This window comes from Vibrio sp. D54, from assembly GCF_021728075.1.
GTDB classification, from domain to species: Bacteria; Pseudomonadota; Gammaproteobacteria; order Enterobacterales; family Vibrionaceae; genus Vibrio; species Vibrio alginolyticus.
On record NZ_JAKKCS010000005.1, the window covers coordinates 1 to 57,671 of the forward strand.

Annotated in this window: 49 protein-coding genes, 5 tRNA genes and 1 rRNA gene (1 of these 55 running past the window's edge); 32 read left to right on the plus strand and 23 right to left on the minus strand. The window is 46.2% G+C overall.

Features of this window, described 5'->3' with window-relative positions; all coding sequences use genetic code 11:
* The first annotated feature begins 4 nt into the window (after positions 1–4).
* A 5S ribosomal RNA gene (rrf, locus tag L3V37_RS08430) occupies positions 5–121 on the plus strand.
* 91 nt (positions 122–212) lie between these two features.
* On the opposite strand, the gene ilvY is transcribed toward rrf, so the two are convergent.
* Positions 213–1,103 carry an HTH-type transcriptional activator IlvY gene (gene ilvY / locus L3V37_RS08435; RefSeq protein WP_005379097.1) on the minus strand — a complete coding sequence of 297 codons (891 nt, stop codon included), beginning with the start codon at positions 1,101–1,103 and terminating at the stop codon, positions 213–215.
* Between the two features lie 143 nt (positions 1,104–1,246).
* Between ilvY and ilvC the strand changes: the two genes are divergently transcribed.
* Positions 1,247–2,731, plus strand: coding sequence for a ketol-acid reductoisomerase (gene ilvC, locus L3V37_RS08440; RefSeq protein ID WP_005379098.1), 1,485 nt, complete (start codon positions 1,247–1,249; stop codon positions 2,729–2,731).
* A gap of 278 nt (positions 2,732–3,009) precedes the next feature.
* On the opposite strand, the gene L3V37_RS08445 is transcribed toward ilvC, so the two are convergent.
* From L3V37_RS08445 to L3V37_RS08460, 4 genes are all read right to left on the minus strand, one after another.
* Positions 3,010–3,261, minus strand: coding sequence for an accessory factor UbiK family protein (locus L3V37_RS08445; protein ID WP_005379099.1), 252 nt, complete (start codon positions 3,259–3,261; stop codon positions 3,010–3,012).
* Positions 3,262–3,392: 131 nt separating this feature from the next.
* Positions 3,393–6,515, minus strand: a complete 3,123-nt coding sequence (gene vmeD, locus L3V37_RS08450) for a multidrug efflux RND transporter permease subunit VmeD (RefSeq protein WP_237306163.1) — start codon at positions 6,513–6,515, stop codon at positions 3,393–3,395.
* A gap of 12 nt (positions 6,516–6,527) precedes the next feature.
* The gene (gene vmeC, locus L3V37_RS08455; protein WP_005379101.1) at positions 6,528–7,634 is read right to left on the minus strand and encodes a multidrug efflux RND transporter periplasmic adaptor subunit VmeC; all 1,107 of its coding nucleotides are present in this window, start codon (positions 7,632–7,634) and stop codon (positions 6,528–6,530) included.
* 18 nt (positions 7,635–7,652) lie between these two features.
* Positions 7,653–8,234 carry a TetR/AcrR family transcriptional regulator gene (locus L3V37_RS08460; protein ID WP_130544891.1) on the minus strand — a complete coding sequence of 194 codons (582 nt, stop codon included), beginning with the start codon at positions 8,232–8,234 and terminating at the stop codon, positions 7,653–7,655.
* A 170-nt stretch (positions 8,235–8,404) separates the two neighbouring features.
* Here L3V37_RS08460 and rep point away from each other — a divergent pair, with 170 nt between their 5' ends.
* A complete protein-coding gene (rep, locus tag L3V37_RS08465) occupies positions 8,405–10,420 on the plus strand; it encodes a DNA helicase Rep (protein ID WP_005379104.1) in 2,016 nt (671 codons plus the stop codon).
* A 73-nt stretch (positions 10,421–10,493) separates the two neighbouring features.
* Here the strand turns inward: rep and L3V37_RS08470 are convergent, their stop codons facing one another.
* Positions 10,494–10,907, minus strand: a complete 414-nt coding sequence (locus L3V37_RS08470; protein WP_005384252.1) for a cytochrome c5 family protein — start codon at positions 10,905–10,907, stop codon at positions 10,494–10,496.
* Positions 10,908–11,242: 335 nt separating this feature from the next.
* On the opposite strand from L3V37_RS08470, the gene L3V37_RS08475 reads away from it, so the two are divergent.
* The 5 genes from L3V37_RS08475 to L3V37_RS08495 all read left to right on the plus strand — a co-directional run bounded on the left by L3V37_RS08475 (position 11,243) and on the right by L3V37_RS08495 (position 11,838).
* Positions 11,243–11,319 (plus strand) — tRNA-Arg (locus tag L3V37_RS08475).
* A gap of 33 nt (positions 11,320–11,352) precedes the next feature.
* A tRNA-His gene (locus L3V37_RS08480) sits at positions 11,353–11,428 on the plus strand.
* 69 nt (positions 11,429–11,497) lie between these two features.
* Positions 11,498–11,574: transfer RNA gene (locus L3V37_RS08485), tRNA-Pro, on the plus strand.
* 47 nt (positions 11,575–11,621) lie between these two features.
* Positions 11,622–11,697, plus strand: a tRNA-His gene (locus tag L3V37_RS08490).
* A 64-nt stretch (positions 11,698–11,761) separates the two neighbouring features.
* Positions 11,762–11,838 (plus strand) — tRNA-Pro (locus tag L3V37_RS08495).
* A gap of 338 nt (positions 11,839–12,176) precedes the next feature.
* Here L3V37_RS08495 and L3V37_RS08500 read toward each other — a convergent pair.
* Positions 12,177–12,902 carry an HAD family hydrolase gene (locus L3V37_RS08500; RefSeq protein ID WP_005379107.1) on the minus strand — a complete coding sequence of 242 codons (726 nt, stop codon included), beginning with the start codon at positions 12,900–12,902 and terminating at the stop codon, positions 12,177–12,179.
* Positions 12,903–13,563: 661 nt separating this feature from the next.
* Here L3V37_RS08500 and L3V37_RS08505 point away from each other — a divergent pair.
* The 5 genes from L3V37_RS08505 (at position 13,564) to L3V37_RS08525 (ending at position 20,180) form a co-directional block, all read left to right on the plus strand.
* Positions 13,564–15,279 (plus strand): ABC transporter ATP-binding protein, encoded by a 1,716-nt coding sequence (locus L3V37_RS08505; RefSeq protein ID WP_005379108.1) that lies wholly within the window; start codon positions 13,564–13,566, stop codon positions 15,277–15,279.
* 92 nt (positions 15,280–15,371) lie between these two features.
* Positions 15,372–16,925: an ABC transporter substrate-binding protein gene (locus L3V37_RS08510; RefSeq protein WP_167415558.1), complete on the plus strand. Its 1,554-nt coding sequence runs from the start codon at positions 15,372–15,374 to the stop codon at positions 16,923–16,925.
* A gap of 147 nt (positions 16,926–17,072) precedes the next feature.
* Positions 17,073–18,050, plus strand: a complete 978-nt coding sequence (locus tag L3V37_RS08515; protein WP_005379110.1) for an ABC transporter permease — start codon at positions 17,073–17,075, stop codon at positions 18,048–18,050.
* 2 nt (positions 18,051–18,052) lie between these two features.
* A complete protein-coding gene (locus L3V37_RS08520; RefSeq protein ID WP_033907403.1) occupies positions 18,053–19,003 on the plus strand; it encodes an ABC transporter permease in 951 nt (316 codons plus the stop codon).
* Between the two features lie 157 nt (positions 19,004–19,160).
* A complete protein-coding gene (locus L3V37_RS08525) occupies positions 19,161–20,180 on the plus strand; it encodes an SPOR domain-containing protein (RefSeq protein ID WP_237306164.1) in 1,020 nt (339 codons plus the stop codon).
* A gap of 75 nt (positions 20,181–20,255) precedes the next feature.
* Here L3V37_RS08525 and L3V37_RS08530 read toward each other — a convergent pair whose 3' ends face one another.
* The 6 genes from L3V37_RS08530 to L3V37_RS08555 all read right to left on the minus strand — a co-directional run bounded on the left by L3V37_RS08530 (position 20,256) and on the right by L3V37_RS08555 (position 27,948).
* Positions 20,256–20,399 carry a hypothetical protein gene (locus tag L3V37_RS08530; RefSeq protein WP_012841245.1) on the minus strand — a complete coding sequence of 48 codons (144 nt, stop codon included), beginning with the start codon at positions 20,397–20,399 and terminating at the stop codon, positions 20,256–20,258.
* On the minus strand, positions 20,389–22,710 hold the full coding sequence (locus tag L3V37_RS08535; protein WP_237306165.1) for an acid phosphatase: 2,322 nt from the start codon (positions 22,708–22,710) through the stop codon (positions 20,389–20,391). Before L3V37_RS08535 ends, L3V37_RS08530 begins: the two co-directional genes overlap by 11 nt.
* A gap of 262 nt (positions 22,711–22,972) precedes the next feature.
* A complete protein-coding gene (locus L3V37_RS08540; RefSeq protein ID WP_237306166.1) occupies positions 22,973–24,532 on the minus strand; it encodes a hypothetical protein in 1,560 nt (519 codons plus the stop codon).
* A 2-nt stretch (positions 24,533–24,534) separates the two neighbouring features.
* Positions 24,535–25,107, minus strand: a complete 573-nt coding sequence (locus L3V37_RS08545) for a sigma-70 family RNA polymerase sigma factor (protein ID WP_167415561.1) — start codon at positions 25,105–25,107, stop codon at positions 24,535–24,537.
* Positions 25,108–25,109: 2 nt separating this feature from the next.
* Positions 25,110–26,582, minus strand: a complete 1,473-nt coding sequence (locus L3V37_RS08550) for a chromosome partitioning protein ParA (protein ID WP_237306167.1) — start codon at positions 26,580–26,582, stop codon at positions 25,110–25,112.
* 13 nt (positions 26,583–26,595) lie between these two features.
* Entirely contained in the window at positions 26,596–27,948 is a 1,353-nt protein-coding gene (locus L3V37_RS08555; RefSeq protein WP_237306168.1) for a serine/threonine-protein kinase, read from the minus strand.
* 219 nt (positions 27,949–28,167) lie between these two features.
* On the opposite strand from L3V37_RS08555, the gene L3V37_RS08560 reads away from it, so the two are divergent.
* The 4 genes from L3V37_RS08560 (at position 28,168) to L3V37_RS08575 (ending at position 31,166) form a co-directional block, all read left to right on the plus strand.
* Entirely contained in the window at positions 28,168–29,175 is a 1,008-nt protein-coding gene (locus L3V37_RS08560) for a substrate-binding domain-containing protein (protein ID WP_005379123.1), read from the plus strand.
* A 55-nt stretch (positions 29,176–29,230) separates the two neighbouring features.
* The gene (locus L3V37_RS08565) at positions 29,231–30,166 is read left to right on the plus strand and encodes a LysR family transcriptional regulator (protein ID WP_005379132.1); all 936 of its coding nucleotides are present in this window, start codon (positions 29,231–29,233) and stop codon (positions 30,164–30,166) included.
* A gap of 269 nt (positions 30,167–30,435) precedes the next feature.
* Positions 30,436–30,840 carry an SMR family transporter gene (locus L3V37_RS08570; protein ID WP_005455212.1) on the plus strand — a complete coding sequence of 135 codons (405 nt, stop codon included), beginning with the start codon at positions 30,436–30,438 and terminating at the stop codon, positions 30,838–30,840.
* Positions 30,837–31,166, plus strand: coding sequence for an SMR family transporter (locus tag L3V37_RS08575; RefSeq protein ID WP_005478614.1), 330 nt, complete (start codon positions 30,837–30,839; stop codon positions 31,164–31,166). Before L3V37_RS08570 ends, L3V37_RS08575 begins: the two co-directional genes overlap by 4 nt.
* Positions 31,167–31,240: 74 nt before the next feature.
* On the opposite strand, the gene edd is transcribed toward L3V37_RS08575, so the two are convergent.
* Both edd and L3V37_RS08585 read right to left on the minus strand, forming a co-directional pair.
* Positions 31,241–33,037, minus strand: coding sequence for a phosphogluconate dehydratase (gene edd, locus L3V37_RS08580; protein ID WP_237306169.1), 1,797 nt, complete (start codon positions 33,035–33,037; stop codon positions 31,241–31,243).
* Positions 33,037–33,561: a gluconokinase gene (locus tag L3V37_RS08585; RefSeq protein ID WP_053349770.1), complete on the minus strand. Its 525-nt coding sequence runs from the start codon at positions 33,559–33,561 to the stop codon at positions 33,037–33,039. Before L3V37_RS08585 ends, edd begins: the two co-directional genes overlap by 1 nt.
* 153 nt (positions 33,562–33,714) lie before the next feature.
* On the opposite strand from L3V37_RS08585, the gene L3V37_RS08590 reads away from it, so the two are divergent.
* The gene (locus L3V37_RS08590; protein ID WP_012841240.1) at positions 33,715–35,091 is read left to right on the plus strand and encodes a GntP family permease; all 1,377 of its coding nucleotides are present in this window, start codon (positions 33,715–33,717) and stop codon (positions 35,089–35,091) included.
* A 9-nt stretch (positions 35,092–35,100) separates the two neighbouring features.
* Positions 35,101–35,712 carry a bifunctional 4-hydroxy-2-oxoglutarate aldolase/2-dehydro-3-deoxy-phosphogluconate aldolase gene (locus L3V37_RS08595; protein WP_025624148.1) on the plus strand — a complete coding sequence of 204 codons (612 nt, stop codon included), beginning with the start codon at positions 35,101–35,103 and terminating at the stop codon, positions 35,710–35,712.
* Between the two features lie 105 nt (positions 35,713–35,817).
* Here the strand turns inward: L3V37_RS08595 and xapA are convergent, their stop codons facing one another.
* Positions 35,818–36,642, minus strand: coding sequence for a xanthosine phosphorylase (gene xapA, locus L3V37_RS08600; RefSeq protein WP_237306170.1), 825 nt, complete (start codon positions 36,640–36,642; stop codon positions 35,818–35,820).
* 121 nt (positions 36,643–36,763) lie between these two features.
* Between xapA and L3V37_RS08605 the strand changes: the two genes are divergently transcribed.
* A complete protein-coding gene (locus L3V37_RS08605; protein ID WP_025611398.1) occupies positions 36,764–37,669 on the plus strand; it encodes a LysR family transcriptional regulator in 906 nt (301 codons plus the stop codon).
* Positions 37,670–37,750: 81 nt separating this feature from the next.
* Here L3V37_RS08605 and gorA read toward each other — a convergent pair whose 3' ends face one another.
* Positions 37,751–39,106 carry a glutathione-disulfide reductase gene (gorA, locus tag L3V37_RS08610; RefSeq protein WP_005379157.1) on the minus strand — a complete coding sequence of 452 codons (1,356 nt, stop codon included), beginning with the start codon at positions 39,104–39,106 and terminating at the stop codon, positions 37,751–37,753.
* 259 nt (positions 39,107–39,365) lie between these two features.
* Positions 39,366–40,205 (minus strand): 23S rRNA (adenine(2030)-N(6))-methyltransferase RlmJ, encoded by an 840-nt coding sequence (locus L3V37_RS08615; RefSeq protein ID WP_130544880.1) that lies wholly within the window; start codon positions 40,203–40,205, stop codon positions 39,366–39,368.
* A gap of 399 nt (positions 40,206–40,604) precedes the next feature.
* On the opposite strand from L3V37_RS08615, the gene prlC reads away from it, so the two are divergent.
* Entirely contained in the window at positions 40,605–42,647 is a 2,043-nt protein-coding gene (gene prlC, locus L3V37_RS08620; protein WP_017635033.1) for an oligopeptidase A, read from the plus strand.
* 66 nt (positions 42,648–42,713) lie between these two features.
* On the opposite strand, the gene asnC is transcribed toward prlC, so the two are convergent.
* Complete coding sequence (gene asnC, locus L3V37_RS08625) at positions 42,714–43,178, minus strand: transcriptional regulator AsnC (protein ID WP_005389595.1); 465 nt, start codon at positions 43,176–43,178, stop codon at positions 42,714–42,716.
* A gap of 113 nt (positions 43,179–43,291) precedes the next feature.
* Here asnC and L3V37_RS08630 point away from each other — a divergent pair, with 113 nt between their 5' ends.
* The 3 genes from L3V37_RS08630 (at position 43,292) to L3V37_RS08640 (ending at position 48,045) form a co-directional block, all read left to right on the plus strand.
* On the plus strand, positions 43,292–46,417 hold the full coding sequence (locus tag L3V37_RS08630; protein WP_213905861.1) for an EAL domain-containing protein: 3,126 nt from the start codon (positions 43,292–43,294) through the stop codon (positions 46,415–46,417).
* An 89-nt stretch (positions 46,418–46,506) separates the two neighbouring features.
* A complete protein-coding gene (locus L3V37_RS08635; protein WP_053349765.1) occupies positions 46,507–47,286 on the plus strand; it encodes a class I SAM-dependent methyltransferase in 780 nt (259 codons plus the stop codon).
* A 186-nt stretch (positions 47,287–47,472) separates the two neighbouring features.
* A complete protein-coding gene (locus L3V37_RS08640) occupies positions 47,473–48,045 on the plus strand; it encodes a hypothetical protein (protein WP_213871805.1) in 573 nt (190 codons plus the stop codon).
* Positions 48,046–48,113: 68 nt separating this feature from the next.
* Here L3V37_RS08640 and L3V37_RS08645 read toward each other — a convergent pair whose 3' ends face one another.
* The gene (locus tag L3V37_RS08645; RefSeq protein ID WP_213905862.1) at positions 48,114–48,992 is read right to left on the minus strand and encodes a carboxylate/amino acid/amine transporter; all 879 of its coding nucleotides are present in this window, start codon (positions 48,990–48,992) and stop codon (positions 48,114–48,116) included.
* A 64-nt stretch (positions 48,993–49,056) separates the two neighbouring features.
* A complete protein-coding gene (gene uspA / locus L3V37_RS08650) occupies positions 49,057–49,482 on the minus strand; it encodes a universal stress protein UspA (protein WP_005379165.1) in 426 nt (141 codons plus the stop codon).
* Between the two features lie 282 nt (positions 49,483–49,764).
* Between uspA and ftnA the strand changes: the two genes are divergently transcribed.
* From ftnA to L3V37_RS08665, 3 genes are all read left to right on the plus strand, one after another.
* Positions 49,765–50,292, plus strand: a complete 528-nt coding sequence (ftnA, locus tag L3V37_RS08655; protein ID WP_005379167.1) for a non-heme ferritin — start codon at positions 49,765–49,767, stop codon at positions 50,290–50,292.
* A 91-nt stretch (positions 50,293–50,383) separates the two neighbouring features.
* The gene (gene uspB, locus L3V37_RS08660) at positions 50,384–50,707 is read left to right on the plus strand and encodes a universal stress protein UspB (RefSeq protein ID WP_005379169.1); all 324 of its coding nucleotides are present in this window, start codon (positions 50,384–50,386) and stop codon (positions 50,705–50,707) included.
* 180 nt (positions 50,708–50,887) lie between these two features.
* Positions 50,888–52,081 (plus strand): NAD(P)/FAD-dependent oxidoreductase, encoded by a 1,194-nt coding sequence (locus L3V37_RS08665; RefSeq protein WP_005382944.1) that lies wholly within the window; start codon positions 50,888–50,890, stop codon positions 52,079–52,081.
* A 93-nt stretch (positions 52,082–52,174) separates the two neighbouring features.
* Here the strand turns inward: L3V37_RS08665 and L3V37_RS08670 are convergent, their stop codons facing one another.
* On the minus strand, positions 52,175–53,518 hold the full coding sequence (locus L3V37_RS08670) for a sigma-54-dependent Fis family transcriptional regulator (RefSeq protein ID WP_005382945.1): 1,344 nt from the start codon (positions 53,516–53,518) through the stop codon (positions 52,175–52,177).
* Positions 53,519–53,954: 436 nt separating this feature from the next.
* On the opposite strand from L3V37_RS08670, the gene L3V37_RS08675 reads away from it, so the two are divergent.
* From L3V37_RS08675 to L3V37_RS08695, 5 genes are all read left to right on the plus strand, one after another.
* Positions 53,955–54,506: a BON domain-containing protein gene (locus L3V37_RS08675; protein ID WP_005379174.1), complete on the plus strand. Its 552-nt coding sequence runs from the start codon at positions 53,955–53,957 to the stop codon at positions 54,504–54,506.
* A gap of 45 nt (positions 54,507–54,551) precedes the next feature.
* Positions 54,552–54,728: a DUF1328 family protein gene (locus tag L3V37_RS08680; protein WP_005379177.1), complete on the plus strand. Its 177-nt coding sequence runs from the start codon at positions 54,552–54,554 to the stop codon at positions 54,726–54,728.
* A gap of 8 nt (positions 54,729–54,736) precedes the next feature.
* Entirely contained in the window at positions 54,737–54,934 is a 198-nt protein-coding gene (locus L3V37_RS08685) for a hypothetical protein (protein ID WP_005379178.1), read from the plus strand.
* 104 nt (positions 54,935–55,038) lie between these two features.
* Positions 55,039–55,470 (plus strand): hemerythrin domain-containing protein, encoded by a 432-nt coding sequence (locus L3V37_RS08690; protein WP_005379185.1) that lies wholly within the window; start codon positions 55,039–55,041, stop codon positions 55,468–55,470.
* Positions 55,471–55,614: 144 nt separating this feature from the next.
* Positions 55,615–57,279 carry a diacylglycerol kinase family protein gene (locus L3V37_RS08695; protein WP_130544874.1) on the plus strand — a complete coding sequence of 555 codons (1,665 nt, stop codon included), beginning with the start codon at positions 55,615–55,617 and terminating at the stop codon, positions 57,277–57,279.
* 196 nt (positions 57,280–57,475) lie between these two features.
* Here the strand turns inward: L3V37_RS08695 and L3V37_RS08700 are convergent, their stop codons facing one another.
* Positions 57,476–57,671: the 3' portion of a hypothetical protein gene (locus L3V37_RS08700; protein WP_005379193.1), read on the minus strand. 203 nt of this gene lie beyond the right edge of the window; only the last 196 of its 399 coding nucleotides appear in the window; its start codon lies beyond the right edge, outside the window; its stop codon occupies positions 57,476–57,478.

Sequence of the window (57,671 nt, forward strand, 5' to 3'; positions counted from 1 at the left end):
TTTGCTTGGCGACCATAGCGTTTTGGACCCACCTGATTTCCATGCCGAACTCAGAAGTGAAACGAAATAGCGCCGATGGTAGTGTGGGGCTTCCCCATGTGAGAGTAGGACATCGCCAGGCTTTAAATTTAAGAAGCCCGCTCGAAAGAGCGGGCTTTTTTGCATCTATAGAGTTTTAAAATTAGCTCACTTTATACCTAAAAAGTGTTCATCTAAGGTGCGATATACTTGCTCTCTGCAACCTTCCAAAAGGCTTTAACAAGCGGATTCTCCAGCTGAGTTTTGTTGCAGCAAACACCAAGTTTAAAAGGTTTAATTGGTAAGACTTTTAAACGATTTATCTTTTCTCTTACTGGACTGTTGTTGATTACAACATCAGGTGCGATACCTACTCCACATCCCAATGCAACCATACTTACGATGGCTTCATGTCCGGAGGTTTGTGCGTAGATCTTTGGCTTTATTTTCATTTGTTTGAGCCAAGTATTGGCCCTGTCCCTTGCCGTTCCTGCTTCTGGGAGTATGAATGGAATGACCGACCAGTCTGGTTTTTCTTTTTGTAGCTCTTCAGCAAACGCACTAACCCCAACAGGTACGATGACAGAAAGTGGGATTTCACTGATCGTTTCAAATGCGATTTTATTTGGCATCTGTTCTGACTTGGCTGATATGGCAATATCGGCTTCATCTGCTAGTATTTTGTCGATCGCTTGAGCTGGATCGCCGGTTGATAGTTTGAATTCAATGAAAGGGTTCTGAATACGAAAGTCAGATATTAGCTCCGGAAGATGGCTGTAGCTTGCAGTAACAGAACAAAAGAGACGGATTTCTCCTTTCAATTCATCCTCGGTTCCCTTCAGGTGACTCTGATACTGCTGCCATTCGCCAAGAATCTTTAAGGCGACTGGGACTAGCTTTTTACCTTGGATAGTTAAATCAACGCTACGGTTGTCGCGTAAAAACAATTGTTGGCTGGTTTCCTCCTCTAATTTTTGTATCTGTCGGCTTAAGGCTGAAGGGCTAATATGCATTGCCGCTGCGGTCTTGGCGAAACTTTTACTCTCACAGAGATGAATGAAAAGTTGCAGGCTTTTGATATTCATTAAATTTTCATTTCCATGTTGCATAAATTGCAATAACTAATTGTGAATATATCACTTTAAGCAATCTCATGTCTGTTTTAGTATGAAGTTATTCGGTAAGGCAATTACTGACCTCAATGGAAGAATCTCAAAGGAGCACCCAGATGGCTAATTATTTCAATACCCTAAACTTGCGCGAGCAGTTGGACCAATTAGGTCGTTGTCGTTTTATGGACCGCAGTGAGTTCGCTTCAGAAGCGGATTATCTGAAAGGTAAGAAAGTAGTCATTGTAGGTTGTGGTGCTCAAGGTCTTAACCAAGGTCTGAACATGCGCGACTCTGGTCTAGACGTTGCTTATGCGCTTCGCCAAGCCGCGATTGATGAGCAACGCCAGTCATTCAAAAACGCAAAAGACAACGGTTTTGAGGTAGGTAGCTACGAAACGCTAATTCCACAAGCTGATCTAGTAGTAAACCTTACTCCAGATAAGCAGCACACAAACGTTGTTGAGACGGTAATGCCGTTAATGAAAGAAGGCGCAGCACTAGGTTACTCTCACGGTTTCAACGTTGTTGAAGAAGGCATGCAAATCCGTAAAGACCTAACGGTAGTAATGGTTGCACCTAAATGTCCAGGTACGGAAGTTCGCGAAGAATACAAGCGCGGTTTCGGTGTACCGACTCTTATCGCTGTTCACCCAGAGAACGACCCAAAAGGTGAAGGTTGGGATATCGCGAAAGCTTGGGCTGCAGCAACCGGTGGTCACCGTGCAGGCTGTCTAGAGTCTTCTTTTGTTGCTGAGGTGAAATCTGACCTAATGGGTGAGCAAACTATCCTTTGTGGCATGCTACAGGCTGGCTCTATCGTATGTTACGAGAAGATGATTGCTGATGGTATCGATCCTGGCTACGCTGGTAAGCTTCTTCAATACGGTTGGGAAACCATCACTGAAGCACTGAAGTTTGGTGGTATCACTCACATGATGGATCGCCTAACTAACCCTGCAAAAGTGAAAGCATTTGAGCTTTCTGAAGAGCTAAAAGAACTGATGCGTCCGCTATACAACAAGCACATGGATGACATCATCACCGGTCACTTCTCTAGCACTATGATGGCTGACTGGGCAAACGACGATGCAAATCTACTAGGCTGGCGTGCAGAAACAGGTGAAACTGCTTTCGAAAACTACCCAGAAACTGACGTAGAAATCTCTGAGCAAGAGTACTTCGATAACGGTATCTTGATGGTTGCTATGGTTCGTGCGGGTGTTGAGCTAGCATTCGAAGCGATGACGGCATCTGGCATCATCGATGAGTCTGCTTACTATGAGTCTCTTCACGAGCTGCCACTTATCGCAAACACTATCGCACGTAAGCGTTTATACGAGATGAACGTGGTTATCTCAGACACTGCGGAATACGGTAACTACCTGTTCGCTAACGTAGCAACGCCGCTTCTACGTGAGAAGTTTATGCCAGCCGTAAATACTGACGTAATTGGTAAAGGTTTAGGTGAAACGTCTAACCAAGTGGATAACGCGACTCTTATCGCTGTGAATGAAACAATCCGTAACCACCCTGTAGAGTACATCGGTGAAGAGCTACGTGGTTACATGACTGATATGAAGCGTATCGCGGTGGGCGGCTAAATTACTGGCCTTAAGGTTCCATTTTGGTGTCGAAGGTGCTCGTTTACTATCGTAAAGTCCGCGCCTTCTCCTAGAAATGAAGCCTTAATACTGCGTAATTTACTTAGTCTCAAGTAACGCAGTAGATAAACTCCAGGCAGACTGGAGTGATAAATACAAAATAAAACACAACATCTAATCAAAAGGCTTGGTCGCCGTTGACCAAGCCTTTTTGTTTTTAGCCGATTTATCTGCGCGCCGATAAGAAAAACGCTCCTTTGTGAGGAGCGCTTTGATACTTATTTTTCAGCAAGCTTTTCTTCAAGTTGCGCCAACTTCTGTTCCATTTCTGTTAGCTTTTGACGTGTACGTAGTAAAACTTGAGTTTGAACATCAAACTCTTCGCGACTTACAACATCTAGCTTGTTTAGCTGGCCTTGGATTACTTGACGAACTTTCTGATCGACATCAGAGCCCAACTCTTTTACAGGTTGAGGCATTGAGTCGTGAATCTGTTTAGCAATTTGCTCTAATTTCTTTGGGTCAAACATAGTGGCTAAAACTCCTTTTGATTTGTCCTCATTTTAAGTAAATGATACGTGAAAGTCGCCATTTAGATGGCAAAAAAGAGAGCGGCAATAAAAAAGGCCACCGAAGTGACCTTTTTGAATGCCTTAATAGCTTATCTGTTATCCGCTAATTCACGATGAGCTGCTTTCGCTTCGTCAACTCGCGCTAACTTCTCCAAGTCTTTGTCTTCAACAAATACTGGCAGAGGTTTGTGTTTTTCAGCTAGGTAGCTGTAAATCACAGGTAGTACGAATAGTGTGAACAGTGTACCGATTGCAAGGCCAGCAACGATGACGATACCGATACTGAAACGTTGCGCGGCACCTGCACCTGTTGCGTACATCAGCGGGATCAGACCTGCGATCATCGCTGCAGTGGTCATTAGGATAGGGCGAAGACGCACTTTCGCAGCTTCCATCACCGCATCAATACGAGACAGTTTATTATGTAACTGCTCTTCTTTGGCGACTTCACAGATCAAGATACCGTGCTTGGTTATTAGGCCGACCAGCGTTATCAAACCAACCTGCGAGTAGATGTTCATCGAGGCCGTACCCCAGGCCAATGCGATCAAGGCACCACATATTGCCAGAGGTACAGATACCATGATGACAATAGGATCGCGGAGTGATTCAAATTGAATCGCCAGAACGAGGAAGATGATCGCAAGTGCAAGACCGAAGGTTGCATACAAGGCACTACCTTCCGTTACAAACTGACGAGATTCGCCCATGTAATCGTGGTTATATCCTGCAGGCAGTTTGGTTTGTGCAATATTTTCAAACCAGTCGATTGCGTCACCCATAGCAACACTAGGTGATGGTACTGCACCCACAGTCGCTGAGTTTAGCTGGTTGAAGTGTGGCAAAGAGCGAGGCTCAGCCACCACATCGATAGTAATCAGACTGCCTAATGGAACCGCTTTACCATCCACAGAGCGTACATAGTAGTTCTTCATCGATTCTGGGTTTAGACGCCATTTACGCTCAACTTGAGGGATCACCTCATACGAGCGGCCATTCAGGTCGATTCGGTTTACATAACCATCTGCCATCATGGTGCTGAGGGTGATGCCAATGTCTTGCATAGTCACACCGTAGGCACCCGCTTTGTCTTTATCGATCTTGATCTTCATCGTTGCTGAATCGTAGTTCAAATCCAGGTCGGAATAGACAAACATTGGGCTACTTGCAACATCGGTTAGAATATCGCTAGCGATAGTAAACAAGCTCTCGAAGCTATTTGGTGTTGTAATTACAAACTGAACAGGTAGACCTGAGCCTGCACCTGGAAGCTCTGGCATTTGGAATGCAGTGACAGACATACCAGGTACACTTGATACTAGGCCACCCACACGTTTCGTGATTTCAGATTGGCTTGCCTCTCGTTCACTCCAAGGCTTCAATGTTGCTAGGCCAAACGCTTGGTTTGAGTTTGGTACACCATTAAAGACCTGTGCGTATTCCACTTCCGGTTGATCTGAGAGTATTTGGTTTACGTCATCCATGGTATTTTGGATATAGTCCAAGTTCGCGTTTGATGGGGCGGTACCCATCAGCATGACCACACCTTTATCTTCAGATGGTGCTAGTTCGCTAGGAATAAACTTGAACAAGACCGGTAAGCTTGCAAATACAATGATTGCAAACGCAATAACAACCGGACGATGAGCCATTACCGCTTTCAACATGCCTTCGTAACGAGTGGTCATGCCATCAAGGATATGGTGAACTTTTTGCTCAAACTTGCTTGGCTTCTCGTTCGCTTTCAGCATCTTCGAACACATCATTGGTGATAGTGTCAAAGCGATGATGCCGGATACGAATACTGAACCTGCCAGTGTCAAAGCGAACTCTTTGAACAATGAACCGGTGATACCACCCATCAATGCGATTGGCGCGTACACTGCACCTAGCGTCAATGTCATCGCGATAACTGGAACCGCAATTTCACGCGTACCAATGATTGCAGCTCGGAATGGCGATTCCCCTTCTTTGATGTGACGGTCAACGTTTTCTAGTACAACGATCGCGTCATCCACCACTAGACCGATGGCAAGCACCATCGCCAGTAGCGTCATCAAGTTCCAAGAGAAACCCATTGCCTGCATCACCATTGCCACACCAATCAATGAAAGTGGGATGGTCACGATAGGAATGATTACCGCGCGGAATGAACCTAGGAACAGTGTGATAACCACAAGTACGATTACTGCTGCTTCAAGAATCGTTTTCACTACTTCGTGAATCGATTCGTTGATGGCGATAGTTGAGTCGTACATTACGTTCATTCTGATGTTACTTGGTAGGTTGCGCTCAAGCTGAGGCAACAGTTCAAGTACGTCTGCTGCAATGTTGATTGGGTTAGCACTTGGCGCTGCGTTGATCGCCGCAACCACAGCTTCTTGACCGTTTGCACTTGCGCGATAAACGTCGTGACTCTTCTCTAGCGTTACTTTAGCGATATCACCTAGGCGGATGACATCCCCTTCACCAGTTTTCACGACCAATGCTTCAAGTTCAGCAACGTTTGATACCTGAGTATCTGCGCTACCGTTATAAAGCACGAACTCACCCGTCGCTTGACCGGTTGCAGATTGGTAGTTGTTGGCGTTAAGAACGCTCATCACATCGGTTGCGGTAAGCTTCAAAGCGCCCATTTTGGCAGGATCTAACCATACGCGCAGTGCGTACTTCATACCACCATACAGGTCAACTTTGGACACACCGTTTACGGTGAACAACTGCGGGTTGATTACACGCTCAAGGTAGTCAGTGATCTGGCTTGAAGATAACTCGTCACTCGTAAAGCCGATGTACAGTACCGCCGTTGTCGAACCTGTCGACATGGTTACGGTTGGGTCTTCGGCTTCTTTTGGTAGCTGTGAACGTACCGAGTTGGTTTTCGCCAGAATGTCAGACAACGCCGCATTTGGATCAGTATTCAACTTCATGTTTACAGTAATGGTCGATTTACCCAATACCGATTGCGAAGTCATGTAATCAATATTATCGGCTTGCGCTACCGCTTGCTCCAATGGCTGAGTAATAAAGCCTTGGATCAAGTTGGCACTTGCACCGTAGTAACTGGTGGTCACGGTGACCACCGTATTCGTCATTTCAGGGTATTCACGAACCTGCATTTTGAACACCGCTTGCAAACCAAGCAATGCAATCAAAAAGCTGATCGATACCGCTAAAACTGGACGTTTTATAAAAACATCTGTAAAGCGCATGATGCCTCCAACTTAAAGCATTGGTGTTTCAGCAGGTGGGGTAGTTGCATCGCTTTCGACAATGCTTACTTTCGCATGGTTACTCAAACGGACTTGACCCGACGTCACCACTACATCACCTGGCTTCACGCCTTCTAGAATGTGTGCGATATCTTTAGAGCGTTCGCCAACTTTTACCACATGCTGCTTAACGCGTTTTTCGCCATCTTCTTCTGTTACGATGTAAACATTGTCGCCATACAGCGTAAATGTGATCGCGGTTTGAGGTAGCGTGACCTGATTTTCTAATTTAGGCAGAATGATGTTTGCACGCGCGAACATACCACTACGTAGTTTGCCGTCACTGTTAGGGATATCCGCTTGAACTTGAATCAAACCACTTTGTACGTTTACAGCTGGTTCAATCGCAGAAATAGACCCTTTGAAAGGTTGGTCTGGATAAGCGTCAACAAAGATATCCACTTCTTGATCGATATTGATACGTGAAATATCGGTTTGTGGCACGGTGAAGCGCAAGCGCATCACGCTGGTATCTTCAAGGCGAACAATGTCGGTGCCCGCCTGTAGGTACTGACCTAGGTACACGTTACGAATACCTACCACACCATCAAATGGCGCTTTGATTTCGCGTCGGTCGATGGTCGCTTTCAGGCTTTCAATGTCCGCTTTTAAGGAGAAGTAGTTTGCTTCTGCTTCGTCATACGCTTCTTTAGAAATAGAGCCTTTTTTAAATAGCCCTTGGTAGCGTTTGTATTTCGCTTCTGCTGCTGGCAACTTGGCTTGCGAGCTCTTCAAATTTGCTTTTTCGACTTCAGAATCAAGCAACACTAATGGCTGACCCGATTTAACTTGAGTACCGGAATCAAACGCGATTTTATCGATAACACCGCTGGTCTCATTTGCTACCGTCACGCCTTGGTTTGGCTCGATAAAACCAATTGCCTCGATGACTGGTACCCAATCCACCGCTTGCACTTCTGTCACGGTTACTGGGAACTCAGGTTCAGGACGGTTTGCCATGTATTCAGCGATCTTTTGTTGCTTAAATAAATTGAAACCTATCACGCTGCCGAACAAGAGAACGGCGATAAGTAACATAAAGAAAGTCCACTTTTTCATTCTATTAAGAACTCCAAGTTAGTGTTTAATAATTGCATCCCAACTGGCTTCAATAGCGGCCTCTAATGCCGTCTTATCCAGTTGATAAAATCCCAAAGCGTGTTTCCGAGCAAGTGCAACACTTGCCTCAAAACTCAATCCAGAAAGTACTTCGTTATCGAGAAGCTTGAATACTCCCTCGTCTTTGCCCTGATTGAAAAGAAGATCTACTTGGGCAAACATTTGTCTCTCAAGTTCCCGAGCTTTGCTACTATTTGAACAGGGTAAAGACTCATATTGGACTCGGTTGCTGATCGCACTTAAGTTCGAGCCCGCTAAATTCCAAATATTGAGCCACATGGTTCGATAACGCTGTTTTAAAGGCATCTCTTCACTAACACCTAGTTGCACCGCAGTAGCAACACGCTTAGCAACGTTAAGGCGTAGTTCCTCTAAAAGATGTTCTTTATCTGAGAAATAACGGTAAATCGTCCCTGCTGCGACACCTGCCTCATTGGCGAGCTTTTGCATGGAAAGCCCTTGAAAGCCAGATTCAGCAATGAGTTGTTCAGCAGCGACTAAGATTTGTTCTCGTTTATCTACAGCAGGGTTATCCTTCATAATGTCACCCTTTAGTGAATGAACGTTCATTCATTATAGCTTAAATACCCGCCATTTATGCAACAGAATATTGCACTTAATAGGTGTAAAAATTACAAGAAATCAGCATAGCTTTCACGAGGCCACCCCTTTATCATAGGCGCCACATTCATCACCCGCAGAGAATTTCTATGAAGCTGAACCCTAGTCAAGATGAAGCCGTGAAATACGTGTCTGGTCCATGCCTAGTGCTAGCTGGTGCTGGCTCGGGCAAAACTCGTGTTATTACCAATAAAATCGCTTATCTGGTTCAGCAATGTGGTTACAAAGCGCGTAACATTGCGGCGGTGACGTTTACCAACAAAGCAGCACGTGAAATGAAGGAGCGTGTAGGTCAAACGTTAGGGAAAGGTGAGTCTAAAGGTTTGATGGTATCAACATTCCACACTTTAGGATTGAACATCATCAAGCGTGAGTACAAGCATTTAGGGTTGAAAGCGGGCTTCTCACTGTTTGATGACCAAGACCAGCTAGCGCTGCTCAAAGAACTTACCGAAAAGCAGCTTGATGGTGATAAAGATCTGCTACGTCAGCTTCTGAGTTGTATTTCCAACTGGAAAAACGACATGTTGACGCCAGAGCAAGCCAAAGCGCGTGCGCAAGGTGAACAGCAACAATTGTTTGCGTTCTGTTTTGATATGTACCAAAAGCAAATGAAAGCCTATAACGCGCTCGATTTTGATGACCTAATTTTGATGCCCGTTTTACTCTTACGTAATCATGAAGACGTTCGTCAGCGTTGGCAGAATCGTATCCGTTACCTACTGGTTGACGAGTATCAAGATACCAACACGAGTCAGTATGAGTTGGTCAAATTAATTGTCGGAGAACGTGGGCGATTGACTGTTGTAGGGGATGACGATCAGTCTATTTATTCATGGCGTGGTGCGAAACCTCAGAACCTCGTGTTGCTGGGTGAAGATTATCCGAATTTGCGTTTGATTAAGCTAGAGCAAAACTACCGTTCAACGAGTCGAATCCTGCGTGCGGCCAACATTTTGATAGCTAACAATCCTCACGTCTATGAGAAGTCCCTGTTCTCTGAAATTCCTGACGGTGAAAAACTCAAAGTGTTGTTGGCTAAAAATGAAGAGCACGAAGCAGAGCGCGTAACGGGTGAACTAATTGCGCATAAGTTCCTAAACCGTACCGAATATAAAGATTATGCGATTCTATATCGTGGTAACCACCAATCACGTTTGATTGAAAAGTCTCTGATGCAAAACCGTGTACCATATAAAATTTCTGGCGGCACCTCGTTTTTTGCGCGCGCAGAGATTAAAGACATCATGGCGTATTTGCGCGTTTTGGTTAATCCGGATGACGACAATGCATTTTTGCGCATTGTGAACACTCCGCGACGTGAAATTGGCCCAGTAACGTTAGAGAAATTAGGCAGTTATGCCAATATGCGAGGCAAGAGCCTGTTTGAGTCGAGCTTTGAAATGGGGCTCGAACAGCACCTAACGGGACGTGGCCTAGAAAACCTGCGTCGTTTCACCCAATGGCTAGTGGCGATTGCTGATCAAGCTGAGCGTGGTGATACCGTCGAAGCGGTTCGTTCGCTAGTTCGTGATATCCATTATGAAGATTGGCTATACGAAACTTCAGCAAGTCCGAAAGCCGCTGAAATGCGAATGAAGAACGTTTCTGATCTTTATTCATGGATAGTGGCGGACCTAGAGGGTGACAACTACGATCAAGAAGAGAAAACGTTAAAAGAAGTCGTTCAACGTTTGACCTTGCGTGACATGATGGAGCGCGGTGAAGAAGATGAAGACAGTGATGCAGTACAACTGATGACCTTGCACGCATCAAAAGGCCTTGAGTTCCCATATGTATACTTAATTGGGTCCGAAGAAGGTATTTTACCGCACCAAACCAGTATTGATGAAGATAACGTGGAAGAAGAGCGTCGCCTGATGTACGTTGGTATTACTCGCGCGCAACGTGAACTGACTTTCACTATGTGCAAAGAGCGTCGGCAGTTCGGCGAGTTGATCAAACCGACTCAAAGCCGCTTTTTGGATGAGTTGCCATTTGATGACGTTGAATGGGAAGTAAACAAAAAGCCAGTATCAGCAGAAGAGCGTATGGCGAAAGGTCAAGCACACATTGCCAATATTCGAGCAATGTTTAAGAAGTAAAGTGACCTTGTTCTCACTGACTAAAAACAAAAAGGCTTGCCAACTGGCAAGCCTTTTTCGTTGATGTCTTTACTTATAGACCTTCAATCATGTGGTCAATTGCTGCGATGATTTCATCGTCAGAACAGTCCATACAGGTTCCTTTGGCTGGCATCGCATTGAAGCCTTCTAATGCGTGCTTCACTAACGTATCTTTGCCTTGTGCAATACGTGGTGCCCAATCATCGGCATTACCTGTTTTAGGTGCGCCGTTTACACCAGATGCGTGACAAGCAATACAAAAAGTACCATAAACTGTGGCGCCATCACGTGGACCGGTTGGTTCTTCTTTCACTGGCTCAGAACCTGCTAGATAAACATCACCGACAGGTTGGATGCGTTCTGCGATCGCATCGTATTCAGTTTGGCTGATGTCAGAAGCTAAAGCTGCCGTAGAAAACGTTAAGGCAGCGAACAAAACGCTAATCATTTGTCGAGACATATCCATTAAACCCACTTCACATTCCCGAGGTAAGTGACTTACCTATTTATATAGTTAGAGTATTAATGCCGAGCAGAGAAATCATTAAATTCCACTGAATGGCATAGAATGATTAGACAACTTGGTTGCAGCTGTTAAATCAATGTAAATAATGGGTGATTATATCCCGATAACTTGTTGCAATAAACAACAAGTTATCCATGACAGGGCGTGAATCACATCAAAAATCCACTTTAACGGAAGATAACTGTCGAAAAAGAGACCAAACGATAAAAAAAGTAAAAAAAGTACTAGACGGCATAGTGTGATATCCGTATTATTCCACTCCGCCGATAGGGCATGCGCCCGTAGCTCAGTTGGATAGAGCGTTGGCCTCCGGAGCCAAAGGTCGAAGGTTCGAATCCTTTCGGGCGTACCATTGCCTCGGAGGATACATCGGTAAAAATCAGTGGTGGCTATAGCTCAGTTGGTAGAGCCCCGGATTGTGATTCCGGTTGTCGCGAGTTCAAGTCTCGTTAGCCACCCCATTCTTTCTTTTTTAGATTGAATGCGGTAGCATTGCTCCCAATCTTGATTCAATCAAGATAAAACATCGTCGGTGAATAGCGCAGCTTGGTAGCGCATCTGGTTTGGGACCAGAGGGTCGGGGGTTCGAATCCCTCTTCACCGACCACTATTTAGTTTATGGCTATATAGAGCGATAAACAGAAAAAATTGATGGTGGCTATAGCTCAGTTGGTAGAGCCCTGGATTGTGATTCCGGTGGTCGCGAGTTCGAATCTCGTTAGCCACCCCATTAATTAAGGTGATTTCTTAGTTGAAGTGTCCTGTCTGATTTGAGAAAATCAGCAAATACAGTTCGGTGAATAGCGCAGCTTGGTAGCGCATCTGGTTTGGGACCAGAGGGTCGGGGGTTCGAATCCCTCTTCACCGACCACTATTAGAAAGCCTGCTTTTTAGCAGGCTTTCGTCGTTTTAGAGTTTATGATCTCGCTTGGACTGTATTAGTCGGTAATGTATCAATGGATTTGAACCCAAGTGGGGTTCGCCTGAAGTTAGAATTCGGCTCTTCACCGACCACTATTTAAAGCCTCAGTCGAAAGACTGGGGCTTTTTTGCATCTCTCCTGAAAAGAATCGGCATTCCATTTCAATTTTTCCCAAAAGTGTACAGCTCTAGGGACTTTTGACCACCTATGATCCAAATGCTTTTCGAGCTGACAAAATAAACCCCAGAGCAGTGTCTGGGGTTTTGTAGTTTTCTAATCCGCTGCTTTTATTGGGCGAGTGTTTTAAGGATTTCTTTCAGTTCTACCGTTTCTTGGATTTCAAAACTTGGCGTTATATCCGTTGAGTTGCTTGCGCCTGTCGCATTCACCCACACACTCAAAATACCCATATTGTTAGCGCCAGCAATGTCAGCAGGTAAAGAGTCGCCCACGTGTAGAGCCTCTTCTGGTTTTACTTCGACCAAGTCGAGCGCTTTTTGGAAAATACTTGTAGCAGGTTTCTCTTCTGGCTCTTCTCCTCCCACAATAATATGGTCCACCCAGTTGCTCATTTGTGTCGCGTTTAATTTAGGGTGTTGAGAAAAAATCGGGCCGTTAGTGATCACGACGAGTTTGTAATGTTGACGAAGGTCGCTGAGCATTTCTTTTACACCAGGGAAGAAAGTGAACGCGCCCATACGTGCAGAGTCAAAGTAGTCTTGAGCTTGTTGAGCCTCTTTTGCAGTGATGCTGACGCCTTGCTCCGCCAAGATGTTTTGGATCAGGCCACAACGGAAGGCATTTTCATCGGGTAGCAGAGCCACAAGGTGAGGGAACTCAGCATTCAGCTTTTTGTATACACCCTGTAAGTAGCGCTGCAAAAAAGCTTTTGGCTCGGTAACTTGTGGGTAGGTTTTATGAATCCAAGTTGTAAACGCTTGTCCTGCAACTTTATCGGCTTGTGACGTTGCACATAAAGTCTCGTCCATATCAAAAAAAATCGCTTTAAGCACAGGGGCTCCTTTTATTTACGGCTTGGCTTTGACACTGTTCATCTATTATCCCACTCTCAATTGTGTCGTAAAGGGTTAAAACCGGCGAGTTTTCTTATGACGTACGAATGAGGATAGCGGTACTTTCCTTTGCTTAGTCAATAAACCGCTTAAGTGGCGCATAATCTGCGTTGGAGCAGGATTTGTATGGTTTTGCTGTTTTGTTCACGTTTTGACCTATCCTTTCTCTTCCTAAGTTTGGCTTTTTGTATTTGCCGACTATTTTATTAATAGTTTTTTATGTTGAAAAAACACTTTTTGCATATGATATTGTTTGTTAAATGTTAATAAATGCACATGAATAATATGGTTAATGATCTTGTTTAGCTCATGTTTACTTTTAGAGCATTTTTCTAGTTTTATTGGTGCATGACGCACAAAAATAGTGTGATATGAAAATGGTTAAATACTTGTTAATGCATTTTTATTCGCTAATTGTGCGTTTATTTAATGTTTTTTCGGCGGAATATACTTTAATTGTTGCTTTTTTGTGTGATTTTTGCCAAATTATTTCCGCATTAAGATTTCAGAGTATTATTCTGAATTTGAACGGATTCATTCAGGTGATGAATGGTGCCTTTGGCATGATTCGATACCACAGACAAGGCAGTAGAGGTCTGAAATGTCACTATTAGAAGTGAAAAACCTTCGTATTGAATACCCATCCCGACACGGCGTTCACGCTGCCGTGAAGTCACTTTCTTTTCATATTGAACGTGGTGAAATCGTGGGTGTTGTTGGCGAATCAGGTGCGGGTAAATCCACCGTTGGTAACGCTGTTATCGATTTGCTTAGTCCCCCAGGTCGCGTTGCTAGCGGTGATGTATTCTTGGATGGAGAAAAAATTTCTGGCCTATCACCAGAAGCGATGCGTAAGGTTCGCGGCTCGAAAATAGGTTTTATTTTCCAAGATCCGATGACCTCGCTCAATCCACTTTTTACTGTTGAGCAACAGCTGAAAGAGACGATCCACGCTAACATGAAGGTCTCTGATGAAGAGGCGTATCAGCGCGCGCTTTCTCTTATGCAGCAGGTTGGTATTCCGCAACCAGAAAACCGCTTAAAACAGTACCCGCACCAATTCTCTGGTGGTATGCGTCAGCGTGTTGTCATTGCTATTGCTTTGGCTGGTGAGCCTGATCTCATCATCGCGGACGAACCAACTACGGCGTTAGACGTTTCTATCCAAGACCAAATCCTCAACTTGATCCGCGAGCTGTGTATCAAGAACAATGTCGGCTGTATGTTGGTTACTCACGATATGGGTGTCGTCTCCAACGTCACCGATCGCGTGGCGGTAATGTATCGTGGTGACTTAGTGGAGTTTGGACCAACAGCCAAAGTATTGGGCGATCCTGATCACTCTTATACTCGCAGTCTAATTTCAGCGGTACCACGTTCAGACAGAAAGCTAGATCGTTTCCCGTTAGTAAGCTATATCGAAGAAGCGGCGGAAATGGAGCCACTCGATATCAAGAACCACTGGTTAGGACAAAGCCAAGATGAGCGTGAGTACACAGGCCCGCTTTTGGACGTGAAGAACGTCAATCTTCGCTTTGTGACCAAAGACTCTTTGTTCGAGAGCCGCCGAGAATACGTGCAAGCATCTAATAATGTGAGCTTTGAAGTGCACGAAGGCGAAACCTTTGGTTTGGTGGGCGAGTCTGGTTCAGGTAAATCGACCATTGCACGTGTGATTGCTGGTTTATACCAACCTAACTCTGGTCAGGTGAAATTCGAGGGCATTGACCTGACCGCTTTAACCTCTGAGAAAGAGCGCCGCCCGATGCGTCGTCAAATGCAGATGGTGTTCCAAAACCCATATACTTCAATGAACCCTCGTATGAAGGTATTCGATATTATTGCTGAGCCAATCCGTTTCCATAAATTGACGAAAAACGAGTCGGAAACTCGCCAAATCGTGAATGACCTATTGGATCATGTTGGTTTGGGTCGAATGGCTGGGCTTAAGTACCCTCATGAATTCTCCGGTGGTCAGCGTCAGCGTATTTCTATTGCGCGTGCGTTGGCGACTCGTCCTCGACTTTTGATTTGTGATGAACCGACCTCAGCACTGGACGTATCGGTACAGGCACAAATTCTAAACTTGCTGAAAGATCTGCAAAGTGAGCTGAACTTGACTATGTTGTTTATCAGCCACGATTTACCTGTTATTCGTCAGATGTGTGACCGAGTAGGTGTGATGCAAATGGGTACACTTTTAGAAGTGGCACCAACAGAACAGTTATTCACGGCACCTCAACACGAATACAGCAAAAAATTGATTTCTCTGATGCCGGAGTTTACTGGCTTGCGAGAAGAGATCGAAACGGCATAAACCAAGCAATTCGCTTGGCTAACCTTTAGTCATAACAAAGACGCAAACACAACAACAAGGGATCCGTATCCCCGCATGAAGGAGTTATGCAAATGAAAACCATGAAAAGCAAATTAGCAGTGGCGCTAATGGCTGCGGGCCTAAGCTTTAACGCAATGGCAGCAGATATCAAAGTTGGCTATGCAGCTGACCCAGTATCGCTTGACCCACATGAGCAGCTATCAGGTGGCACACTGCAAATGTCACACATGGTATTTGATCCGTTGGTTCGCTTTACTCAAAAAATGGATTTCGAGCCTCGCCTAGCAGAAAGCTGGGAACGTATTAACGATACGACTGTTCGTTTCAAACTGCGTGAAGGTGTGAAATTCCATTCTGGCAATACTCTTACGGCTGACGACGTCGTGTGGACGTTCCAGCGTTTACAAAGCTCTCCTGACTTTAAAAACATCTTCGACCCGTACGAAAAAATCGTCAAAGTTGACGACAACACGTTCGATCTTGTAACTAAAGGTCCTTACCCACTAGTGCTGCAAACCGCAACGTACATTTTCCCAATGGACAGCAAGTTCTACACTGGCAAAACTGCGGACGGCAAAGACAAGTCTGAGTTAGTGAAGCACGGTAACTCATTTGCATCGACTAACGTTTCTGGCACGGGTCCGTTCATCGTGACATCACGTGAGCAGGGCGTAAAAGTGGAATTTGAACGCTTTAAAGATTACTGGGACAAAGCGTCGAAAGGTAACGTTGATAAGCTAACACTTGTTCCAATCAAAGAAGACGCGACTCGTGTAGCAGCGCTGCTTTCTGGCGGTGTTGACATGATTCACCCTGTAGCGCCAAACGACCACAAACGCGTTGAAGATGCTGACGGCATCGACCTAGTTACGCTACCTGGTACTCGTATCATCACGTTCCAACTAAACCAAAACAGCAACGAAGCATTGAAAGACGTTCGCGTTCGCCAAGCGATTGTTCACGCAATCAATAACGAAGGTATCGTGAAGAAAATCATGAAAGGCTTCGCAACGGCCGCTGGTCAGCAAAGCCCGGCAGGTTACGTGGGTCACGATGACAAACTGGTTCCTCGCTACGATCTGAAGAAAGCGAAAGAGCTGATGAAAGAAGCGGGTTACGAAAATGGCCTGACGCTAACGATGATCGCACCAAACAACCGTTACGTGAACGATGCGAAAGTAGCACAAGCGGCGGCGGCAATGTTGTCTAAGATCGGTATCAAGGTTGATCTGAAGACCATGCCAAAAGCGCAGTACTGGCCTGAGTTCGACAAGTGTGCGGCAGACATGCTGATGATCGGTTGGCACTCAGATACAGAAGACTCAGCGAACTTCAACGAGTTCCTAACTATGACTCGTAACGAAGAAACCGGTCGTGGTCAGTACAACTGTGGTTACTACTCAAACCCAGAAATGGACAAAGTGGTTGAAGCTGCGAACGTAGAGACGGACCCTGCGAAACGTGCAGAAATGCTGAAGGGCGTAGAAGCGACACTATACAACGACGCAGCATTCGTACCGCTACACTGGCAAAGTGAAGCATGGGGCGCGAAGTCTAACGTGAAAGCGGCAGATATCGTTAACCCAATGGTAATGCCTTACTTCGGTGACCTAGTGGTTGAATAATCACGGTTAGTCGACTTTGAGGAGGGATGGATTTCCCTCCTCAACTTAAAGCACTCGACTCAGTTTTGTTTCAGTCGGATTGAGTTGGTTATTTAGACTGAATTTTCTCTCTAATTTAGAGAACTATGGATAGTTAAGGGGCAAGGAATGTTTTCGTTTCTGGTCAAGCGCCTGTTTCAGGCACTGATAGTGATGTTTGTGATCAGTTTGGTGGCGTTTGCCATTCAGGACAACCTGGGTGATCCGCTGCGTGAGCTTGTAGGTCAGTCGGTTTCGGAATCGGAGCGTCAAGCGCTACGCGACGACTTGGGCCTGAACGATCCCTTTATCACAAAGTACACGCGCTTTGTGGGTAATGCACTGCAAGGTGATTTGGGTACCTCATATTTTTTCAAGCGACCTGCGGTTGAGGTGATTCTCGACAAGCTGGTAGCTACATTAGAGCTCGTGTTTGGCGCGACGCTTATCATCATTGTTTTCTCTATTCCGCTTGGGGTGTACTCTGCGATTCATCCTAAGAGTGTTTTTACCAAATTTGTCATGGCGATGAGCAGTGTCGGTATCTCGATTCCGGTGTTCTTAACCGCAATCATGCTGATGTATGTCTTCTCCATAGAACTCGGTTGGCTGCCTTCCTACGGGAGGGGCGAGACCGCTAATGTGCTCGGTTGGGAATCTGGCTTCTTTACCATTGATGGTATCAAGCACCTCATCCTACCTTGTATTGCGCTAGCGTCTATCATGTTGCCGTTGTTCATCCGCTTGGTGCGTTCAGAAATGCTGGAAGTACTGAGCTCGGAATACATTAAGTTTGCCAAAGCAAAAGGTTTGAACTTACAAAAGATTTATTACCAACATGCACTTAAGAACACCATGCTACCAGTATTGACGGTAGGTGGCGTGCAGATTGGTACCATGGTGGCCTACACCATTCTTACTGAAACTGTGTTCCAATGGCCGGGCACTGGCTTCCTTTTCCTAGAGGCAATCAACCGTGTAGATACACCGCTGATCACTGCCTACGTTATCTTTGTTGGTCTGATCTTCGTGGTAACCAATACCATCGTTGACTTGCTGTACGGCATCATCAACCCAACTGTGAACTTAACTGGAAAAGGAGCTTAATCATGAGCCAATCAAATTTAACACCAGCTCCTGCTCCATCAGCGTGGCAGCGTTTCAAAGAGTCAGATTTTCTGTATTACTTCAAACGCGACAAAGTGGCGATGGCGAGTTTTACCGTCTTTATGATGTTCTTAGTATTGGCATTGGCTGCACCGATTCTTGCGCCAACAGACCCGTACGATCTGACGTCTATCGACATCATGGATTCTGAGTTGCCACCTTCGTGGATGGAAGATGGCGATGAGCGCTTTGTGTTGGGTACTGACGAGCAAGGTCGCGATATTTTATCGACCATTCTTTACGGCTCTCGTCTGTCTCTAACCATCGGCTTCCTGGCGGTTGGCCTTCAGTTGGTACTGGGTATCATCATTGGTTTGTCGGCGGGTTATTTCGGCGGCCGTATCGATAGCTTCTTGATGCGTTTTGCAGACGTACAGTTGTCGTTCTCGACCATGATGGTCGCGATCATCGTGTCAGCTATCTTCAAAGCCAGCTTTGGCAGTGATTTTTACAGCCAATATGCGGTGGTCATGCTGGTGGTGATCATCGGTGTGGCAGAATGGCCGCAATACGCACGGACTATTCGTGCCTCGGTATTGGCAGAGAAGAAGAAAGAATACGTCGAAGCGGCGCGTGTGATGGGCTTTAAAGCTCCGCGAATCATGTTCCGTCACATTCTGCCGAACTGTCTATCGCCAATCTTGGTTATCTCGACGGTACAGGTAGCGAACGCGATCATGTCGGAAGCGGCACTGTCATTCCTAGGTTTGGGTCTTCCTGTTGATCAGCCGTCACTAGGTGCGCTGATCAGCATCGGCTTTAACTACATCTTCTCAGGTGCGTGGTGGATTACTGCCTTCCCAGGCATCGTGTTGGTTACACTGGTTCTGGTTATCAACTTATTGGGTGACTGGTTACGAGATGTATTCAACCCGAAACTGTACAAAGGTTAAGAATTTTCCCGCCAAGCGTTGTAAATTCGCTTAATTCCTTCCTAAACTGAGAGCCGGATGCAAATTCCGGCTCTTTTTTTGCTAGTTATTCTTTGTTCACATTTTTTTGGCGCTTTGCCGCCATAATGACCTTACCCACTAATTTAGAGTGAAGTGTATGGAAATGAAGAAGGCACAACACCCATCTCGTATCTTCCAAGCAAGCCTGGCTTTGGGTTTGTTGCTAGTATGCGCCCAGTTTTCTAGCCCAGTATCGGCGGAGGAGTTCCTTTGCCAAGCAACTCAAGCCAGCGAGAAAGAATTACCGATGCTTGAGAAAACGTGCCCAATTGGTAACGGAGTATGGGGAAAGAAAGTGCCGCAGGGGGGCAACTACCTTTACTGGATTCAATGCGGATTGCTACCCAAGCCTATGTCTCTCGCGAAAGCTAAGCCTCTCTATAGTAAAATCACGACTGACGTATGGATGAAGCCTGAATCCAAAGGCTATCGCTGTTTGATTGGACCTTACAAGGCATTGTCTGATGCGAGGGATGACTTACGAGGAGTCAAAACCTTGTCGAATTACAAAGAGGCGTTCATCCGAGTGGTTGGGAAAGGGACGAAACAACCAGTAACACCACCTACACCTAAATCTACTGTATCGTCGAAATCAGCCGCATCTTCGGTTAAGCCAACACCGACGGTGACCCCGAAACCCGCGCCAGTTCCTGCTGTGCGAGCTGATACCGACGCCTTTAAAGCGCGGGCAGAGAAGCCAGATACCAAGGCAAAAAGTTCGCGTGATAGCTCTTCGTCTAAGCCTGTTGCTAAGACCAAAGCGAAGCCAATTGTCACTGGAAATGATGACATTGAAGTTCGGCTGAGAACTTCAGTACAGGGCAAAACGTACGTGGTCCCATATTTACTCGATCACCATAATCAGTTTTACATGGAACATGGTAAGCCGTGGAACCGCCTCAACTACGAAAACTCGCACAAAGTATGTCAGCAACTGGGTATGAACTTAGCCAACCCTGCAGAGTTTAAAGCGCTGAGGGCGTCTGGGGTGATGGAAAAAAATCAATGGCCACTGCAACTGCCGTATTGGGGCAAAGATAAGAAAGGTTTGTTCGCCGATCGTGAGCCCAATCAGCTCACCGGGACCTCATTATTGAACGTGGTGTGCGTGAAATAACGACTCAGATATTGTGGTCAAAATATAGAAGAAAGCCCCGAGTTCGGGGCTTTTTTGCGGTCTCAAATATTATCGCTATTTGAGTGGCGTTTCTTTGTGACAGTTAGAGCAGATATACACTTCTTTGATGCCGACCAATCGTTCCCAAAGTGTTCTGCGTCTTCTACGCAAATGCACGCTATCACAGCAAGGGTTAACGATGGTTGCTTTAGTCATCATCACCAGGCTCCAAAATCGGTAGTGAACTCGCGATGCTTGTCATGGCTTCTTTGCTGTTAGAGTACAGACCATATTCCGGTGCGGATTCATGACCGTTTTGTTCTTTACTCCAACGAATACCAATATAAAAGTCACCAAAATCGCGGTTGATGTAACGATGACGAGTTTTGTAATCTGACTCTGAGCCTGTTTCTTCTAGAATCAGCAGTTCACGGTCTTCATCATTCTGGATTTCCCAATTACCTGGAGTTTGGAATCCTGTTGGCATGAACGAAGTGTAGTTGTAAGTATCAGTGCCGTATTCGTACGCACCTGACGAGTATTTCAGGACTGTGTCGTCGCCTGTGCCATTACTTTCTACCATCAAGTCATGCTCTACCGTGCCGTGTTTGATGTGTTCTGCAACCGAAAGTGATTCTGCAAATGGGGTATTGCTTGAGTCCATCCAGAACAGCTCATCATCTGATATTTTAACGATCATTTGAGTGCCGTTATGCTCGGTTTTGTGCTGGTACAACATTTCATACTCGTCGCCGTAGCTGTTGTATAGCTTACCGTCTTTCAGCTCAACGTCGTTACAGTCTTTATTGTTGTATTCCGTGTAACCAGTTTGTTGGTCCAGATCGGCAAGAATGGCGTAAGCATCGTGTTCCCATGTGTCTTTTAGGAAGTCACTGATGTTCGCTTTGTACTCTTGATTCATCTCATCGTGGTTTGAACCCCAGCAGAATAGTAGGCCTTCAGAATCTTGCATCAACATGGCGTAGCCAATTTCACCATCTTTCTGTGCAAAGCTACCCATTTTCCATTCTTGACCGTTGAAGTGCTCGTGAGTGAAGCCCAAAGTCGGTACTACTGGTGGTGGCGTGACGCCTTCGATAACCGTTGGCATGCTGAGCGCAATTTGTACCGCGGTATGGCCATCTGTTGCGCTAATCGCAAGTACTGCTCCAGCTTCACCTGCTTTTGTTGGTGTGCCTTTAATGGTGATAATTGCATTACCATCCTCAGATACTGTTAGACCTTCAATGTCTACATAGTCCGCTGAGTAGTCGGTAATTTGACCGTCTTTATCTTGGAACAAACCAGAAATATCGAGTGTTTGTTCAAACACTTCACCTTGTTGTAGGTACCAACCATCAACGATGGACTGCAGACGCGCTTGTTCTGTTTCTACAACCATTGGTGGTAAGTTTGCCGATTCGATTTCGAACTGAAATACGGTGCTTACCGTACCCAAAACCTTACCTGACGAATCAATGTCTTGCGCCGTTAGAACAATCTCAAAATCACCAGCTTTCTCTACGATTGCAGTTGGATGTAGAACAATCAGGTTGCCAGTTTGCACAACTTCAATGCCTGTGCCTGCAAAGTTGTGCGTCAGTTTAGTTGTCACAAGGTTTTGGTCTTTGTCTGCAAATAGACCTTCAATGTCTAGCTCTAAGCCATCAAAGTCCACGCCTTGTACGATTTTTGGTAGTTTTTCTAGCTTATCTTTAGCTGCCTTTTCGACGATTTTGTTTACGGTTAGCTTGTTATTAACTGCCGTTTCAGGTGCTAAGGTGTCGCTGTCTGGGGTCGCGTCAGTGATGATTGGACGTAGATTTGGGTCATTGATGTTTTCGCCAGATGCAACAAGACGTTCCACTTCTTGGTTTGCCGCTTGAGCAAACTCCGTGGCTTTTTTCTCGTAGTTCGTTGGGTTTTGTGCTTTCGAGTCGGTCAGAATCTGAGCGGTTTTATGTAGTTCGGCGTTTTTTGTCGCACCTTCAACAAAATCACTGTACAGATCAATTGGTGCTTCTTCTGAGCCTCCTAGCGCTTGGTTTACTTTCGCTTTCGCATCTTCTTCACTAATGGCTGGATCTTTTGCCATTTCAATCGCCACAAGATCCGTGATAGGTGAAATCACGTTTGACGATGTTGGTGCACGGAATACGATTTCGTGCGCCATAGCTTGGCCTGGATGATCCATATCAACCGTGTATTTGCCAGCGTACTCTTTCGCATCCAAGGCGATGAGCTGTTTCTGCTTTGAACCGTTTGGTGTGATGGTCTGTAGCGCTAGAGTGCTTTCTGGCTTTGCATCCAATTTCAGTTGACCTTTCTCATCGGTCAGACCAAGGAATGTTTCTTGAGTGTCCCATTGGCCGTTGTTGTTCGTATCTTCAAAAACAACGGCATGCTTGAAGTAGCCGTCAAAACCTGTGATCACAACGCCGTCGTTAGCACTGTTTGAACCACCATCTGAACCGCCACAGCCTGTAAGAGCGATAGCCACTGACGCTGCTAGTAAACTCACCTTATTCATTATTTATTTGTCCTTGTTTCGTTTCCGAATGAGAAAGTCGCTTTTTTTATTATTTTTTTCTTTATATCTCACTAGTGAGATATAAGAGAGTGGTGTCTTTTTAATGGCTATTGAGCTTAGGTTCAAGACACGAAAATCCGCACAAAACCCGTAAAATTTATTTCTATTTTTTGTCTATGATGGAAAATTTATAATTTGATCACGGTTCCAGTTTTATTTTGGGATGATTGTTTTGTCAAAATAACCATCTGTAAATAAAGGTTTATTGGGTGTTAGTAAAGGCTGGGGCGTGATAAATCATGTTGATCTTAAACTCCTCAACGCGATCAGCAAATTGAGGATGAGGTTTAAGCACATAACTGTAGACTTCGCCTGGAATGAATATGTCGTAATCTGTGTATTCAAGGTTGTAAAACATAAATGTTCGTTGCCAGTAATCATCTGGCCATTCAGCGCAATGTATTGGATTTACGCCGTCAAAATCCATTGAGCTAGAGATAATATCGGCAAACTCGCCTCGCCCCGCTACGATAGAGCTGTACCAGTAAAATAAATAATCATGACAAAATAGGTCATGTTGATTTGATTTCATATTGAGATCAGAGTCCAGCTTGTGCACTGGTTCGTTACCCTGAACACTTCTATCAAATATGTAGTTGCTAGCAGTCCCGTTTATGTAACCCCCTCCTGAAATGGGAAAGAGGTAGTCAAACAACGTTCCTTGATATTCGTACTCGCCAGTGTGGACATTGATGCGCTTTTCCATGGACTGCTTGTTCTTTTGCATGGTATAGCTTTCGAATTGTTTACCATCAAACACGGTGGTGAAGTAGTTCCGAGTATCTTCATGAACCTGAGATGGGTATTCTTTTTTGATGGTCCAAATTTGGCGTACACCTTGGACATAAACGATCAACGAGTCATCACTGATTTTGTACTTGCCCACTTTTTTCAAGTCTCCCTTTTCAGGACACTGGCGTTTGTTGTGTGAGGCGGCATAACTTACTTCGCCCCCCTCAAACTGAAAGGCCTCGCAATACACCACTTCATATGCGTACGCGATACCGGCAAGATTTTGTGTCGTCTCTAGGCGATAAACTACATCGCCAACTAACGGGTGTTCTGTGTCATTTTGATCGGGTGTGATAACGGGTAACTCAAAGCGCGTTGTGACCCATGCATGATCGCTATTACCGTGATAATCATCGCGCGCTGCTACCGCCAAATATGTGGTGGTTTTTATTTCCTCAGGCGCTCCTTGCACCATCATTTGTCCTTGGTTGAGGACTCTTAACCCATTGGCGTTTTCAAGCCAAATCTGAGTGGTGAGGAGATCGCCATCTGGGTCTTCAAAAAGCTGGTTAAGGTTGAGCGAATAACTCACCGGAGAGTTTTGTTTCAGCTCCCAAGCATAAATAATGGTTTGTAGCTGCTGTTCCACAGTGAGGTTGATGATGGGTTTATTATTCTCTGATGGGTCCTCTTGTGGTCGGCTGTTCTTATCACCCAATGCTGACTCGTAAAACGTGTTGTCTTCTGTGGTATGAAATGGATTCGTAACAGGGCCTGGTTGTCCTAAAAGGGCTGAGTTAAATGCGTCATCTCCCGTTTTTTTAGGAGTGCGATCCAACGCAGAACCTGTCAACGCTTGCTTTACTTCAACTAAAGATGTGCGCTCATATTGACGATGTGCTTGCTGGGTTGACTTGTCGGCGTTGTCTGACGAGTCTTCCACAGATGCCAAATTGTGTTTGTTTGAAATGAAGTCAATACCAAACAAACCGACGCATACTGCGCCGATTATCCAAAGCTTTTTGTTCATGATTATGTGTGCGCCATTCGTGATTGCAGCCAACTGCGAGAGAATTTGAGGTCTTTCTCTATCAGGCTTGCACTGCACTCGAGTAGCTCACTGATTTCCTGGTTTTTCAAGCCCATTAAATACTTGAGTTTGAGTGCGCTCGATTGGCGTGGATAGCGGCTACTGAAACTATCCAGAGCTTTATCCATGATAATCAATTGCTCGAAACGATCTTCTTCATCTCTCATCAATGTAATGTGTTGACGCTTTTGTGCTTGGTGCGAGCGGGCGTTGTCGATCAAGATTTGACGCATCACTTTGGCGGCCATCAAAAAGAAATCGCGTTTTGTTTCAATTTCACTCATATCGCAGTTGGACATTTTCAGGTAAGCATCATGAATCAATGCCGTGGTGCTGTTGACGCTGTCTGCCAATACTTTGTTGTCGGTGCCGTACTTTTCTGCATTTCGTTCACGCTCATGTTGGGCGATCTTACGCAACTGTAAATAAGCAAACTGATAGAGCTCGCTCTCAGCTCGTTTATCACCAGATTGCCATTGTTGAATGATTTGTGTCAGTGCTACTGCTGTTGCCATGGTTATACATCCTCGCTCACTTTGACAAATTCAGAAATGGTGTGGGTTTCAATGCGATCGGAACCGTCTTGGTTGCGCAGAACATTTTGTTGATAGCGATATAAAATGCCTTGCTCCCAAGTTGCACCAGCTGGCAAGTATTCCCAGGTGGTGTAATTGATTTCAGATGGGGTTGTTGACCAACGTACCATGACGTTCATTTGCGCGAGTTCGGCTTTGGGGGCGCTATTGTTGACCCACCACATGTCGGCAAATTCGCGGGTAACATCGTGGGTGTACAGGCTTGTATCGGTTGGGCAGGTGTCCGTATTTTGCGGCAGTCGCATGACTTGTTGGTGGCGCATCAATAGGCACGATTGTGTCATGGACTGTTGGTGGTATTCGGTTTGCTGCCACACACCGAGGTAGTCAATGTCGTGTTCGCTAGTATTGGGATACGTAAACCAGAGCATTTCTGTACGGTTATTGTGTTGGATGTTTTTTTTACGCCCGAGACCTTGTACTTTTTCCATCAATAACTCGGTGCTCGGATCAAAATTGAGGGCAACGGAGCGGTACTTCCAGTCGCCTTCATCATCGAAGTCTTCGAGAGAGAAGCCATTCAAGTCGTTGCGGGTGCACCCTGTGATTGAACAACCAACGATATTAAACCAATCCGCAAACTTGCTTATCGGTTCGACGACATCTTCCGTGATAGGGCGCTTCATCGAGAGGAAGCAGCCTTGAAAATGATCGCCAATGCTTGGGTGTTCAATCAATGAGTCTTTGGTGATAGTGAATCGAGTTTCACCAATAGGAGGACGATATTTGGGATGATGCTGATAGCGTAGATCGTAAGCACAAGCGCGGCCTTGCCAATCCTTCTTTTTGATGACGATGTTTTTGAACGTCATGTCGCGAGGTTCAAAAATGATCTCATCAGATGAAAAGTTTTTTTCAATGTACTGCTGGCTTTCGTTTAGGTGCTCAATCGCCTCATTGACAGATACCCAATCGAGATTGAGGTAGCGTTTAGCGTCATCCAGGTAATTGAGATCAAGGCCTTTGAGCTGGCTTTGAAAGTGAGGATCAGACAGCACACGGTTTGCTAGGACAATTTCCTCACGATTTTCAGGCGTGCTGTCGAGAGAAAGCAGCAGACGCGTCATATTGATGCTGCGGCTAGGTTTGGTTGTCGCCATCGTCGGCGTCAGCACTTCTTGGCTTGATAAGGTCGTCAGCAGATAACCTTTATCATCGTTACCAAGGAAGAAGCTAATTACATCACCGGGTTGGTAATGAAATGCTCCTTGCTGAGTGACGCCAGTGATATTGGAACTGGTTTTGTAATACAGGCCAGTCACTGGGGCGTCGATAAAGTAGCCTTGCTTCAAGGTTGAAACTGGTGGGTGTGAAGTGGCAACTGAAACGTCTGCTGCCAACGTGGACGTAGCCGTCAATGCAGACAGCCAAAATACCACTGAACGTGTATACATCTTGTTTTAAGCCTTATTGGTTGGTGCTGTCCTTAGACGCACAATTTGGCTGACAACTCATCGGTGTAGTTAGGTGCTTCTCTGGCACCGGTGTCATCATCGCCAACAACATTTTTTGTTTTATATGTTTGGGGATATCTGGGTTAGAGAGTATCCGCCTTCGTGTTAACTCCATCATGGAGTTCACTGAGAGATGTTCGACATTTTGCCCCTTCGCGTGGAAGATGAGGCGAGTCATTTCGTACATCATATCTTCTGCAATCTTCTTCTCTTGTTGCAGCTGGATATTCTTTTGCATCATGGCGCTGCCAAATAACACACCAGAGAGCACAATGATGCCTGACAATACCGAAGCAAGGGGACGTCGCTGTACCAAGCGAAAGGCGCTATACAATGGCCAGTTTTTTTTCTGCTCGATTGGACGGCGTTCGATAATTCGTTCGATATCAATGCGCAATGCTCGAACATTGATATATCGCATTTGAGTGGCAGGACGCGTTGCGCGTCTTATCACCCAGTAAACATCAGACCAAATTGTTGGTGATGGAAACATCAAAGCGAGAATTTTGCCCAAGGAGTACACGTCGCTTTGCTCTGTTAGAACCAGTCCTGCTTGCTGCTCTGGGCTGGCAAAATTTTGGCTAAACGCAATCAGCGCTGAGGGTGAATCTTCTCGGTTGGAGTGCGCTTTTTGAGTCAAGTTGAAGTCAAGCAGCTTGGGACGCTTGCTACGATCAATCAGTATATTTTCTGGTTTTAGATCGGCATGCAAAACCTGGTGCTGGTGGGCGTGCTCCATCGCCTGGCAGATCTGCTTAAACAACAGCAGCTTCTCCGTTTTTTCTAGCTTATTTTCAGATAGATACTCATCCAAAGTTTGACCAAACACCCGCTCCATCACGATGTAAACCGAATCTTGATGGAGACCGCCGTCAAACACTTTCGCGATGTAAGGATGGTTTAGACGCGCGAGAAGTTGAGCTTCATCGAAGAGTGCGCGTTGCCCTAACACATTGCTCAAATTGCTTTGAATAAACTTGATAGCCAGATCTTGCTCGAACGTTTCATCTGCACGTAGAGCGGCGTATACGACACCCATGCCACCACGCCCCAACTCATGAGTTAGGCGGTACTTACTGATGATTTCTCCGCTTAGATCGACGTCTTGGTTCGTTGCCTGATGAGCACCAAAATAAAGTAACTGCGTTAGTTGTTCTTCCGGTGTCTCGTTGGCTAAAAGAGGAACGAGTTGTCGATACAGCTCAGGTTGACTTTGTTGCAATGCTTGGAGGTATTGCTGCTTTTGGGAGTCGTCCAGATCAAGCAGGTGGTAGTAAATCTGGGTTTCGCTAGAGCCTAACTGCACTGTGACTAATGTCTTATTCTTTTAGGTACGGCATTTTATAAGAACTTTGATATAAATGTCATTTATTTATTCGGTTTTGATTCACAATCCATGAAACGCAATTTGATGGCTAATGGAGTAATAACGTCATGATTTTGCGAATTATTTTCACTGAGCTTGTCGGCAGAGAGTCTATTCGTCATAATGTTACTTGTAACATTACTGATAAATCACATATTTATGGCTCAACAGAATAAGAAAACTCGTACGACATTGCAGGATGTCGCAGACCAGGTTGGCGTCACGAAGATGACCGTTTCACGCTATATGCGTAACCCTGAATCGGTGGCAGAAAAGACTCGGGCCAAGATTGCGACTGCGATTGAAGAGATGGGTTACATCGAAAACCGTGCACCGGCGATGTTGTCAAAGTCCTCCAGTAAAGCCATTGGTATTTTACTGCCGTCTTTGTCCAACCAAATTTTTGCTTCCTTTGTTCAGGGCATAGAGATGGTGACCAAAGCCAATGGCTATGAGACGCTTTTAGCGCATTTTAGCTACGATGAGCTTGAAGAAGAGCGCAAGATCGCGTCATTACTCTCTTATCAAGTCGATGGGCTTATTCTAACTGAAAGCCATCACACGCCGCGTACATTACAGATGATCAAAAATGCGGGCATTCCGGTGGTCGAAACCATGGAACTGCCATCGGAGCCGATTGATATGGCGGTTGGACTCGATCATGAAGATGCGTCGTACACCGTGGTTAAGCAGATGCTAGATACGGGGAAGCGTACAATCGTCTATTTTGGCGCGCGTCTGGATACGCGAACCAAATTGCGGATGCAAGGTTATGATCGCGCGATGACAGAAGCAGGGTTAGAACCCAAACATGTATTAACTGGTGATCATTCTAGTTTTTCTTTAGCGCATGATTTGCTCGAACGCGCACTGGAAATGCACCCAACGCTCGATGGGGTGTTCTGTACCAACGATGACATCGCAATTGGCACCATGCTGAGTGCGCAGCAACGTGGCATTCAAGTTCCACAGCAATTGGCAGTGGCGGGCTATAACGCGCTGGATATCGGTCAAACCATCAGCCCGAAACTGACCAGCGTTGATACGCCGCGTTTCCAAATTGGTGTAAAGAGCGCAGAGCTATTAATTGCGCGCCTGAAAGGCGAAACGCAAGAAGAAAAAGTCTTCGATATGGGGTATCAGATCACGTCGGGAGAGAGTGTTTAACTAATTGTTAACTGCTCTTTGTATTCGCTCATCAATGGTATTGGTAGGTTAGGGTATGGCACATCAGCTGGATGCATTGGATCTCAACTTAATGCGTTTATTAAAAGCCGTGGTGGAAAACCGCAGCATCAAGCTGGCCGCAATGCAGCTTGGCATTTCTCAACCGAGCGCCAGCCGTGGCGTGATGAAGTTGAAGCAAGTGTTTGATGACCCGCTTTTTGTGCGTAAAGCACATGGGGTAGAGCCATCACCCATGGCGATTCGTCTCGCCGCCGAGTTCGACAATATGGTTGCACCACTGGAAAAAGTGGTGCAAGAATTTGAAGTGTTCGACCCACTGCAATACCAAGGGCAGATTGCGATTGTAACTGACCCTTATTTGATGGATGAACAAGGGCAGCGACTGCTCACTGGTTGTCATCGAGCCTTTCCCAAAGCGCACTTTGCCTTTTCCAGCTGGAATACTTACTCGCACGATGAAATGCTAGAAGGCGAGCACGATTACTGCATTCTTGACCAAGAGACCGAGCTGTCGAAAGACATTTACATGCGCCCGTTATTCGTTGAAAAACGAGTGATTTTGGCGCGCAAAAACCACCCAACGTTGTCGAAAGTCAGCAATGATTGGGACACGGTGTCCAAACTACCACTCGTCTCGTTGCCTGCGCCTGCATCATATAAACCGCTTTGTACCGTGGAGTCCGAGTATCGACGTATGGGTTATGAGCCAGTAGTGTTACTGAAGTCCTATAATTTGCGTTTGGCTTGCCAAATGTTGCAAGAAACCGACGCGATTATGTATGCCAGTCAAAGCTCGGCATTGTTGATGCCGGAACTCGCGTCTTACGCAATGCCACCCGTTAATCGTGAGTTTAGCCAGTTTGTTGTCTCTGGCGGTTTCCTTCAAACCAACCGCAACCATCCTTTGCACAGACACCTACATAAAGTGGTGCGACAAACCCTCAACACGCCGCTGATTTTTACGCAATGACGTCACCTGATGGCATCGGCTGAATGAGAGAGTAGATGCTTTAACCTTATCAATATTATGTGATTACATAGACAACTTACTTCTTAAGATATTCAAAAATGAATATCTCAATTACCTGTCTCTTTTTCCTACCCAGCGCTAACCTTATCTCAAATAGTCAGGAGAAGTGGCTCATTTTTATCTTTTTAACTTTTTGAATGTCGATACAGGTACGCGACATTCACCATTCTCCGTTATGCATTTTTTTTATTTCTGATGGAGGATTAATCATGCTAGTTGCACGTCTATTTTTATTGCTCGCCATCGTTGCCGAAGTGGCTGGTACAAGCACTATGTCTCTTATCGGACAAGGGCACGGGTGGTGGGGCTACATCGTAATGTATGTGCTGATCGCAATCTCTTACTACTTTCTCGCGTTTGCCGCGAAGAAAATATCGATAGGTGTGGCATACGCTGTCTGGGAAGGGTTGGGTATCTCGTTGATCACCGTGGTGTCGATCATCGCCTTTGATGCCAACTTAAACCATCAAGAGCTGTTTGGTTTGATGTTAGCCGTTGTCGGCATTGTGTGTGTGACTTTAGGGGAATCACATGATCAACCTAACGCCGAGAAAAACGCCGATAAACCGGCAAAAGAACGTTCATTTTCTGCTAGTACAAGGTGCGAATCATGAGTCAATTTTTTACGATGTCATTTGGATTTGTCGTGATGGCTGCCTTGGTCGATATCATGGCCAATATGGCGCTGACACGCTCAAAAGGTTTTAAATACAAAGGCTGGGGCATTGCGGCGATTGTGTTGGTACTGACAGCATTCACGCTGTTGGCACAAGCGGTTAAAGAGATCGACTTAGCCATTGCTTACGCCTCTTGGGGCGCGATCGGTATCTTGGGTACCGCAGTGGGTGGAGCCTTGCTGTTTAAGCAGAAACTCAAGCCAATCGGCTGGTTTGGTATCTTTGTGGTGATTGCTGCGGTCGTGGTGATGAAAACCGCTTAATCAAGCCAAACAAAAACAACGAAGACAAATACAAAGAGCGGAGTATCAAACTCCGCTCTTTTTGTTTTTCTGGCTTACACAATGAAGCTTGCGCCTTCTTCTGCGCTAGAGACGTTTTGGCGGATCACGCTAAACAAGCCTCGTCCCCAAGTTTGTTGGGTCGATTCGGTATCGAAATGAATCAACTCGCGACCAGTGGTATCGCTTAAGTTGTTCAGTTCGCCCGTTTGGCAATCCAGACGAATCAAATCACCGTTGCGCACCAAACCAATCGCGCCACCACGAATGGCTTCTGGAGAAACGTGAATCGCAGACGGAATTTTACCGGATGCACCAGATAAACGACCGTCCGTCACTAGCGCGACTTTAAAGCCCGCTTTTTGCACGTTACCTAAAATTGGCATCAGCTTGTGCAGTTCAGGCATGCCGTTTGCCGCTGGGCCGTTGTGTGTGACCACAACGATGCAATCTTTGTTCAGCTCGCCACGTTTGTACGCGGCTTCCACTTCGTGTTGGCATTGGAATACGATCGCTGGTGCCACAATCACGCGTTGCTCTTCTTTTACCGCAGACACTTTCACCACGGCTTTGCCCAAGTTGCCAGTCAGTACGCGAGTGCCGCCAGTGTTTTGGAAAGTGGCGTCTGGTTTGGCGATCACGTCACCGTCTTGGCTTCCTTGGCACGGTGTCCAAGTCAGTTGGCCATCGACAAGGCTCGGCAGCGTCATTTGGTCTTCAAATTCACCAAACACGGGTTTCACATCGCGATGCAAAAGCTCGGATTGGTTCAAGCGGTGCAATAACGCGGGCACGCCCCCCGCGTCTTGGAACGCGTTCATATCGGCTGGGCCGTTCGGGTAAACGCGAGCTAACAAAGGAACCACATCCGACAGATCGCTGATGTCTTGCCACGTGAGCAAGATGCCAGCAGCACGCGCCACGGCGATCATATGAATGGTGTGATTGGTACTGCCGCCAGATGCGAGTAGAGCGATGATGCCGTTGACCAAGCTCTTTTCTGTGACCACTTCTGCCAACGGACGGAAGTGTGCAGAACCCGCCGTCATTGAGGCGATTTTCAGAGCCGCGTGATCGGTTAACGCTTTACGCAGTTGGGTATGGGGATGGATGAATGCCGAACCTGGCAGCATCAAGCCCATGGCTTCGAACACCAACTGGTTGGTGTTGGCTGTGCCGTAAAACGTACACGTCCCCGCAGAGTGGTAAGCGCGACACTCCATATCCAGCAGAGCGTCTTTGCCGACTTCTCCCGCTGCGTATTTTTGGCGCACGTCGACTTTCTCTTCGTTGCTGATGCCCGTAGCCATCAGACCCGCTGGTACAAACGCAGTCGGCAGGTGCGCGTAAGACAGTGCGCCCATCAGTTGCCCCGGGGCGATTTTGTCACAGATGCCAAGCAGTAATGTGGCATCAAAGACATTGTGGCTCAAAGACAACGCCGTTGATTGCGCAATTAAGTCACGCGAAAACAGCGACATATCCATGCCTGCTTGACCTTGAGTCACCCCATCGCACATCGCTGGCACACAACCTGCGACTTGCGCTGTATGTCCGTAGTCCGCCAGCACTTTTTTGATTTGTGCTGGGTAGTCTTGGTACGGCTGGTGGGCGCTCAACATGTCGTTGTAGGCGCTGATCAGCGCGACATTGGCATGAGTAAAATCGAGAATATTTTTCTTTTCAGAAGAGCAAGAAGCGGCGACTGCATGGGCTAAGTTACCACAAGATAAACCAACGCGGCCTTTGCCCGCTTCTGCTTGCACTTCGGTGCGAGCAAGAAACGCAGCGCGCGCTTCACGGCTGCGCTCGGTCAAACGCTGTGTGACCTCAAGAACAACAGAGTGAGTCATTACGCCACCTCGATCGCTTGCATTTTGATTAGCTCAGCGGCAGAGCGTTCCACCACGTCGCTGATGTCTCCGTCGATACTGACGATCAGAGTTTGAGGCTCGTTGTCTGGGCGCTCTAGTGTCTCGAATTGGCTCTTCACCATGTTTTCTTTCATGAAGTGGCCTTTGCGCATACGCATGCGATTAAGGATCAACTCCATATCGCCATCAAGGAACAGGAAGGTCACGTTGTTGTTGCCTTCGCGGATCTGATCGCGGTAAATCTTTTTCAGTGCTGAACAGACAATAATGCCGTGTTCGTTTTTGCTTTCTAGGCTGTACGCCGCATCACGAATGCGTTCTAGCCATGGCTTGCGATCATCATCGTTCAGAGGCTGGCCCGAAGCCATTTTCTGAATGTTCGCTCGTGGATGAAGATCATCACCATCAATGAATTTACGCCCTAGCTTTTTCGCTAGATGCTCACCAATTGTGCTTTTACCACTAGCACAAACGCCCATAACGATGACACTACTACCAGCCATAACTTATCCTCATAACCAAATTTGCGCGTGATCTCAATTTTTGAATTCACTTTAAAATATGGGTTTATCTTATTCATGTTATCGGTAACATGTTACCGGTAACTGAAATAAATGTGAACCATAACACAAACAATAATTCTTAAAGGTGAACCTATGGAGCAATTAACCCAAGCCCCAGATCCTACGTTCCTACTGACGATTGCAGGCCTTGCCATTGCAGCGTTACTCGTTCTGATCATTAAACTGAAAGTCCATGCTTTTGCTTCCCTTACTATGGTGAGTTTAGGTACGGCAATCGCCACTGGCGTTCCTTCAGAGAAAGTCGTATCGACCATGATGGGCGGCTTCGGCGGCACGCTGGCTTCCGTGGCATTGCTGGTTGGTCTCGGTGCGATGATCGGTAAAATTCTTGAAGTGACTGGCGGTGCGAAAGTGCTGGCAGACACTTTGATTGGTCGCTTTGGTAAAGAGCGCGCACCATTTGCTTTGGGCGTCGCTTCATTACTGTTTGGCTTCCCAATCTTCTTCGATGCTGGCCTTGTAGTGATGATGCCAATCATCCTAAGTGTGGCGGCTCGTTTTGGTGGCTCACCAATTAAATACGCGTTGCCTGCAGCTGGTGCTTTTGCGGTTATGCACGCGTTTGTTCCACCACACCCAGGTCCGGTTGCAGCGGCAGAATTCCTTGGCGCAAACATCGGTCTGCTATTGGTGGTGGGTATTTTGGTTGCTATTCCAACTTGGTACCTTGGCGCTTACCTATTTGGTTTGTACGCGGGCAAAAAATTCGATATCCCACTATCTAAAGCCTTCTTTAATGGCGAAGCAATGGTGGATGAGCGCAACGCACCAAAATTTGGCACGGTTATGACCATCCTTGTGCTGCCAGTCCTGCTAATCTGTTTGGATACGGTATTGAACACACTGGCGGTTGCGGGTGTGATTGATGGCAAAACGGCACTGGTTGAGTTCCTACGCATGCTAGGTAAAACCCCAGTTGCGTTGCTGATCACTTTGATTGTCTGTCTGGCTGTGTTTGCCAAAGACTACGGCATGGCAAAACTAGAAAAATTATGTGGTGAGTCATTGGCTCCTATCTGTGGTGTTATCCTAGTAACGGGTGCAGGTGGCATGTTTGGCGGCGTACTGCGTTCAAGTGGTATCGGTGATGCACTGGCTGACGTTCTTACAGATACAGGTATGCCTGTGATTGTGGCGGCGTTTGTTATTTCAACCTGTCTGCGTGTTGCTCAAGGCTCGGCAACGGTAGCGCTCACCACTACGGCAGCTCTTATCGCGCCAGTTGTGGCTGCATCAACAGGTTTGAGTGAACTCGACCTTTGCTTTATCGTAATCGCGATTGCGGGTGGTGCAACGGTACTGTCTCACTTCAATGACTCTGGTTTCTGGTTGGTATCTCGTTTGCTTGAGATGGATGAGAAAACCACATTAAAAACTTGGACGGTAATGGAAACGTTACTTGGCGGTATCGCGTTTATTATCGTCGCAACATTAAGCTTTATTCTTTAGAGGTTCCCCATGACAACACTTGAACAACGATTAAGAGATATCAAAATCGTCCCAGTTATCGCAATCAACGACGTAGCACACGCTCTGCCACTGGCAAAAGTGTTGGTAGAAAACGGTTTACCATGTGCGGAAGTGACATTCCGCACCGAAGCGGCGGCGGAGTCGATTCGCATCATGCGTGAAGCGTACCCAGAATTGTTGATTGGCGCGGGCACCGTTCTGACCACAGAACAAGTGGATATCGCGATCGAAGCGGGCGTGGACTTTATCGTTAGCCCAGGCTTCAACCCAACCACAGTGAAATACTGTCAGCAACGTGGTGTGACTATCGTACCGGGTGTAAACAACCCAAGCTTGGTTGAGCAAGCGATGGAAATGGGTCTGCGTACGTTGAAGTTCTTCCCTGCTGAGCCATCAGGCGGCGTAAACATGCTGAAAGCACTCACGGCGGTTTACCCAGTGGAATTCATGCCAACAGGTGGCGTGAGCCCATCCAACGTGGAAGATTACCTAGCGCTGAAATCGGTTGTGGCTTGTGGCGGTACTTGGATGGTGCCAACCGCAATGATGGACAACGGCGATTGGGAAGGCATTGCTGAATTGGTTCGTGCAGTTAAGTAAAACGCACAAACGGCTCCGAAATACCCCCGAGCGTTAGAAAACGTGACACAAAAAAGGGTCATCAAGTTACTTGATGACCCTTTTGCTTTTGGGAATGAAACGGCTTTAGAAGTGATGCTTCATAAAGCGCTTAATAAAGCGAATGAAATCTGCTTCGGCTAGCTTCGCGCACTTCAATGTTTGGGCGTGAGACAATTCTACATCTCCCAAGCCTTCTGCCATGTTGGTGATCGCACATACTGCCAATACGGGTAAGCCGCAATGCGCCGCAGAAATCACTTCTGGCACGACCGACATGCCCACCACATCACCACCGATGATTTGCATCATGCGGATTTCGGCTGCGGTCTCAAAGTTGGGGCCTGTGTAAGAGACAAACACACCTTCATTCAGGTGAATGCCATTGGCTTTGCCGACTTCAAACGCTTCTGCGCGCAGGTCTTTGTCGTACGCATTGGCGAGGCTGAAGAACCTCGGGCCGTACTCTTCATCATTCGGACCGATCATTGGCGATTCAGGCATGGTATTGATGTGGTCATGAAATACCACCAGAGAACCGACGTCGATGCGTTCAGGGCGAAGTGAGCCTGCCGCGTTGGTGACGAGCAAAAACTCACAGCCCAGCTTTTTAAAGGTGCGCACGGGCGTGGTCATGACCTTCATTGAGCCGTGTTCGTAGTAGTGACCGCGACCTTTCATGCACACTACGTCTACGCCGTCCATGGTACCAAGCACCAACTCACCAGAGTGGCCTTGCACGGTACTAACCGGAAAGCCTTCGAGCTCTTCGTATGGAATGACCACTTTGTCTTGTAGTTCGTCTGCCAATACGCCTAAGCCAGAGCCTAAAATAAACGCCGCTTTAGGTTGGAAGTTTGGTTTTCGTTCGCGAATGGTTTGTAGCGCGCCGATTACTGGATCGTGATTCATGTTAGTCACCTTCTGGTTGTGTGTTGATTCCATTGTGTGACTTTCTGCGCTGGTTATCTTTGCTTTATTCGCTACTATCATCCTTAAAAAGAGGATGATGAAATTCGCTAGGACTCAATGCATGAAGTCAGAACCATTTGAGCGCGTGACGCTGAAGATGCTGCGTTACTTTTACGAGGTCGCACAAACCAAGCATTTCACTAAGGCGGCTGAGAATCTCAATATCACCAATTCGCCGTTGAGCAATCGCATCAAAGAGTTGGAAGAGGTGCTTAACGTCAAACTGTTTGAGCGTGATTCAAGAAACGTCATGCTGACGGAGGCCGGACGATTGTTGGAGTCCAAATGCCAACTGATTTTTCAGACCTTGGATGTCTCACTCAATCAAGTGCAGCAAGTGGGATTGAACCAGAGAAATATCTTGCGAGTTGGTGTGGTAAGTAGCGCATTTTGGGGCGGATTTGATCGTCTGTTGCAGGGCTTCCATGCTGAGCATGACACTTATCACGCCGACATTTTTGACCTCAACCCAGAGACGCAAAAGAAGCATCTGAGTGAGAAGAAAATCGACGTGGGCATTGTACGTTTTGCCGATGCACTCAACATTTATCCGTATCAGTCGGTGTCTTTGGGCAAAGATGTGTTTGTGGTGGCGGTGTCGGAGCAACATGAGTTAGCCAGCAAATCTTTGCTGCGGCTCCAAGATTTAAAGACGTGTGAGTTTGCGTTTATGAGCTTGGCGAATTCTGCCTCGGCAAACTTCATCATCAATGCCTGTCTGCAAGAAGGCTTTTCACCCCATATTGGCAAACAAGTGGTGGAGCCAAGCACCTTGATGGCGTATGTGGCAAACAGCAATACCGTGACGTTGGTGCCGTCGACGTTTTCTCAGCATCATTGGCATGGGATTCGTTTTATCAAGCTGAAAGAGTCACTGCGTGCAGACTTGTGTCTGATTCATGATGGTAAGCAAGAGAGTGCTATTAAAGCCGAGTTTATTCGCACATTATTAGAGAATGCGAGTTAAGCATGGGCTAACAAAAAAAGGTCATCCTAAGATGACCTTTTCAAATGATTCGCTGAAATCAGCAATGCGATTAGCGCGTAATTAACGCATCGTTACGAACTCTTCTGAGCCCGTTGGGTGGATAGCCACAACAGAGTCGAAGTCTGCTTTGGTTGCGCCCATCTTCATTGCTACGCCGAAGCCTTGGATCATTTCATCTACCGTGAAACCGATGCCGTGCAGACCAACAACCGTTTCTTCTTCGCCCGCACATACAAGCTTCATCTTACATGGTTGACGGTGCTTAGTAACGGCGGTGTACATCGCCGTAAAGCCAGACGTGTAGACTTTGATATTGTCTTTGCCGTACTTCTCTTCCGCTTCTTGCGTCGTTAGACCGATAGTGCCGATTGGTGGGTGGCTAAATACCACAGTTGGTACCAAATCGTAGTCCATCTTCGCGTTTGGTTTGTTGTTGAAAAGACGTTCAGAAAGTTGACGACCCGCTTTCACTGCTACTGGCGTTAGCTCGATACCGCCTTCCATGATGTCACCCACACAGTAGATGCCTTTCACGTTGGTTTCTTGGTATTCGTCTACCTTGATGTAGCCTTTTTCGTTCGTTGCCACGCCGGTTGACGCTAGGTTGATTGCGTCTGTTGCTGGGTGACGACCGATTGCCCAAATCAGTTGGTCAACGTTTTGGCTTTCACCGTTTTCTAGGTGCAGAGTTAGGCTGCCATCGGCTTCTTTTACCACTTCTTTTGGTACAGAGTGGGTGTGCAGTTTTGGACCTTCTGCGTCCATCACTTCAACCAATGTATCGATGATCATTGGATCGAAGCTACGCAGTGGTGACTCTTTACGTACGAACAGGTGCGTTTCTGTACCTAGCGCGTGCAGTACGCCAGCAATTTCAACTGCGATGTAGCCTGCGCCAACAACCGCAACGCGTTTTGGTTGCTCTGCTAGGTCGAAGAAGCCGTTTGAATCGATGCCGTATTCAGCGCCTGGAATGTTTGGAATAGTAGGACGACCACCAACCGCGATCAGGATGTGATCTGCTGTGTAGTGTTCACCGTTTACTTCGACAGTTTTTTCGTCAACAAACTTAGCAAAGCCTTTAATCACGTTTACTTTATTGTTGCCAAGAACGCGATCGTAAGATTGGTGAATACGACCAATGTACGCCTGACGGCTCTCAACCAGTTTGCTCCAGTCGAAACCTTTCACGTCGACATCAAAACCGTAATCTTCTGCGTACAGGTTCATTGCTTCTGCGATTTGCGCGCCATGCCACATCACTTTTTTCGGTACACAACCTACGTTGACACAGGTACCGCCAAGGTCTTGAGCTTCGATTAGCGCAACTTTCGCGCCGTACATCGCCGCACGGTTTGCAGATGCGATGCCGCCACTGCCGCCACCGATACAGATATAGTCAAAATGAGTCGCCATTACTTTCTCCAAGAGCTTATAAATTTTATCTGGTACATAGATAGATTGGGATGACCTTGTCCGAACTCAATGCCACCGTTATCCCACTATCATAAATCGAATTCGACTAATTCCTAAATGGGAAAAAGCGACAATACTTATGACAAATAGCGATGAGAGGCACAAAAAGAAGAATAAGCACGACTGGAGGGAGAAGGTGAGAGCATAAAAAAGCGCAACGAGAATATCGTTGCGCTTGAAGATATCGGTACTGAAGTGCTTACTCTGGCACAATCCAGTCCACTTTCCAGTGGCCAGTTGCTGGTGCGATCGCGCCTTGCAGGAATGGCAGAATCTCTTTCATCTGGCTTTCCAGTTTCCATGGCGGGTTAATCACAATCATGCCGGATGCCGTCATGCCGCGCTCGTTGGTATCTGGTGCAACACCTAACTCGATTTGCAGAATTTTACGAATGCCCAGTGCTTCCAAGCCTTCGATCATATCTTCGATGTCGTGACGGTTTACCACTGGGTACCAAATCGCGTAGATACCGGTTGCCCAACGTTTATGGCTCTGATGAATCGCTCGTACCACATCGCGGTACTCTTTCGCGAGTTCGTATGGTGGGTCAATCAGCACCAAACCACGACGTTCTTGTGGCGGTAAGCTTGCTTTGAGGCGTTGGAACCCGTCCTCTTTGAAGATGCTCACTTGGCGATCACGATGGAATTCTTGCTCTAACAATGGGTGATCGGCCGGGTGCAACTCGGTCAGCACCATGCGATCTTGTGGGCGGATTTGCGCGCGCGCTACACGTGGTGAGCCTGGGTAGTAACGCAGCTTCTCGCCGTTGTTGAGCACTTTAATGGCATCGATGTAGCTTTTGATGTCTTCAGGAATGCTTGGGTTATCCCAAATACGTGCGATGCCTTGTTTGTATTCGCCCGTTTTTTCAGACCATTCGTGAGTCAGATCGTAACGGCCCACACCCGAGTGGGTATCGTGATAAACGAATGGCTTATCTTTTTGTTTCAGCGCATCAAGAATGAGGCTTTGAACGATGTGTTTGACCACGTCGGCATGGTTGCCAGCGTGGAAGCTGTGGCGGTAACTTAACAAATTAAACTCTCGAAACACTCTTTGGCTGAGTGTGGTCTGTGATTTTCACTCTATGGCGGTATTATACTCAAGTAACTTAAAGATGTAGAACTTCCAATCAAATCTGTTCCTCTGATAAGGGGACGCTATTGAAATTTCTTTAAGTCACCCACACTTACTATTGGTAATCGAATTGAACTAGGTGAGTTTCTCGCACTCAAAAGGGTGTGAAATTTCATTTAGGTATAACAAGACTCAAGGACAGAGTAGCGCTGGTTGACTATATGATGGTCATCGCGGCATAGAGAAAGGGAACGGAGCTCCCCCAATCCATGTTGCTGGCTCGTCTGTACATTGAGTTGGCCTATCTACACAAAATAGACAGGCAATCACAGAGTCAAAACACAAAAGGAATTATTCATGTCTAATCCTCTTCTGACGTTTACGGACCTACCTCCGTTTTCTCAAATTAAACCAGAACACATCAAGCCTGCCGTTGAGCAAGCGATTGCTGACTGCCGAGCAAAAATCGATGAAGTTCTACAAGACAACGCTCACCCAACTTGGGACAGTGTGATTGCGCCAATTGAAGAAGCGGATGATCGCTTAAGCCGCATCTGGTCGCCAGTGGGTCACATGAACTCGGTAGTGAACAGCGAAGAGCTACGTGAAGCTTACGAAAGTTGCCTACCAATTTTGTCAGAGTACGGCACTTGGGTTGGTCAGCACAAAGGGTTGTACGAAGCGTACAAAACCATCAAAGCGAGCGAAGAATTTGCAACGTTAACTCGTGCCCAGCAGAAAACCATCACTGATGCACTGCGTGATTTCGAGTTATCAGGCATTGGTTTGCCATCCGATGAGCAGCACCGTTACGGCGAGATCAGCAAACGTATGTCTGAGCTGAGCTCTAAATTCTCTAACAATGTGCTGGATGCCACCATGGGTTGGACCAAGCACATCACAGACGAGAAAGACCTAGCAGGTATGCCAGAATCGGCGCTGGCAGCAGCGAAAGCTGCCGCAGAAGCAAAAGAGTTAGATGGTTACCTCATTACGCTAGATATCCCATCTTACCTACCTGTCATGACGTACTGCGATAACCAAGAGTTGCGTAAAGAAGTGTACGAAGCGTACGTGACGCGCGCTTCTGATCGAGGTCCAAACGCAGGCAAATGGGATAACTCAGAAATCATTACTGAGCAGCTAAAACTGCGCCATGAAATTTCACGTATGCTAGGTTTCAATACTTATAGTGAAAAGTCGTTAGCAACAAAGATGGCTGAAACGCCGGATCAAGTGCTGGGCTTCCTGAATGACCTAGCGACACGAGCGAAACCGCAAGGTGAACGTGAAGTCGAAGAGTTACGTCAGTTTGCGAAAAGTGAGTTTGGTGTTGAAGAGCTGAACGTTTGGGATATCGCTTACTACAGCGAGAAACAAAAGCAGCACCTGTTCCAAATTTCGGATGAAGAACTGCGCCCATACTTCCCAGAGTCAAAAGTCGTGAGCGGTCTGTTTGAAGTGCTAAACCGCGTGTTTGGCATGACCGTTACTGAGCGCGAAGGCGTAGACACTTGGCATGAGTCCGTGCGCTTTTTCGATATCTTTGATGCTGAAGGCACACTCCGTGGCAGTTTCTACCTAGATCTCTACGCTCGTGAACACAAACGTGGCGGCGCGTGGATGGATGATTGTCGTGGTCGTCGCGTTACGCTATCTGGCGAGCTGCAAACGCCGGTTGCGTATCTAACGTGTAACTTCAACCGTCCAGTGGGCGACAAACCAGCACTGTTCACGCACGATGAAGTCGTGACGCTATTCCATGAGTTTGGTCATGGAATCCACCACATGTTGACGCAAGTTGATACAGGTGCTGTTTCAGGTATTAATGGCGTGCCTTGGGATGCGGTTGAGCTACCAAGTCAGTTCCTAGAAAACTGGTGTTGGGAAGAGGATGCGCTGGCGTTCATTTCTGGTCACTATGAGACAGGTGAGCCGCTACCTAAAGCGATGCTAGACAAAATGCTCGCAGCGAAAAACTTCCAATCTGCGATGGGTATTTTGCGTCAGCTAGAATTCGGCTTGTTCGACTTCACGCTTCACACCGAATATGACCCTGAAGTGGGTGCGCGTGTACTGGAAACTCTGGCGAAAGTGAAAGAGAAAGTCGCGGTAGTTCCTGCGGTTGAGTGGGCGCGTTTCTCACACAGCTTCGGCCATATTTTTGCTGGTGGCTACAGTGCGGGTTACTACAGCTACCTGTGGGCTGAAGTGCTGTCGTCAGACGCGTATTCTCGCTTTGAAGAAGAAGGCATCTTCAACAAAGAGACGGGTCTAAGCTTCCTGAACAACATCCTAGAAATGGGGGGCAGTGAAGAGCCAATGGAGCTGTTTAAGCGCTTCCGTGGCCGCGAGCCACAAATCGATGCACTGTTGCGCCATTCGGGTATTGCGGCGTAAATTGAGCAAAAAACATCAAGGCCAACCGTTCGGTTGGCCTTTTTTGTACAGTTTTTATAAAAAATTTTACGGATTTACGTTTCGGTTGATCGGGTTCTGCAACGATATCAATGTCTCCGTGGACTGAACCTCATCAATGGCTTGCAGCTTGTCGATCAGTACAAATTGCAGCTCTTCAATCGATTTGCACATCAATTTGACGAATATGTTATACGCGCCCGTGGTGTAGTAAGCTTCAACGACTTCGTCGAGCGCGTTGAGTTTTTCTAACGCGGAGTGGTAATCACGAGCTGCATTGAGGTTAATACCAATAAAGCAGCACACATCGTAGCCAAGCTTTTTGGTATTGATGATCACCTCCGTTCCCTCGATGATGTCAGCCGACTTCATCTTCTCGATACGCACATGGATAGTGGCAGGGCTGACATCGAACTGCTTTGCCATTTCTGCGTAGGGCGTTCTGGCGTCAGCCATCAGTGTTTTTAATATTGCGCGGTCAAGGTCGTCGAGTTTCGGCAGGCTCGCATTCATACTATGATTTCCGTTAGGGATAGAGTTTTACCTCCCTTTTATACTCATAGCGGATAGGATTCACAAGGTTTGGCAGGAGTAACTGCGGGTTAACTCCGAGCTATGGAGATAATGTGCAGCGTTTTCTGGTTATTGCCGCGCTATGTTGGAGCGCGTTTGCTACGGCCTCAGATCCGAAGGTGTTGGTCGTGCACTCCTATCATCAGGGTTTTTTCTGGACGGACTCCATACAGCGAGGCATCGAGCAACAGCTGGGCGATCGAGCGTTGGACATGCGTGTGCTTTATCTAGACTCGAAACGTAACCAGAATGAGCAGTTTTTTGCACAACTAAAATCCTTATATCTTACGAAATTACGCAAAGAGCGATTCGATGCCATTTTAGTGAGCGATAACAATGCGCTTGAACTCATGCAGCGTTTAGCCCCAATCATCAAAGACACCCCAGTTATATTTAACGGCATTAATAACTACCATCCTTCTTTACATCGTTCTCTGAATGCAACCGGAGTCATGGAAGATGTCGATTTGGAAGCGAATCTCGCTCTTATTGAGCGCTTACATCCGAACTACACACAAGTTCTCATCGTCAGTGACCACTCGGTGACCGGTGAGGTGTTGCGTTATCAAATCGACAATTTTGTCCTCAAGTTCCCGCAATATCGAGACAAAATCGTACAACTTGTCCCAGACAGCATCATCGATCTAAAACAACAAGTCGCAAAACTGAGTTCCGATAAAGTCGTCTTGTTCTGGACCTATTACCGAGATAAACAAGGTATGGTTGGCAGCGAGCGTGACTGGGTTGGTGTCAACAAAGTCTCAAACGCGCCGCTGTTTATGGTGCATGACATTGGTTTGGGTCATGGCGCAGTTGGAGGGGTTATTCAAAGTGGTTATCGGCATGGTATTGAGAGCGCAGAGATGCTTGAGTTCGTTTTGGATAACCCTGATCAGCCTCTGCCTGCGGTGAAAAAAAGTGATTCTGAAATAAAGCTCGATTACCAAGCGGTAGCGCGTTGGGGATTGGGGGCTGAACAAGAGGTTTCTGCGGTATTTTTTAATAAGCCAATGAAGCTTTCTGAACGTTTTGCCAAGGAAATTCGCCTGTTTGGTAGCCTGTTTGTGGTGATGTCGGTGGTCATTTTGCTGATGGGTTATTATTTACAGCGGATGCGTCGAAGTGAGAGCGCTGCGCGAGAAAGCCAGGCTATTCTAGAATCGATTTTCGATCAGAGCATGCAGTATATGGGCATTTTGGATGCCAACGGTGTGCTTAAATCGGGCAACGATCACCTTCAATCCTTACTTTATCACCAAGGACTGCGTTTAGACCGACCACTTTGGTTTCACCCCAACTGGAGTGAAAAAGCACAAGCGTTGCTTGAGGAGTATTTCCACGCGCCTCACCATCAAGTGTCGACGTTTGAAGCTGAAATTTGGAGTAAAGAACACGGCGCCTTGGTATTAGAAGTTTCGCTCAAGCCTTTTTCTCAGCAAGTAGGGAATCATAAGCAATACTTGTTTGAAGCGCGCGATATTACCAGTCGTAAATTGATGGAGGACAAGCTCTACCAACGTGAGTCAACCCTACGCAACTATTATGAGCAGCAGCCCGTGATGATGGTGACGCTTGATAGCAATAACCGAATTCAAGAAGTGAATCGATTTGCTCAACTACTTCTTGGCTACAAACCGATGGACATGCTCGGACATCGCCTGAGGGAGTTCTATTTTGATGACAAAGTGCTGTTCCCTCGCCAAGTGTTATTGCAACCCAACCAGCAAGTGCATGGTGTTTGGCGACGTGAAGTCGAGTATCGTCATGCAAATGGTCATCGTGTTTGGGTGCGCGAGAATATTCGTCCGCTGAGTGAATCTGAGCAACTGCTGATTGTGGGCGAAGATATTACCGAAACCAAACTGCTCTCCGAGAAATTGGAATACCAAGCTCGCTATGACTTACTGACGGGGACTTACAACAGAAACCATTTTGAACTAGAGCTTAAGACCGCACTGTGCGAAGTGGACAGCCATCGTCGAGTCCACGCCATGTTGTACCTCGACTTAGATCAACTAAAAGTCCTCAATGATACGGTTGGGCATGATGCAGGTGATGCGGCGATTCAATTCTGCGCCAGTATGCTGGAAGGCGTTCTGCCGTACAATTCCATCTTGGCTCGAATGGGAGGCGATGAGTTTGCGGTGTTACTCAAAGACTGTGACGAATATGGCGCCATCAATATTGCCAAACTGATCATCTCGACACTAAGCGAACACCTCTTTATTTGGGAAGACACACGCCTGTTCATCAGTTGCTCAATTGGTATCCGTATCATCGATCATACCGCTGATACGCCACAAATGGTGCATGCTCAAGCAGACTCTGCTTGTCACGCCGCTAAAGAGCAAGGCCGTAACCGCTATAATCTATTCAGCTTAGATAACGAAGAGTTGCAGCGTCGTCAGATGGAAATGCAGAGCGTCAATTTGGTGCATGAGGCATTGTCGAATCAACGTTTAGAACTGTTTGCTCAACCGATAAAAAGCTTACAAAAGCACGAGACTCAAATGTATTTTGAGATTTTGGTGCGTATTCGCAATGGGTACGGTGATTATGTTTCTCCTGCGCTGTTTATCCCTGCTTCCGAGCGCTACAACATTGCCCATTGGATTGATAAGCAGGTTATTACTCAAACGCTAGAGTGGTTTGAACAGCGTCCTGAGGTGATTGAACAGCTTGGTCGCTGTTCGATAAACCTTTCAGGTCAATCTATGGGGAATCAAGAGTTTATTGACTTCTTATTGGAGCGATTGGAAAGTTCGACTCTGCCGTGTGAAAAAATCTGCTTAGAAATCACCGAGACAGCGGCGATGAGCAATCTGGATCAAGCCATTGAGCTGTTTACCAAGCTAAAGTCTTTGGGTTGCATGATTGCATTGGATGATTTCGGATCTGGATTGTCTTCATTTGGTTACTTAAAGAAACTTCCTGTCGATATCGTGAAAATTGATGGTCTTTTCGTGCAAGATATCAACGTAAATGAAATGGACCGCGTGATGGTTCGTTCAATCAATGACTTGGCGAAGCAACTAGGCAAAGTGACGGTGGCGGAGTTTGTCGAAAATGACCAGGTCATGCAGCATTTGATAGACCTCGGTGTGGACTACGGCCAAGGCTACGGTATTGGCCATCCTAAGCCGCTTTCTGAGCTAGTGGAGCAACTGACGGCTGTATAACCTCTGCGTAGCAAGCTCAACCTAGCATTAATAGGTAACTTAGGTATACACTCAGCGCCAGTTACCTCGATTTTTATTGGAGCCTCCTTTTGCAACTGCAATTGATCTGTGAAAACCCGTCTCAACAATCTCATCTTGATGAACTCGCTGCGCGTTGGCAGCTTTCACACACTGACGATAGCGATTTTGCTTTGGTGCTAACCACCGAGCGTTTGGAGCTACGTAAAGTGGATGAGCCAAAGCTGGGTGCAATCTTTGTGGATTTGATTGGTGGTGCGGTCGGTCATCGTCGCAAGTTCGGTGGTGGTAAAGGCCAAGCAATTGCGAAAGCGGCGGGTTTGAACAAAGGGGCAACGCCAACCGTGTTAGACGGCACGGCAGGTCTTGGTCGTGATGCGTTTGTGCTCGCCTCGCTAGGTTGTAAAGTGCAGATGGTCGAGCGCCATCCAGTCGTAGCCGCTTTGTTAGATGATGGCTTGGCTCGAGCGAAACAAGACTCCGAAATTGGCACCTGGGTATCTGAGCGCATGTCGCTAATCCATGCTTCTAGCCATGATGCGCTGGAACAATTGGCGCAAGATAAAGACTTTGTCCAGCCAGATGTGGTGTATCTTGACCCGATGTATCCGCACCCAGAAAATAAAAAGAAGTCGGCGCTCGTGAAAAAAGAAATGCGCGTTTTCCAATCGTTGGTTGGCGCCGATTTGGACGCCGATGGCCTACTAGAACCAGCCATGGCGTTAGCCACAAAGCGTGTAGTAGTTAAACGCCCAGACTATGCTAACTGGCTGAACGAGAAAAAACCGACCATGGCGATTGAAACGAAAAAAAATCGCTTCGATGTCTACGTTAAAGCATCGATGGCATAACTTCCTGATGGCTCAACTTTTCTTGTCACAGTACGGTGTGTCGTGCTGTGACTCAGCCTCTCTTTCCTCGTCTCTATTGATAGTTTTCTCTTGCTAATTCCCTTCCCTGACTGTATATCTAACTAAGAATTATTATTATTTCACTTGTTGTGATGCGGTCGATAACTGGGAAGCTGGAGTAGTAGAATGGCTAAACGTTTATGTAAAATGAGTCGCAAACAGATCGCGGCAGAACTTGGTGATATCCATCGTTTAGTTGTCGCACCAAAATTCGTTTGTCGTTCTTGCGCACGCTCTTCATCGGCCAAAGATACCCTTTGTAAGCCAGCCGCAATTCCTCCACAAAAATGCCAAGACAAGCCACTGAGTGAGCAACAAGCATGTGGCTTATTGGTTGAAGCTCTGCCATCACAAGCGATTCCAGTGACCACTAAACAAAGCAACGAAAAAGCCGCGATTGTGAAGCGTGTTGTTGAGCGTGTGAAAGAGAAAAAACAAGCCGAAAAATCTCTGGAGCCAGTAAGAGCCGACGCAGCAGTATGGTTTGATTTAGCGGATAAAAAATCGCTCAAGAAAGCGAAAAAAACACTGAAAAAGCACTATAAGCAGCAAAAGAAGTTGCTAAAAGTGGCGAAAAAACAACAAAAGTTACTTAAGCGTCAGCGCAAGCTTGAAGCGCGCAATGCGAAACTAGAAGTGCTGCTGCCAACGCCACCTAATGCTTTGATGAACGCAATCTCACAAGCCAAAGTGCATTAATCAAACAAAAAACGCTCTCCAGTCGGAGAGCGTTTTTTATTGTCGAAATGTTTATAGGATTAGCTGCGTTACTTATTGGCGTAACTCATCTCTACGCGCTTTTTCACCCAGGTTTCGTTAATCCATAGGGATAGCATGATGATCGCACCGCCAATGGCGAGTCGCATGACATCAACATCGCGGTTCCAAATCACAATGTTTACAATCAAGCCCGCCGGAACCAATGCATTGTTCATTACTGCCAGTGCCCCTGCGTTCACCATAGTCGCGCCTTTGTTCCAAGCAAAGTAACCAAAACCAGAAGCAATCAACCCAAGGTATGTCAGAATGCCCCATTGCGTTGTAGTGGTTGGTAGTTTGTCGAGGTTACCCATGAGCGCGAAAGCCACGGTTGCTACACAAAGTGCACCTAAGTAGAAGTAGCCAAACACGGTGTGTTGTGGCAAATTGACGGGTTCACTCTCCATGATATATTTGTAGCCCACCTGACCGATGGCAAAGCAGAGGTTTGCTCCTTGTACGACCAAAAAGCCCAGTAGGAAATCTTCATTAATGCCTGCAAATTTAATCCAGGCGGCACCAAATACGGCTATTGCTGCGGTAACTAAGTACCAAGGTGAAAAGCGACCTTTCAAGAAGTCATAGATTAGCGTGACGTAAATGGGTGTGAATACGGTGAACAGCAATACTTCTGGCACGGAAAGGAGCAAAAAAGATTGGTAGTAGAAGCAATACATCAAACCGAGCTGGAAGCCACCGACGGTCATCAGTTTTGCTATCAGGGATTTGCTAACGCCACGGAATTTCAAAAAGGGAATGAAAACCAGGCTCGCCAGTGCCACGCGCATGAACACCGAGAACCAAGAATCAACCTGACCGGCGAGGTAAACGCCGATCAGGCTAAATGAGAATGCCCAAAGTAGGGTAACTGCGGATAGATAAGCCATGGATGAGAATCTTTATCAACAACAAATGTGCCCGCAGTCTAACCAAGTTTTATCGTTGCGCCAATCAGTCTTTTAGCGGTACGACCAGCATATCGACTGGTGAGCAGTTAATAAGCTGTCGAGTCGAAGATAGAATCTTGCTCCAGAAATCTTGGTGATGACCACAAACCACCAAATCGATACTGTAGTCTTGAATGGTATCGCACAGCTCATTACTCAAATCGCCACTACCGACTAAAGTATGGGCAATTGGGTATTGCGCATATTCTGCGAAGTTTGCCAATTGTGTGCGCGATGCTTCCATTGCTTGATGTTGCGCTTCTGCCATATTGATATCGATAAGCCCGGTGTAGAGTTCTGCGTAGTTCACGTCGATGTGAATAAAAGAGACTTTCGCATCCAGAGGTTTAGCCAGTGATACGGCTTTCTTAATCAACACTTTACTGTCGTCTGAAAGGTCGACTGCCACAAGTATGTGTTTGTAACTCATATTGCTATCTCCTTGTAAGGTCATAGTTTTAGATTAGCACCAACCCCAAAAAAAATTTGCTGAAGTGATCTCATATCGGTGCCGTAGGTACAAAGTCTTGTCTCAGTAATCATGTTATAGTGGCGTTATACCCAAGTGACTTTGATATGCTGAAATAAGCGTAGTGTTACTGACTAGAGTTGAAGTGAAACTTCGCCGTGTCTGCCAGACCAAGCTATTCTCGCAGCGTCACTTATTTCGAGGTTACTTGGGTATATTGCATGCACAATAATAGGAGTTAACATGCTGTCTCAAACTATGGTCGAACAATTGAATGAGCAAATTAACCTAGAATTTTTCTCATCCAATCTATACTTACAAATGAGTGCTTGGTGTGAAGACAAAGGTTTTGAAGGTGCGGCTGAATTTTTACGCGCTCACGCCGTAGAAGAAATGGAGCACATGCAACGCCTATTCACTTACGTGAGTGAAACTGGCTCAATGCCAATCTTAGGCGCTATTGATGCGCCAAAGCATGACTTTGCGAGCCTAGGTGACGTTTTCCGCGAGACATTTGAACATGAGCAAATGATAACGGAAAAAATCAACAAACTGGCGCACGTTGCATTTACTAGCCAAGACTACTCAACGTTTAACTTCCTACAGTGGTACGTGTCAGAACAGCACGAAGAAGAGAAGTTGTTTAAAGGGATTTTAGATAAGATCGAACTGGTAGGTGAAGACGGTAAAGCGTTGTTCTTCATCGACAAAGATCTAGCACAAATGGCGAAAGAAGGTTCATCTTCAATCATGGATGCTCCAGCTGCGTAAACGCGTTTTGGGACGTTGTAAGTAGCGGGTAAAGACGAAGTGTTGGTCGTCTTTTTCTCTTGAGCATTGTTGAAGATGTAGGGAGGAAAAGATGATCAGTGGAGACACAATCTTATTTGCGCTAATGGTGGTAACTGGAGTTAATATGGTCCGGTATCTCACCGCTCTTCGTTCTCTAATTTATATCATGCGTGAAGCTCATCCGCTGTTATATCAGCAAGTTGATGGTAATGGTTTTTTTACCACTCATGGAAACGTCACCAAGCAGGTGAGGTTGTATCACTACATTAAAAGTAAAGAATATCATCATCACCACGATGAAATTTTTACTGGTAAGTGTGAAAGAGTGCGTGAACTGTTTGTTCTATCGACTGCGTTGCTCGGCGTGACGCTACTTGCAGCCTTCATTCTCTAAGAGTCGATGATCTAGATAGTTGTTCTGTCTGAGATTTTACGGACATACAGAGCGCTTAGAGTTTAAGCGCTTTTCCCTTTCGGTATTTGTCGGTAGAATGTCGCGCCTAGAAAGCAAGGATGTGCAATGTGCACATCCTTTTTTATTTTGATTCGATACCAATCAGTCTAAGAGCTACCGATGAGTAAGAAATTTGATGTTGTTGTAATTGGCGCAGGCGCAGCAGGTTTAATGTGTGCTGCAGAAGCTGGCAAGCGAGGTCGCCGTGTTTTGGTGCTCGATCATGCTAAAAAGCCAGGACGTAAAATCCTTATCTCGGGCGGTGGTCGTTGTAACTTCACTAACTACGACGTTTCAGCTAATCACTATTTGTGTCAAAACCCGCACTTTGTTAAGTCGGCGCTCTCCCAATACACTAACTGGGATTTCATCTCGATGGTGTGTAAACATGGCATTGAGTTCGAAGAGCGTGATCACGGCCAGTTGTTTTGTGTCGATGCATTTACGGCCAAAGATATCGTGAAGATGTTGTTAGCTGAGTGTGACATGCCGAACATCGAGCAGCGTTACCAATGCGATGTTCATTCGATTGAAAAAATTGATGAAGGCTTTCGTTTGCATGCTGGTACTGAGATTGTCGAATGTGAGTCTTTAGTTATCGCAACAGGTGGCTTGTCGATGCCAAAACTGGGAGCGACACCATTTGGTTATAAAGTCGCGGAACAATTTGGTCTTCGAGTTATCCCAACCACGGCAGGGCTTGTACCATTTACTCTGCATAAAGAAGACAAAGAAGACTTTGCTGAGTTATCTGGTATCGCGGTACCTGCGGAAATTACGGCTGAAGATGGCACCATGTTCAAAGAAGCCCTGTTGTTCACACATCGTGGGTTATCTGGTCCAGCAGTGTTACAGATTTCTTCATTCTGGCGGGCCGGACAAAAGGTGTTGATCAATCTTGTGCCAAACGATGATGTTGCTGAGTTATTAGAACGCAGTCGTGAGAAGCATCCAAATCAGTCACTCAAGAATACGCTTGCCAAAGTGCTGCCTAAGCGTCTGGTTGAAGTCTTAATTGAACGTAAAGAGCTAGTCGATAAACCGCTAAAACAGTTCAATCAAAAGGAGCTTGCGGCGATTGTGGAGCGTCTAGAGCATTGGGATATCGCCCCGAATGGCACTGAAGGCTACCGAACCGCGGAAGTGACACTCGGCGGTGTCGATACTGATCACTTATCCTCGAAAACCATGGAATGCAAAGACATTAAAGGGCTTTATTTTATTGGTGAAGTGATGGATGTGACTGGTTGGCTAGGGGGCTACAATTTTCAGTGGTGCTGGTCGAGCGGCTTTGTTGCGGGGCAGTGGGTTTAATCAAACACCAAACGCAGCCTAACTGCATAAAAGATAAGATACAAAAAGAGCACTGAATAAAAGTCAGTGCTCTTTTTGTATTCCCATAGCGAGTTACTCGTCTTGATACTTTTCGAGTTTGTTATAGAGCGTTTTCACGCTAATGCCTAACTCCTGCGCTGATTCCGTTTTATTGCCTTGATTCTCTTCAAGGGTATTGAGAATGGCGGCTTTTTCTAGCTCTTCTAGCGAAACGCCCGCCGGAACAAGGTCTTCGATGCTGGTGCCTGTTTCCAATGGTGGTGTGTCGAAGATAAGGTGTTCATCTCGGATGGTGTCATCAGCCAAAATAAATGCACGCTCGATCGTGTGTTTGAGCTCACGGACATTACCTGGCCAGTCGTGTGCAGCGATTTTTTGGATCGCAGAGTCAAGAATCGTTTTGGTTTTTGCCTCATTGGCGTTGCGGTGCGCAATAAAGTGCTTGGCCAGACCGACGATATCACCGCCTCGCTCTCGCAGTGGCGGTATCGTTAATGGGAAATGCGATAACCGGAAAAACAGATCTTCACGCAGGAACTGCTCCTCAATGGCGATTTTAGGATCACGGTTTGTAGCAGCAATGATGCGAGTATTAGCGATATGAACTGTATTACTGCCAACTGGGCGATACTCTCCGGTTTCTAGCACCCGCAATAGCTTCACTTGATGCTCGATAGGCATCTCGGTGATTTCATCTAAAAATAGGGTGCCGCCCTCTGCCTGCTTAAATACACCTTGGTGAGTTTTATTTGCTCCGGTAAAAGCGCCTTTCTCATGGCCAAACAGTTCACTATCAACCAATTCAGGGCTAATGGCACCACAGTTAATCGCTATAAAGGGCTGTTGTTTACGCTCACTCGCTAAGTGGATGGTCTGCGCCACCAGTTCTTTGCCTGATCCACTTTCACCGACAATAAGGACGTTGGCTTCTGTTTTAGCAACGCGTCTGATCATACGATAGAGCTGATGCATCGGAGAGGAAGAGCCGACCAAAAGACCAAATTGGTCAAGATCGCTGGTGGACACTTTACGCCCTTGATCTTGTTTGTGTTGATAGTATTGGCTGACTTCGCTCAGGGTGTCCGTCAGAATGGCAATATCAACGGGCTTTCTGTAGTGAAAAATAGCACCCAAGTTCATCAGCTTATCCAAGTTCTCGTTTGGAGCGCCTGAGCTAATGATGATCAAGTCCATATCGTAGATGTCTTCGATATTAGAAAGACGTTGATAATCTGCACTAGTAAAGTGGGCGACTTCAACAATCGCAACTTCCGGTTTGAGTTGTAGGAAATCTTCAATCCATTGGTCTGCGGCATCGATGTCATGCAGACGAAATTTGTTCAGTTCCTGGCAAGAAGCGATGGCATTTTTAAGTGATGGATCTTGTATTCTTAGAAACAGGCTTGGCATCGACATAGAAATGTCCTCTTTACTATGACAGAAACAATGTACGTGGATTATTCTCACTTCACAAGACAAAATATTGTCAGCATAGATTTAAGGATTTGTTCGGTATTTTTATGTTGTTAGCCCCTTTTTGATATATATCGGTGAGAGCCATCAGTAGATATTTCCTTTTGTTCAGATTTTTATTTTTAAAATAATAATTTTGCTATTAATTGATTCTGGAGAAATAGCCTTTCTGTTTTATCAGGTTATTTCGGCACAAGTGACGGAGGCTTTATCACCGATTAAAAATTACATTTTTTACGTGTAAATAATTCATGCTTATACTTTATTGCTCATCTCTTTTTTACCTCTTTCCTTTATTAGTCACTTAAAAACAATGAGTTATAAAGTTGGCACATGGTTTGCTTCTAGGGAAGTGCAACGTCAATAAAGGAGAATTACCATGAATAACATCGCAGCTAAAATTGTACTTACGTCAGTTCTTGCTACTTCATCTACAGCAGTCTTAGCGAGTGATAAATGGGAAAAAGAATCCATGGACGCTTGGCTAGATGGTAAAGCTGAAACCACACTACTGCTAAACAGCAATCTCAACTCTTTTGATATCAATACCGATGTTGAGAATCAGGTCGTTACCCTTTCTGGTTCGGTAAACAATGATCTTGAAAAATCACTTGCCGAAGAGCTTGTTACTGGTCTTGATGGTGTGAAAAAAGTAAACAACGAATTGTCAGTAGTGAATGAAGGCAAGAAAGAAACTGATTCAGAAGCTTTAGCTACACTGACCGATTCTAAAATCACGACTATAGTTAAAACGCGCCTACTAATGGATACCAATGTGAGTGGTACGGATATTGATGTAACGACAGAACGCAAAACGGTAACGTTGGCAGGTAAAGTTAATTCAGATGCGGAGCATGATCTTGCAATTTCAATTGCAAATAACACCAATGACGTAAATAAGGTGATTGATAAGCTAGAAGTGGTTCAATAATAGCGAGCCGAGTGATTTAACCCACTTTTATTAGGAGGTAACACTATGGTTCGTTGGATGTTTATTTTTCTGGCACTGGCACTAATTTCTGCACTATTAGGCTTTACCGGTATTGCAGGAGCTGCTGCCTCTATCGCGCAAGTGATATTTTACCTATTCCTACTGTCATTAATTGTATCAATAGTGATTGTTCTGCTGGGAAGAAAAAACGTAAATAGATAGGAGATTCCATGCGACTTACGTCATTTATTTACCGTATCGCCGCAGTATTCGGTTTGGTGTTTGCGTTGGCAGCTTGTAGTGAAGAAGGGCCAATGGAACAGGCCGGCAAAAAGATAGATGAAGCCGCCGAAGAAACCCAAAATGCGATTGAAGATGAATGTGAAAACATTAAAGAAAACCTAAACGCTGAAGACCAAGACTGTTAGCCGAATTAGGTTAGGTTTTTTACGCATAGCTATGTAAGAGAGGGGCGGTCAATCACCGCCCTTCCTTTTGTCCCAATTGTTTACAATCAGATAAGGAGTCAAAGATGAAAAACATATTTGATGTACTGAAAGAGAGTCATGAAAAGCAACGCCTTTTACTCGATGCTCTGATGGAAACGTCTGGAGATTCCCCCGCTCGTGAAGAGTTTTATCACAACCTTAAAGAGGAACTCGAACAGCACGCAGCGGCAGAAGAGCGGTTTTTCTACGCGCCTTTAATAGATAGCGATAAGACCATTGATCTCACTCGCCATGGCATCGCAGAGCATCATGAAATAGATAAAGTGATTGCACAGCTTGATGCAACCGATATGAGCTCGCCAGCGTGGCTCAACCTAATGAAAACCTTGCGTCACAAAGTGTTGCACCATCTTGAGGAAGAAGAACAGCGTTTCTTCCAGTTAGCCGGTAAGGTAATGACCGATAAGCAGAAAATGAAACTAGCGGATGGTTATGTTGAAGAGATGGCAAGCTAGGTAGAGTGTTGGACCTTTTCGTGCCATTTCGGCACGGGAAGGCACTCAATCAAAGCGTTTACTCAAGTTCATGTATCCAAACTCAATCCCCCGCGTATTCTAACTTCCACTAAAAAGTGCACTCGCTGAAGGCAAGGAGAGCGAATGTTTATCATCAAATATTATATTCTTGGCGCTCTGATCAGTTTATTGGCCGCTATATATACGCCTCAAATTATCGTTAGTCTGCTGTTCTTGTGGATATCTCTTTCTTTAGCGTTGGTCAGCGTAGCCTACGTATTCGACATTCCCTCTATTTTTAGAAAAAACCAAGATGGCAAGATTGTCAGGTGGATTCGCTGGGCATTCATCCCATTTCTATTGGGGGCTAGAGCGTATAACGCCTGGGAAAGACGGCGTGATACTGTACCTCCAATCCAAAAAGTTAGCGACAATTTATACCTATCTCGCCGTTTGTTTCAGAGTGACTTAGATTTTCTCGAATCCAATGAAATCTCTTGTATTGTCGATGTCACCGCAGAATTTGCAGGCCTTGAAAGTGCGATGACCGACAAGCAGTTTCATTACCTTTCGATTCCGGTACTCGACCACAAAGCCCCAACGCTAGAGCGCCTTCGCCATGCGATTAACTGGATTGATACTCAAATCTCGTGCTCGCGGGCTGTGGTTGTGCATTGTGCGTTAGGGCGTGGTCGTTCAGTGTTTGTTGTGGCGGCGTATTTACTGAGCAAAGACCCGTCACTGACGGTTGAATCCGTGATGAAAAAAATCAATGACGTACGTAGTACCGCGAGATTGAATAAATTACAGATTAGGACGTTACGAGCGATCAGTGAAAAAGGCGTACTGGGGCTGGATCAATCCACTTGGATGGTGGTTAACCCTGTTGCAGGTGGCGGCAAATGGGAGGAAAACGAACAGCACTTGATTCGTGAACTAACCAAAAAATATCGCTTGAGTATTCATCAAACCACCACAAACCTCAGCGCCGAGCAGCTAACACAACAGGCAAAAGAAAGTGGAGCTAAGCAAATCATCGTAGCTGGTGGCGATGGCACAGTAACAGAGGTGGCGAGCCAATTGGTGGATACCGACCTCAAACTCGGTATTGTTCCGCTCGGAACTGCCAATGCGTTATGTCATGTGCTTTATGGCGTTGGCGCAAAATTCTCACCGGTCGAAAAAGCGTGTGAAGCGTTGCTTGGCGGACACTGCCAACGTATTGATACTGCGGAATGTAATCAGCGGCTTATTTTGTTGGTCTTAGGTATTGGGCTAGAACAGAAGATGATCGAGCACGCTCAGCGAGAAGAGAAAAATGTTTTTGGACAACTCGCTTACCTCACCGGCTTTTTTAATGCTGTAGTGGCGGAAGAAACGCAAGCTTTAACCGTTTCGTTAGACGATCCAACTGAAGATGGAAACCACGACAATAATACACAAACGCTTGAAGTCCATAGTTTTGTCGTTGCGAATATCGCTCCATTTAGTACGTTGCTTGCCCAAGGTGGTGATGCGCCGCAGCCTGATGATGGCAAGCTGCATATCACATATTTAGATAACACCGAGTCTTTAGGCGGACGTCTTATCGCATTGTCGGATCTGACATTAACGAGCGTAGGCGCACAGGAAGAATCGACACATTTTCAATACGCGACGGCTCAGAGCGTCACTATTTCTGCGAATAAACCGATTGAGTATGTGATTGATGGTGAACTGTATTCTGATGAGCAACTGGCAATCAAGCTGCGTCCAAAGTCATTGAACGTATTTGTTCCAAGCCAGAGACGTAAATCAGCTTCGCTTTAACACAGATAATCCGCGGATAACGCGCCATTTGCTTCGTATTCTACATGGCGCTTTTTCTGTGTTGTTTGATGATTTGGTGTGCGTCGTAAAAAGGCTATTAAGGTCGCTGCGTAGGCAGCGGCTTTTGTCTATCTGCACCTTTTACTAGGTTGATTGGGGATGTGGTTTAAACAAAGTGAAAGAAGGGCGAGTACAATTACTCACCCTGAGGTAAGTGCTTTTCAATTTCATCGTTTTCAACTTGTAAAGCAGCTAACCAATAAGAAACAAGTGCGGTTAAGTTGGTGTCGTCAATGGCTCTAAGCAGGGCTTTTAAATCATCTAACAGTAGTTTATTCATAAAATGCATTTCTTTGTAATTGCCTAACTCGGCAACGCCGTATTCGGTGGCA

Coding starts and splice junctions, on each gene's coding strand:
- rep (WP_005379104.1), top strand. CDS start 8,405: ATGAAGCTGAACCCTAGTCAAGATGAAGCCGTGAAATACGTGTCTGGT.
- L3V37_RS08445 (WP_005379099.1), bottom strand. CDS start 3,261: ATGTTTGACCCAAAGAAATTAGAGCAAATTGCTAAACAGATTCACGAC.
- L3V37_RS08605 (WP_025611398.1), top strand. CDS start 36,764: ATGAAGTCAGAACCATTTGAGCGCGTGACGCTGAAGATGCTGCGTTAC.
- xapA (WP_237306170.1), bottom strand. CDS start 36,642: ATGAATCACGATCCAGTAATCGGCGCGCTACAAACCATTCGCGAACGA.
- L3V37_RS08540 (WP_237306166.1), bottom strand. CDS start 24,532: ATGAACAAAAAGCTTTGGATAATCGGCGCAGTATGCGTCGGTTTGTTT.
- L3V37_RS08470 (WP_005384252.1), bottom strand. CDS start 10,907: ATGGATATGTCTCGACAAATGATTAGCGTTTTGTTCGCTGCCTTAACG.
- L3V37_RS08690 (WP_005379185.1), top strand. CDS start 55,039: ATGAAAAACATATTTGATGTACTGAAAGAGAGTCATGAAAAGCAACGC.
- ftnA (WP_005379167.1), top strand. CDS start 49,765: ATGCTGTCTCAAACTATGGTCGAACAATTGAATGAGCAAATTAACCTA.
- L3V37_RS08510 (WP_167415558.1), top strand. CDS start 15,372: ATGAAAACCATGAAAAGCAAATTAGCAGTGGCGCTAATGGCTGCGGGC.
- vmeC (WP_005379101.1), bottom strand. CDS start 7,634: ATGAAAAAGTGGACTTTCTTTATGTTACTTATCGCCGTTCTCTTGTTC.
- L3V37_RS08460 (WP_130544891.1), bottom strand. CDS start 8,234: ATGAAGGATAACCCTGCTGTAGATAAACGAGAACAAATCTTAGTCGCT.
- L3V37_RS08675 (WP_005379174.1), top strand. CDS start 53,955: ATGAATAACATCGCAGCTAAAATTGTACTTACGTCAGTTCTTGCTACT.
- gorA (WP_005379157.1), bottom strand. CDS start 39,106: ATGGCGACTCATTTTGACTATATCTGTATCGGTGGCGGCAGTGGCGGC.
- L3V37_RS08545 (WP_167415561.1), bottom strand. CDS start 25,107: ATGGCAACAGCAGTAGCACTGACACAAATCATTCAACAATGGCAATCT.
- ilvY (WP_005379097.1), bottom strand. CDS start 1,103: ATGAATATCAAAAGCCTGCAACTTTTCATTCATCTCTGTGAGAGTAAA.
- L3V37_RS08695 (WP_130544874.1), top strand. CDS start 55,615: ATGTTTATCATCAAATATTATATTCTTGGCGCTCTGATCAGTTTATTG.
- L3V37_RS08530 (WP_012841245.1), bottom strand. CDS start 20,399: ATGATGACTAAAGCAACCATCGTTAACCCTTGCTGTGATAGCGTGCAT.
- L3V37_RS08535 (WP_237306165.1), bottom strand. CDS start 22,710: ATGAATAAGGTGAGTTTACTAGCAGCGTCAGTGGCTATCGCTCTTACA.
- edd (WP_237306169.1), bottom strand. CDS start 33,037: ATGACTCACTCTGTTGTTCTTGAGGTCACACAGCGTTTGACCGAGCGC.
- L3V37_RS08505 (WP_005379108.1), top strand. CDS start 13,564: ATGTCACTATTAGAAGTGAAAAACCTTCGTATTGAATACCCATCCCGA.
- L3V37_RS08590 (WP_012841240.1), top strand. CDS start 33,715: ATGGAGCAATTAACCCAAGCCCCAGATCCTACGTTCCTACTGACGATT.
- L3V37_RS08585 (WP_053349770.1), bottom strand. CDS start 33,561: ATGGCTGGTAGTAGTGTCATCGTTATGGGCGTTTGTGCTAGTGGTAAA.
- L3V37_RS08645 (WP_213905862.1), bottom strand. CDS start 48,992: ATGGCTTATCTATCCGCAGTTACCCTACTTTGGGCATTCTCATTTAGC.
- vmeD (WP_237306163.1), bottom strand. CDS start 6,515: ATGCGCTTTACAGATGTTTTTATAAAACGTCCAGTTTTAGCGGTATCG.
- L3V37_RS08685 (WP_005379178.1), top strand. CDS start 54,737: ATGCGACTTACGTCATTTATTTACCGTATCGCCGCAGTATTCGGTTTG.
- L3V37_RS08680 (WP_005379177.1), top strand. CDS start 54,552: ATGGTTCGTTGGATGTTTATTTTTCTGGCACTGGCACTAATTTCTGCA.
- ilvC (WP_005379098.1), top strand. CDS start 1,247: ATGGCTAATTATTTCAATACCCTAAACTTGCGCGAGCAGTTGGACCAA.
- L3V37_RS08595 (WP_025624148.1), top strand. CDS start 35,101: ATGACAACACTTGAACAACGATTAAGAGATATCAAAATCGTCCCAGTT.
- L3V37_RS08640 (WP_213871805.1), top strand. CDS start 47,473: ATGGCTAAACGTTTATGTAAAATGAGTCGCAAACAGATCGCGGCAGAA.
- L3V37_RS08570 (WP_005455212.1), top strand. CDS start 30,436: ATGCTAGTTGCACGTCTATTTTTATTGCTCGCCATCGTTGCCGAAGTG.
- uspB (WP_005379169.1), top strand. CDS start 50,384: ATGATCAGTGGAGACACAATCTTATTTGCGCTAATGGTGGTAACTGGA.
- L3V37_RS08665 (WP_005382944.1), top strand. CDS start 50,888: ATGAGTAAGAAATTTGATGTTGTTGTAATTGGCGCAGGCGCAGCAGGT.
- L3V37_RS08565 (WP_005379132.1), top strand. CDS start 29,231: ATGGCACATCAGCTGGATGCATTGGATCTCAACTTAATGCGTTTATTA.
- uspA (WP_005379165.1), bottom strand. CDS start 49,482: ATGAGTTACAAACACATACTTGTGGCAGTCGACCTTTCAGACGACAGT.
- L3V37_RS08520 (WP_033907403.1), top strand. CDS start 18,053: ATGAGCCAATCAAATTTAACACCAGCTCCTGCTCCATCAGCGTGGCAG.
- L3V37_RS08515 (WP_005379110.1), top strand. CDS start 17,073: ATGTTTTCGTTTCTGGTCAAGCGCCTGTTTCAGGCACTGATAGTGATG.
- prlC (WP_017635033.1), top strand. CDS start 40,605: ATGTCTAATCCTCTTCTGACGTTTACGGACCTACCTCCGTTTTCTCAA.
- L3V37_RS08525 (WP_237306164.1), top strand. CDS start 19,161: ATGGAAATGAAGAAGGCACAACACCCATCTCGTATCTTCCAAGCAAGC.
- L3V37_RS08560 (WP_005379123.1), top strand. CDS start 28,168: ATGGCTCAACAGAATAAGAAAACTCGTACGACATTGCAGGATGTCGCA.
- L3V37_RS08670 (WP_005382945.1), bottom strand. CDS start 53,518: ATGTCGATGCCAAGCCTGTTTCTAAGAATACAAGATCCATCACTTAAA.
- L3V37_RS08550 (WP_237306167.1), bottom strand. CDS start 26,582: ATGTATACACGTTCAGTGGTATTTTGGCTGTCTGCATTGACGGCTACG.
- asnC (WP_005389595.1), bottom strand. CDS start 43,178: ATGAATGCGAGCCTGCCGAAACTCGACGACCTTGACCGCGCAATATTA.
- L3V37_RS08575 (WP_005478614.1), top strand. CDS start 30,837: ATGAGTCAATTTTTTACGATGTCATTTGGATTTGTCGTGATGGCTGCC.